The sequence below is a fragment of the Arthrobacter sp. K41 genome (genome assembly GCF_059089645.1).
The window spans coordinates 850,398-895,668 of the sequence record NZ_JBNHEW010000001.1 but is presented as its reverse complement, the minus strand read 5'-3'; the positions used below and the strand labels follow the sequence as shown (position 1 = coordinate 895,668).

General features: G+C 62.0%; 42 protein-coding genes, 1 other RNA gene and 1 riboswitch (1 of these 44 running past the window's edge). Of the genes, 26 read left to right on the top strand and 17 right to left on the bottom strand.

From position 1 onward, the window contains the following. Window positions 1–449, top strand: a 449-nt coding sequence (locus AC5RTE_RS04240; protein ID WP_494040117.1) for an LGFP repeat-containing protein, incomplete at its 5' end; no start/stop codon positions are given. An 86-nt stretch (window positions 450–535) separates the two neighbouring features. Here AC5RTE_RS04240 and AC5RTE_RS04235 read toward each other — a convergent pair. Beyond that, on the bottom strand, window positions 536–2,578 hold the full coding sequence (locus AC5RTE_RS04235; protein WP_494040116.1) for a DUF6541 family protein: 2,043 nt from the start codon (window positions 2,576–2,578) through the stop codon (window positions 536–538). Window positions 2,579–2,689: 111 nt separating this feature from the next. On the opposite strand from AC5RTE_RS04235, the gene AC5RTE_RS04230 reads away from it, so the two are divergent. The 3 genes from AC5RTE_RS04230 to AC5RTE_RS04220 are packed head-to-tail and all read left to right on the top strand — an operon-like array spanning window position 2,690 to window position 4,776. Next, window positions 2,690–3,469: a glycosyltransferase family 2 protein gene (locus AC5RTE_RS04230; RefSeq protein WP_494040115.1), complete on the top strand. Its 780-nt coding sequence runs from the start codon at window positions 2,690–2,692 to the stop codon at window positions 3,467–3,469. Continuing rightward, window positions 3,466–3,876, top strand: a complete 411-nt coding sequence (locus AC5RTE_RS04225; protein ID WP_494040114.1) for a DUF2304 domain-containing protein — start codon at window positions 3,466–3,468, stop codon at window positions 3,874–3,876. The genes AC5RTE_RS04230 and AC5RTE_RS04225 overlap by 4 nt, the downstream gene beginning before the upstream one ends. Window positions 3,877–3,879: 3 nt before the next feature. Then, on the top strand, window positions 3,880–4,776 hold the full coding sequence (locus AC5RTE_RS04220) for a glycosyltransferase family 2 protein (protein WP_494040113.1): 897 nt from the start codon (window positions 3,880–3,882) through the stop codon (window positions 4,774–4,776). Between the two features lie 308 nt (window positions 4,777–5,084). On the opposite strand, the gene AC5RTE_RS04215 is transcribed toward AC5RTE_RS04220, so the two are convergent. After that, window positions 5,085–6,968 (bottom strand): GH25 family lysozyme, encoded by a 1,884-nt coding sequence (locus AC5RTE_RS04215; protein WP_494040159.1) that lies wholly within the window; start codon window positions 6,966–6,968, stop codon window positions 5,085–5,087. A 676-nt stretch (window positions 6,969–7,644) separates the two neighbouring features. Between AC5RTE_RS04215 and AC5RTE_RS04210 the strand changes: the two genes are divergently transcribed. From AC5RTE_RS04210 to AC5RTE_RS04120, 19 genes are all read left to right on the top strand, one after another. Beyond that, complete coding sequence (locus tag AC5RTE_RS04210; RefSeq protein ID WP_494040112.1) at window positions 7,645–8,637, top strand: glycosyltransferase family 2 protein; 993 nt, start codon at window positions 7,645–7,647, stop codon at window positions 8,635–8,637. After that, the gene (locus AC5RTE_RS04205; RefSeq protein ID WP_494040111.1) at window positions 8,638–10,056 is read left to right on the top strand and encodes a lipopolysaccharide biosynthesis protein; all 1,419 of its coding nucleotides are present in this window, start codon (window positions 8,638–8,640) and stop codon (window positions 10,054–10,056) included. Window positions 10,057–10,265: 209 nt separating this feature from the next. After that, the gene (locus tag AC5RTE_RS04200; RefSeq protein ID WP_494040110.1) at window positions 10,266–12,464 is read left to right on the top strand and encodes an acyltransferase family protein; all 2,199 of its coding nucleotides are present in this window, start codon (window positions 10,266–10,268) and stop codon (window positions 12,462–12,464) included. An 80-nt stretch (window positions 12,465–12,544) separates the two neighbouring features. Continuing rightward, complete coding sequence (locus tag AC5RTE_RS04195; RefSeq protein ID WP_494040109.1) at window positions 12,545–14,020, top strand: glycosyltransferase family 39 protein; 1,476 nt, start codon at window positions 12,545–12,547, stop codon at window positions 14,018–14,020. Between the two features lie 283 nt (window positions 14,021–14,303). Further along, window positions 14,304–15,119, top strand: a complete 816-nt coding sequence (locus AC5RTE_RS04190) for a hypothetical protein (protein ID WP_494040158.1) — start codon at window positions 14,304–14,306, stop codon at window positions 15,117–15,119. Between the two features lie 316 nt (window positions 15,120–15,435). Then, window positions 15,436–16,659 carry a TadA family conjugal transfer-associated ATPase gene (locus AC5RTE_RS04185; RefSeq protein ID WP_494040108.1) on the top strand — a complete coding sequence of 408 codons (1,224 nt, stop codon included), beginning with the start codon at window positions 15,436–15,438 and terminating at the stop codon, window positions 16,657–16,659. After that, window positions 16,656–17,513: a type II secretion system F family protein gene (locus AC5RTE_RS04180; protein ID WP_494040107.1), complete on the top strand. Its 858-nt coding sequence runs from the start codon at window positions 16,656–16,658 to the stop codon at window positions 17,511–17,513. Before AC5RTE_RS04185 ends, AC5RTE_RS04180 begins: the two co-directional genes overlap by 4 nt. Next, window positions 17,513–18,451 (top strand): type II secretion system F family protein, encoded by a 939-nt coding sequence (locus tag AC5RTE_RS04175; RefSeq protein WP_494040106.1) that lies wholly within the window; start codon window positions 17,513–17,515, stop codon window positions 18,449–18,451. Before AC5RTE_RS04180 ends, AC5RTE_RS04175 begins: the two co-directional genes overlap by 1 nt. Before the next feature lie 92 nt (window positions 18,452–18,543). Beyond that, window positions 18,544–18,813, top strand: a complete 270-nt coding sequence (locus AC5RTE_RS04170; RefSeq protein ID WP_494040105.1) for a hypothetical protein — start codon at window positions 18,544–18,546, stop codon at window positions 18,811–18,813. Between the two features lie 3 nt (window positions 18,814–18,816). Then, window positions 18,817–19,296, top strand: coding sequence for a TadE/TadG family type IV pilus assembly protein (locus AC5RTE_RS04165; RefSeq protein WP_494040104.1), 480 nt, complete (start codon window positions 18,817–18,819; stop codon window positions 19,294–19,296). 196 nt (window positions 19,297–19,492) lie between these two features. After that, window positions 19,493–19,882 carry a hypothetical protein gene (locus tag AC5RTE_RS04160; protein WP_494040103.1) on the top strand — a complete coding sequence of 130 codons (390 nt, stop codon included), beginning with the start codon at window positions 19,493–19,495 and terminating at the stop codon, window positions 19,880–19,882. Window positions 19,883–19,911: 29 nt separating this feature from the next. Beyond that, window positions 19,912–20,325 (top strand): pilus assembly protein TadG-related protein, encoded by a 414-nt coding sequence (locus AC5RTE_RS04155; RefSeq protein ID WP_494040157.1) that lies wholly within the window; start codon window positions 19,912–19,914, stop codon window positions 20,323–20,325. Window positions 20,326–20,421: 96 nt separating this feature from the next. Next, on the top strand, window positions 20,422–21,537 hold the full coding sequence (gene prfB / locus AC5RTE_RS04150) for a peptide chain release factor 2 (RefSeq protein WP_494040102.1): 1,116 nt from the start codon (window positions 20,422–20,424) through the stop codon (window positions 21,535–21,537). A 184-nt stretch (window positions 21,538–21,721) separates the two neighbouring features. Then, the gene (gene ftsE / locus AC5RTE_RS04145) at window positions 21,722–22,501 is read left to right on the top strand and encodes a cell division ATP-binding protein FtsE (RefSeq protein ID WP_494040101.1); all 780 of its coding nucleotides are present in this window, start codon (window positions 21,722–21,724) and stop codon (window positions 22,499–22,501) included. After that, entirely contained in the window at window positions 22,498–23,412 is a 915-nt protein-coding gene (gene ftsX, locus AC5RTE_RS04140; RefSeq protein ID WP_494040100.1) for a permease-like cell division protein FtsX, read from the top strand. The genes ftsE and ftsX overlap by 4 nt, the downstream gene beginning before the upstream one ends. Before the next feature lie 26 nt (window positions 23,413–23,438). After that, a complete protein-coding gene (locus AC5RTE_RS04135) occupies window positions 23,439–24,917 on the top strand; it encodes a peptidoglycan DD-metalloendopeptidase family protein (RefSeq protein WP_494040099.1) in 1,479 nt (492 codons plus the stop codon). A gap of 84 nt (window positions 24,918–25,001) precedes the next feature. Further along, a complete protein-coding gene (smpB, locus tag AC5RTE_RS04130; protein WP_050054575.1) occupies window positions 25,002–25,475 on the top strand; it encodes an SsrA-binding protein SmpB in 474 nt (157 codons plus the stop codon). 77 nt (window positions 25,476–25,552) lie between these two features. Then, window positions 25,553–25,921: a transfer-messenger RNA gene (gene ssrA, locus AC5RTE_RS04125) on the top strand. 241 nt (window positions 25,922–26,162) lie between these two features. Beyond that, window positions 26,163–27,146 carry a S1C family serine protease gene (locus tag AC5RTE_RS04120; protein WP_494040098.1) on the top strand — a complete coding sequence of 328 codons (984 nt, stop codon included), beginning with the start codon at window positions 26,163–26,165 and terminating at the stop codon, window positions 27,144–27,146. 43 nt (window positions 27,147–27,189) lie between these two features. Here the strand turns inward: AC5RTE_RS04120 and AC5RTE_RS04115 are convergent, their stop codons facing one another. The 10 genes from AC5RTE_RS04115 to AC5RTE_RS04070 form a co-directional block, all read right to left on the bottom strand. Continuing rightward, window positions 27,190–27,558 (bottom strand): hypothetical protein, encoded by a 369-nt coding sequence (locus tag AC5RTE_RS04115; RefSeq protein ID WP_494040097.1) that lies wholly within the window; start codon window positions 27,556–27,558, stop codon window positions 27,190–27,192. 44 nt (window positions 27,559–27,602) lie between these two features. Then, window positions 27,603–28,034 carry a FluC/FEX family fluoride channel gene (locus AC5RTE_RS04110; RefSeq protein WP_494040096.1) on the bottom strand — a complete coding sequence of 144 codons (432 nt, stop codon included), beginning with the start codon at window positions 28,032–28,034 and terminating at the stop codon, window positions 27,603–27,605. After that, window positions 28,034–28,462, bottom strand: a complete 429-nt coding sequence (locus AC5RTE_RS04105; protein ID WP_494040095.1) for a fluoride efflux transporter FluC — start codon at window positions 28,460–28,462, stop codon at window positions 28,034–28,036. The genes AC5RTE_RS04110 and AC5RTE_RS04105 overlap by 1 nt, the downstream gene beginning before the upstream one ends. Next, window positions 28,463–29,176, bottom strand: coding sequence for a metal-dependent transcriptional regulator (locus AC5RTE_RS04100; RefSeq protein WP_494040094.1), 714 nt, complete (start codon window positions 29,174–29,176; stop codon window positions 28,463–28,465). It abuts the gene before it with no gap. 31 nt (window positions 29,177–29,207) lie between these two features. After that, complete coding sequence (locus AC5RTE_RS04095) at window positions 29,208–29,966, bottom strand: class I SAM-dependent methyltransferase (protein WP_494040093.1); 759 nt, start codon at window positions 29,964–29,966, stop codon at window positions 29,208–29,210. Between the two features lie 115 nt (window positions 29,967–30,081). Continuing rightward, on the bottom strand, window positions 30,082–31,518 hold the full coding sequence (locus AC5RTE_RS04090; protein ID WP_494040092.1) for an aminotransferase class V-fold PLP-dependent enzyme: 1,437 nt from the start codon (window positions 31,516–31,518) through the stop codon (window positions 30,082–30,084). Window positions 31,519–31,554: 36 nt separating this feature from the next. Beyond that, window positions 31,555–31,668, bottom strand: a riboswitch (SAM riboswitch). A gap of 159 nt (window positions 31,669–31,827) precedes the next feature. Next, complete coding sequence (gene hisN, locus AC5RTE_RS04085; RefSeq protein WP_494040091.1) at window positions 31,828–32,640, bottom strand: histidinol-phosphatase; 813 nt, start codon at window positions 32,638–32,640, stop codon at window positions 31,828–31,830. Window positions 32,641–32,688: 48 nt separating this feature from the next. Next, the gene (gene rsgA / locus AC5RTE_RS04080) at window positions 32,689–33,804 is read right to left on the bottom strand and encodes a ribosome small subunit-dependent GTPase A (protein WP_494040090.1); all 1,116 of its coding nucleotides are present in this window, start codon (window positions 33,802–33,804) and stop codon (window positions 32,689–32,691) included. Then, on the bottom strand, window positions 33,788–35,179 hold the full coding sequence (aroA, locus tag AC5RTE_RS04075) for a 3-phosphoshikimate 1-carboxyvinyltransferase (protein ID WP_494040089.1): 1,392 nt from the start codon (window positions 35,177–35,179) through the stop codon (window positions 33,788–33,790). Before aroA ends, rsgA begins: the two co-directional genes overlap by 17 nt. 7 nt (window positions 35,180–35,186) lie before the next feature. Continuing rightward, complete coding sequence (locus tag AC5RTE_RS04070) at window positions 35,187–35,735, bottom strand: DoxX family protein (RefSeq protein WP_494040088.1); 549 nt, start codon at window positions 35,733–35,735, stop codon at window positions 35,187–35,189. A gap of 281 nt (window positions 35,736–36,016) precedes the next feature. On the opposite strand from AC5RTE_RS04070, the gene AC5RTE_RS04065 reads away from it, so the two are divergent. Continuing rightward, on the top strand, window positions 36,017–36,781 hold the full coding sequence (locus AC5RTE_RS04065; RefSeq protein ID WP_494040087.1) for a sigma-70 family RNA polymerase sigma factor: 765 nt from the start codon (window positions 36,017–36,019) through the stop codon (window positions 36,779–36,781). Continuing rightward, window positions 36,778–37,038 carry a mycothiol system anti-sigma-R factor gene (rsrA, locus tag AC5RTE_RS04060; protein WP_494040086.1) on the top strand — a complete coding sequence of 87 codons (261 nt, stop codon included), beginning with the start codon at window positions 36,778–36,780 and terminating at the stop codon, window positions 37,036–37,038. The genes AC5RTE_RS04065 and rsrA overlap by 4 nt, the downstream gene beginning before the upstream one ends. 118 nt (window positions 37,039–37,156) lie before the next feature. Here the strand turns inward: rsrA and AC5RTE_RS04055 are convergent, their stop codons facing one another. From AC5RTE_RS04055 to AC5RTE_RS04035, 5 genes are all read right to left on the bottom strand, one after another. Beyond that, on the bottom strand, window positions 37,157–37,231 hold the full coding sequence (locus AC5RTE_RS04055) for a 50S ribosomal protein bL37 (RefSeq protein ID WP_369299106.1): 75 nt from the start codon (window positions 37,229–37,231) through the stop codon (window positions 37,157–37,159). A gap of 123 nt (window positions 37,232–37,354) precedes the next feature. Continuing rightward, entirely contained in the window at window positions 37,355–37,972 is a 618-nt protein-coding gene (locus AC5RTE_RS04050) for a PadR family transcriptional regulator (RefSeq protein ID WP_494040085.1), read from the bottom strand. Next, window positions 37,972–38,799, bottom strand: a complete 828-nt coding sequence (locus AC5RTE_RS04045) for a DUF4097 family beta strand repeat-containing protein (RefSeq protein WP_494040084.1) — start codon at window positions 38,797–38,799, stop codon at window positions 37,972–37,974. The genes AC5RTE_RS04050 and AC5RTE_RS04045 overlap by 1 nt, the downstream gene beginning before the upstream one ends. Before the next feature lie 84 nt (window positions 38,800–38,883). Continuing rightward, window positions 38,884–39,483 carry a GDSL-type esterase/lipase family protein gene (locus AC5RTE_RS04040; protein WP_494040083.1) on the bottom strand — a complete coding sequence of 200 codons (600 nt, stop codon included), beginning with the start codon at window positions 39,481–39,483 and terminating at the stop codon, window positions 38,884–38,886. Window positions 39,484–39,627: 144 nt separating this feature from the next. Next, the gene (locus tag AC5RTE_RS04035; RefSeq protein ID WP_494040082.1) at window positions 39,628–43,443 is read right to left on the bottom strand and encodes a multifunctional oxoglutarate decarboxylase/oxoglutarate dehydrogenase thiamine pyrophosphate-binding subunit/dihydrolipoyllysine-residue succinyltransferase subunit; all 3,816 of its coding nucleotides are present in this window, start codon (window positions 43,441–43,443) and stop codon (window positions 39,628–39,630) included. A gap of 538 nt (window positions 43,444–43,981) precedes the next feature. Here AC5RTE_RS04035 and AC5RTE_RS04030 point away from each other — a divergent pair. After that, on the top strand, window positions 43,982–45,271 hold the 5' portion of the coding sequence (locus AC5RTE_RS04030; RefSeq protein WP_494040081.1) for a hemolysin family protein. Its footprint extends 48 nt past the window's final position; the window shows 1,290 of its 1,338 coding nt (coding positions 1–1,290); the start codon lies at window positions 43,982–43,984; its stop codon lies beyond the right edge, outside the window.

Below are 45,271 nucleotides of genomic sequence, written 5' to 3'. Positions count from 1 at the left end.
AGCGGGGGCGTCTTGGTTACCCGACCTCTGATGAGGTTGGCGGCCTCATTAACGGCGGCGTTTACCAGCTTTATCAAGGCGGCGCCATTAACTGGTCGCCGGCTACTGGGGCGCATTATTCGGTTGGTGCGATCCGCCAGGCGTGGGCGGGAACCGGTTTTGAGCGGGGGCGTCTTGGTTACCCGACCTCTGATGAGGTTGGCGGCCTCATTAACGGCGGCGTTTACCAGCTTTATCAAGGCGGCGCCATTAACTGGTCACCGGCCACCGGGGCGCATTATTCCGTTGGTGCGATCCGCCAGGCGTGGGCGGGAACCGGTTTTGAGCGGGGGCGTCTTGGATACCCCCTCACGGATGAGTACGTCTCGGGCAGCGGCGTCGCCCAGGACTACCAAGGCGGTCGCATCAGCTGGTCCGCTGGTGGTGGAGCAGTCATCACCTACAAATAACGGCGTCTGATCGGTAAGTTCGAGTCGGTGGGCGGTATTCGCCTGTTGTCGAGCTCCTATTTCACCCTGCATCTGTGGAAACGCGGTTAGTCGCAGGCTGTGGTCCTTACCAACCTTGCCTCATCCGAGGTGGCCAGTTCTTCTATTCCCGGCGCAGTGCCAGCGGCCAGGTCGGCCAAACCTGGGAAAGGATCTTCCGTGGGAATGACAGTTTTTGTCCCGAAATCCAAAGCCCAGTAGGCGTTGAGCTTCCGGATTGCCGGGCAAACGTCCTTGTTGTATGCAGCCTCGTCCCAGTGGTCGAGCAAAAGCTGCTCCATCTCAGTTCTTTCACCGAAGATATGCGGGGCGAGGGGCTGTCGATCGGCTAAAGCGTAAACCAGGGACCCACCCGTCAGCGGATTGGCCACCACCACTCCGTCTGGAGGTACATGGCCTTTTACCTCATTGAGGACCTTCAGTTCGTCCTCGTCCAGAAGATCTGACGTGGCACTTGTCGAGAAAATAAACTCCAGCCGCTGTTGTACTTGGGACAAAGTGCCACCCTGGGCGGCCAGCCCCAGCAAAGCGAGAACAATCCAGACGGAAACGACACTAGTGCCTGCGGGCGCCCGGAATTTAAAAGCCCCGACGACGGAGGCGGGTACCATACCCAGTTGCGTTTGCTCTGACGTCGACAGGTGCTTCAGTAGCGTTCTGAAACGCCACACCAGCCACTCGGCTCCGAAAACGACGATGGGAAGAGTTGTTACTGGGAGTAGAGCGGCCAGCCGGAAGCTGTCGTTGTACCAGACACCTGTCAGAAGCGTCCGGAAAGCCCCGGGCGTCCAGCTGGAGACGACCATGTAAAGAACTGCTGCAACTAGGTACATGCCGAGAATCCACCATGTCTGTCGCAACGTTCGGGCGACCACATAAAGGCCAATGACTGTAAGAGTGGCGAGGACCCAAGCCGTAGTGGTCCCCATGGGCGCGCTGCCCAAAATTTCGCCGATAGCCCGGGCATTCGATTGAAAAGGAGTCCATGGTGCTGCGCCAAGGCTCGGTCGGAGAACCAACCAGGCCGTAGCCACCACTGCAAGGTACAAGGTGCCGGCGATCGCCCATCGAACAACGGCGCGCTTCGTTGTGTTGCCCGCTCTCCACTCGGTGAACGCCAATACCAGACGGCCCAACATGACCGGCACCAGAAATCCCAGCATGGCCACCATGGCGCTTGGGTGGGTCAGCACCATCCCGGGGAATGCCGCGCAGAACGCCACTGCCGGAGGAAGGAAGGAAGAAGCAGGGTTCCGTGACATTCCAAGAAGCTCCACCGCCAGTCCCAAAACAACTGGGAGCAGCGCGATGGCAGCGTTGTTCGGGTAGAGGACGCCGAAACCAATCAATAGGTAAGGAAAAGCGCTGAATCCGGCTGAGAGGACGGCGGCTGCAACCAGAGGGATGGGGCGGTATCCCACCAGCCGGGAGACAAGGAACATACATCCCAGCGGCCATACCAAGGCTCCGATGATGATGGTGCCAACGTTCACTACAAGAGGTATGGAACTGCCTGTCAGCATTTGAAGGAGGGCCATCATGTCGTGCATGCCGGCAGGGTAAAAATAGCTTGATGCTTCTGTCAGGTTCCCGACCGTAAGTGACGACCCGACTTGAGTCTGGACGATATGTTGCACGGCGTTGAGATGGTACACATTGTCGAAGGTCTGCGAAAAACTGTCAGGACTGCCGAAGCCGGCTATGAATCGGGCGCTGATGAGTACTGCTGCAAACAGTAGCCCTAACGGCACCGCGAGGACCGACGTCCTCCGGCCCAAGTCCTTTGTGTCCAGGGGTCCGTTGTCCGCAAGATGGAAGCGGCCAAGCTCCTTGTGCATCCACCACCGGCGGAGGCCCCATGCGACCAAGGCCAGCACCGTGCTGATCGCGAAGTAAACCACTGGCGTATAAGGCAAGTGCAGGTAGGGAGCGACGACGGCGGCGCAGGCAGCGACTGTTGTTGATACGGGCGCGGCCAAAGCCGCCAGGTTAAGGCGGCGGACCCCCATGAGTGCAAGTATTGCCAGACCAGGCAGGAAGTAGATCAATGCAGCCGACGCAAACGTCGGAAGGGTCTGCCACCAAGTCATCGATCCAAGCTCCTCATTCTGATTGTCAACCTTACAATTATGCAGGCCTCAGCTTTGATCCACGTTCAGGCGGCACAGGGGGCGGCACGCCCCTTGCTATAGTTTCAAATCATGAGTAACAAGACGCGATCCGGCACGCTCATCATCATGCCTGCCTGGAACGAGGCCGAAGTGATCGGTGACACGGTCCGAAACGTACGGCGTGTTGTTCCCCAGCATGACATTCTCGTCGTGGACGACGGATCCCACGATGATACTGCCCTGATCGCAGAAAAGGCCGGGGCAGCGGTGCTGCGGCTGCCCTTCAACCTGGGAGTTGGCGGCGCTATGAGGACCGGCTTCAAGTACGCCATCCGGAATGGCTACTCTGCTGCCATCCAGGTTGACTCCGACGGCCAGCACGACCCCCACGATATTGACCGAGTACTGGCAGGACTGGCCGAGGCCGACATTTCGATAGGGGCCAGATTTGCCGGCAGGGGCACCTACGAGGCAAAGGGACCGCGCCGTTGGGCAATGTCTGCCCTGGCGAAGGTCATCTCGAAGGTGGCCCGTACTCCGCTGACGGACGTAACCTCCGGATTCCGGGCCGCGAACGAAAAGGCATTGCACCAGTACATTGACCACTTTCCGGCCGAGTACCTGGGAGACACCATTGACTCGCTGGTCGTAGCCATCAAGTCCGGCTGCCGTGTGGTGCAGATTCCTGTAGAGATGAAAGTCCGGCAGGCCGGCACCCCGAGCCACAGTCCCGTAAAAGCTATGATCTACCTTGCGCGTTCCGGACTTGTTCTTTGCTTTGCTCTAGCCCGCAGGCGCCCTCGCGTGCAGTTGGAGTCAGCTGCCCCCCGGCCGGGCGACATTGCCGGAGAAGGAAGTGTTCCCGCGTGAGTGTTGCTTTTTCTTTGGTCACGTCCATCGGGATGGTCCTGGCCGTCCTGCTGATGCTTCGGGAAGGGAAGCTCCGCGAAAAATACGCGGTGCTCTGGCTGGTTGTTGGGGGCCTGACCATAGTTCTGGGGCTATTCCCTAACCTATTGGACTTTGCAGCGTCGGCTGTAGGAGTTCGTGTTCCCGCCAACCTCTTGTTTGCGCTTTCCATTGTGCTCCTGGTGGGCGTGGGCCTCCACGTCTCCCGTGAACTCACCATACTTGAGGATGAGACCCGAATACTGGCCGAAGAAGTGGCGCTTCTGCGGTCAGCAGTGGGCAAGCTTTCGGAAGCCTCGACCCTTGCTGCCAGCCGTCCAACCAATGACCACGCTGCTGAACAGACGCGCGTTCTGAGAGAAGAGTAAAAATTGACCATAGATGTAATGCTGCCCTATTACGGCGACGTGGCGATGATGAAAGCCGCAGTTGACTCCGTGCTTGGCCAGGACGACAGAGACTTTGTGCTGACCATCGTTGATGACGGATACCCCGATGCCGATCTCCCAGCTTACTTTCAGCAGCTGGTTGATTCGGATGACCGGGTTCGCTACTTCCGCAACGAAACCAACCTGGGCGCCAACGGCAACTACAAGAAGTGCTTGAGCCTGGTCCGGCACGACGTCGTCGTTGTCATGGGGGCGGACGACATCATGCTGCCCAACTATGTGGGCGCAGTTCGAAAGGCTTTCCAGAACCCCGAGGTCATGATATTCCAGCCCGGTGTCGAAGTGATAGACGAAAAGGGAGCCGTCTATGAGCCGCTTGGCGACAAGGTGAAAGCGGGCCTTCGACGTCTGGCGGTCGGTGGGTCGTCCGAAGCAATCATCGCTGGAGAGCCCATAGCAGAAAGCCTCATCACGGGTGACTGGCTGTACTTCCCGTCCGTTGCATGGCGGGCCGAAGCGATCCTCAAACACGACTTCAGGGAACAGTACAACGTGGTCCAGGACATTGCGCTGGCAATGGACATCATCATGGACGGTGGCAAGATGCTCGTATCTGACACCGTTTGCTTCCAGTACCGGCGCCACCGCGATTCTGATTCCTCGGTTCGGGCACTCGATGGTCGCCGCTTTGCAGAGGAACGCGCTTTTTTCGATGAGTGCGCTCGCGACTTCGCCAAGCTGGGTTGGAACAAAGCCGCCCGTGCTGCCCGGCTTCATTTGACGTCCCGGCTCAATGCTGTTTCCCTTACGCCCAAGGTGGTCAGTAAAGGAATGTGGCCCGGCCTGGGCAAGCTTGTAAGGCACGCCTTCCGCCCGTAGCCCCGTTTCTACGGGGGCGCCTCCAATAATCTCAAATCGCCCGGCCGGGAAATACCGGCCGGGCGTCTTTGTGCGTGGACATAGTATCGCCGAGGTGTGTCAGAACGCATTGTTCCAAACGATGAGCTATTTTGGCTGCAATGATGCCGTCATGGCTGTTGGGAGTGGACGTGGTTGGAAACGCGACGGCCGTTGCAACTGCACAAAAGTTGTGAAAGTTGCAACGGCCGTTTGACCGGGCAGCAATGACGAGGCCCGTCAGTCTGACCCTTTCGCGTTATGCGGGACGAGTTCCCGAACTTGCTAGGTCATCGGCGCCGGACGCCGGTTTCGGCTGTCCATTCCAGCGTCCCCATCTGGAAGGTCTGGTAGCAGACACCCGCAGAGCTGCAGGTCTCGGTGCCGGTCGGGTATCCCAAGGGTCCGTTTTCCCAACCCGACTGGCCCCAGTAGGTTGCGATCGCTCCGGCGCGCGTCATGTAGGCTCCGGTTGCAGGAGACCAGTGTATCTGGCCTCCCTGGAACGATTGGTAGCAGCCACCGTCCTTAAGGCCGCACGTTTCTGGTCCGGTCGGATATCCAAGCAGACTGGCTTCATAGCCTTTGGCGGCCCATTCAGCCCTAATCGCTCCGTTTCGCGTAGGTTGAGCACCGGTTCGGGCACTCCAGTGAATCTGGCCGTGTTGGAAGGACTGGTAACACCCGCCGTCTTTAAGCCCGCACACCTCGCTGCGGGTTGGATATCCGAGTACGCCATTTTCGGCGTTGCCTGCAAGCCACCGACCTCGAATTGCTCCCGCACGCGTTAGTTGGGCACCTGTAGTGGCGGTCCAGTGTATTTGGCCGTTTTGATAGGACTGGACGCATCCATTGTCCTTGAGTCCGCAAAGCTCGGGCGACGTTGGGTATCCCAGTGGGCCGGACTCGAATCCATTGGCTGCCCATGCGCTCCGAACTGCACCGTAGCGTGACGTCTGGGCGCCGGTTTTGGCGCTCCAATGGATCTGCCCGCCCTGGTAGGACTGGTAGCACCCGCCGTCTTTAAGACCGCACTGTTCGCCACTGGTCGGATATCCAAGGACGCCATTTTCGAAGCTGCCCGCGGCCCATACGGCGCGTATGGCCCCGTGGGGGGAAAACTGGGCACCTGTTTGCGGGGACCACATGATGGCGCCGCCTTGGAACATTTGGTAGCAGCCGCCATCCTTGAGTCCGCATTGTTCACCGCTTGTGGGATAACCCATTGCGCCGTTCTCAGCACCCGCCAGGCGGTATAGGGACCGGATGGCACCCGCACGGGAGATCCACGCCCCAGTTGATTGGGACCAAAGCGCTTCACCGTTCCGAAAGCTCTGATAACACCCGTTATCTTTGATCCCACACACGATACTGCTCCGGGGAGCGCCGAGCGGCATAGGTTCTGCAAGGCTTGAGATCGCATTCTCTCCCGCATTCAGCGGCCGCCCGTAAGCGAAAGCCTTCAGCTGGGCGTAGGTTCCATTCCATACGTTGGAGTCGCCTACGTAGGGGCCCTCTGGCGAATATTGCCAGATGCTGTACGCTGCCCAGCCATTAGGAAGAGTTCCGGGAGCCGTCGCGTAGCTCGCCAGATGCAGTGGGTGGTCGGAGAAGCCCCCGTTATTTGCAGTACAGGTTTTCCACCAGTCAGTAGTCGTATAAATTGCGGGCTTACGCCCGGTTAGCGCCACCATAGTGTTTGAAAAGTCCCGAATCCAACTGACCATCTGGCTTGCGGTCATGTTGTAGCAGGTGTTGCCCAGAGCCTGGTAGGGGTTGTATTCGATGTCGAGGAGCGGCGGAAGGGTCATTCCGTCAGCCGACCAGCCTCCGCCCCGGGAGACGAAGTACCGCGCCTGGTCCGCCCCTGAGGATGTGCTGGGCGTGGCAAAGTGATATGCCCCGCGGATCATGCCCGCGTTGTAGGACCCGGTGTACTGGCTTGGGTATTCGCTGTTGGTGTAAGTGGTTCCTTCGGTAGCCTTGACGTAAGCGAAGCGAGCTCCCTGGTTAAATTGCCCGTCCCAGTCAATTCCTGGCTGCCAGCTGCTGACGTCCACGCCTTGAATGCCGGGCGGCTTCCATGTGTTGTACGCCTCCGACGACAGGGTCTTGCTCCCTGGCTGGGAGGGCTCTTCTATATCGCCTGAGACAGCCCGAAAACCGGCTCCCATGTACGCCCCGCCCTGCCCCATCTCGGCTTCGAGCGCGGCGGCGTCGGCAGGGGACAGCGGCATGACACCGGAACGGGCGGGATTCGGATTCGGTTCCACGCCGGCCGGTGCGGTTGCCGGAGGCGCCGCTTCCGATGCCTGTTTTGTAGCGGGTTCTGTTGGAGGTATAGAAGTTCCACTGCTCGGATCTGGGGCGGTAACCGTCTGTGAGGTTGTTGACGAAGAGGTAGCAGTGGGCGATGGCAGCGGCGTGGCTACCGCGGACTGGATTGCGATCGAGCTTCCCAGGACCCCAACGACGGCAGCGGCACATGCTGCTGATAGCACTGGCCTTACTCGCCTGCGTTGAGCCCTTTTCGTGTGCCAGCTCTCGTTTTTGCGCTTGGGCATTTTCATAGTACAACTCCGGAACGAGCTCCCTCGGGCAACCGCGTGAGACCTTGGCGGCCGTGAGGATAGGGACAGGGCAGTGGCGGTTACGTCGACGTCGTCAACGCCCCCTAAAAGCTGATTCAAGATAGCACTCCTGAGGCGCTTGTTACTAGGGTTGCTGGTGTGACGTGACAGCTCTCTTGCAGTTCGATGAAACCGGTAGAGTAGATCTGCTGCCGCGGACGTCCGGCAGGACGGTCGACCCTCTGAAGGGTCGGTTCCGTGTGCATAAGTAAGGACTTTCATGCCCATCAGGACCAGCCTCGTCATGCCTCTCTACAACGGCCGCTCCACGGTGGAGCGTGCCATTCGGAGCGTGCTGGCCCAAGACCGGGATGACTGGGAATTGCTGGTTGTCGATGACTGCTCTACCGACAACAGCTCAGACTTAGTACGCACTCTTGTGGAGGCGGAACGGGATGACAGAATCCGGCTGCTACGGCAGGAGCGGAACGGGGGCCCCAGCGCAGCCCGCAATGCTGGCATCGCAGAGGCCAGAGGTGAATTCATTGGTTTCCTGGACTGCGATGACGAGCTGCTGCCAAATTACCTCGCCACAATGGAAGCCCATATGGCAGAGGACATCGACATCGTCGTTGCGGCTCACGTGGCGCAGACTCCGGCGGGCCGGCAGTACCCACGACCAGATTCCGCCCAGGGTCTGCTGACCGGGCTGGAAACCGTGGATTTTGCCCTGCAAGGCAAGCTATGGAACTTCCTTCACGCCAAGGTTTATCGGCGTTCCCTGTTCGACAACTTTTCGTTTCCTGACGACCTTGTCCGCTACGAGGACCTGGTAGTGAATGCCATCGCCTACTCTTACAGCCGCCGTGTACGGATTGTTCCAACACCTGTGTACGTCTACCACGTCCAAGCCCGGTCGCTCACTTGGAGCCAGGAGCCGACTATGGCATTCGTAGACGGACCGCTCAACTCCGTGCGTTCTGGCCTGAACCCCGAGTTGATTAGGCAGGTCAAGGCTCGTTCGTGGAACACGTTACGCACTTTTCTGGGAGTGCTTACTATCTCGGGCGGATTATTTGCGGGAAGCCCCAAGCACAGTATCGACAAAATTATCCGATATGTCCGCGAGGACCTTTCAGTTCGTGACCTTGTCGACGCGACAGTTGCGGCACCCCATATAGGAATATCGGCGATGCTTATAAAGGTCTTCCCGGCCCTTTACGCGAAACTCTATCTCTGGCATGTCCGGCGAACTTTCGATATGGAAAAATAAATGGCTGCTGAATCGCGGTTGGCGGGGGAGACGCATCCAGCGGCTGTACCAGCGCACCACCGACTCCTGTACCTCATCGCCGCTGTAGCCCAAGGTATCGGTGCGGTCGCGGTCCAGCCCTTCGCCATTCGTTTGCTTGACCCCCAGCAGTGGGGGCAAGTTAGTTTCTCTCTGTCCTTTATTTCGATCGGTCTGATAGCTCTTTCGGCTGGACTTCCAATGGTCCTGAGCACGCTGTACTTCAACCCTGATAGGGGGCCAGACAAAGCGCGGTCGCTCAACGGTTTCGGCGTGGGCTTCAGCATTATGGGTGCCAGCCTGGCGGCGTCCATCTTTGCCCTCGTTGCGTTTGCCAACGGTACAATTGCTAACGTTGTGCCGTATCTAATTTCCATAGGCATCATTGGCCTCCACGGGATCACGCAAATGTCCCTGGCCTACTTGCGTTCCGAGCACAGGGCCCTTGCGTTCGTGGTCATCACAGTGGTTGCCACCGTTCTCGGGCATGTTGCCGGACTGCTGGCAATTATTTCCATCGCTCCGACTGCGACTGTATACATGGGGAGCTTTGCCGTATGTGTTGTGGTGGCGTCGGTGGCAGGGGTTGTGGTCAGCAAGCCCGGCGCACCGTTCAGGTATCGGGAATCGCTCAAAAACGCCGTCAGAACGTCTTTACCTGTTTTACCTCACAGCATCGCGCTCGTGCTGATGCTACAAGGTGAGTCGGTCCTAATAACGATTCTGAGGGGCGAGGAGCTTGTTGGGCGGTACAACGCTGTAATGCCCTTGGCGTTGGGTCCCCTTGCCGTCATTATGGCCCTTTCCAACGTATGGCAAACAACCATTTTTTCCCACCGCGGCGTCGATAACACCGGCCAAGTCGGAAAAGTGCAGCGGGAAGCAGTTTTCGTTGGTTTCATGCTCACTTTGGGCGGTAGTGGCGTGGCAGTGTTGGCAACTCATGTGCTGGTGAATGATCCCGAGCCAGTCCTCCTCCTTTTAGCCCGGACCCTGCCGCTTCTTGGCTATGGGTACGTTGTCTTCCTCATTTCGACTTCGCAGTTGTTTGCCATCGGAAAAACACGACTCATGGCTGTGGTCACGCCCTGCATTGCCATCATCGGTCTGGGGCTTGCGTTCTTTCCGGCCGGCAGCGGGGACCTGCTGCTGCTGGGCATCATTAAGGTGGTTTCGTATCTGCTTCTGGGGATTGTTTACGTGTTCGTAGTCCGGCGCTATGACCGCACGCTTGTTGACTTGGGATTGATGCTGAAAGGCATGGCTGCGGCCGTCACCGTTACTGTATTGATGCTGCTGGTGCCGGACTCCCTAGCTTGGGGCATCGGCAGCGCCGCTGCCACCTGCGGTTTAGGCCTTGTGGCCGGTGCCGTTTTACTGAAGCGGCAGAGGACCTCTTAGATTCCTAGCCCAATATGTGCCCGCAAGTTCCGCAGGTAAGATAAACGGGCATACCTAACCAGGGCAGCACTTTTTTGCGGCTCATGTTGCTCTCGTGTCCAAGGACGAAGAGCGAACCCCCGCAGTGTCCCAGTAAACAGGTTGTATCACTACTGCCATCTCTATGGCGAAATTCAGCTACCTTCCGCAGGAGGCAAAAGACTTTGTCATTGACATCGATAGCGGGCTCAACTCTGGAGCCGGATACATCCCTTGCAAAAGGGGATATTGCAACGGAGCCTGGCCGCAAAAACCGGGAGAAGCCGGGACTTCGTCCGGATATTCAGGGCCTCCGCGCTGTTGCTGTTCTTGCGGTTATTGCTGAGCACCTGTTCCACTGGCCGATAGGCGGTTTTGTAGGTGTTGACGTCTTCTTTGTCATCTCCGGGTTCCTGATCACGGGGCTCCTTATCCGTGAATGGGAGCGTACAGGGACAATATCCTTTGCCAATTTTTATAAACGACGAGTAAAACGAATATTGCCCGCTTCGCTGCTTGTTATAGTGGCAACTTTACTTGCTGCTCGAGCACTGTTCGCTGCACCACGCTTTAGCGAAACGCTAGCCGATTCCGTCTGGGCAGGACTGTTCTCCGCTAATTGGCGATTCCTTCTGCAAGGCAGTGATTACTTCCAGGCTGACGGTCCCATTTCGCCATTACGCCATTACTGGTCGCTCGCCGTGGAGGAGCAGTTCTACTTTGTCTGGCCATGGATCATGCTAGCAGCCCTGGTTTTTCTTGGTCGACGGGGCATGTCGCCGTCCCGCTCCCTCCAGGTAGCTGCCATTTTGATCGGCGTCGTGAGTCTGTGGTCCTTCAGCTTGGCCGCCCTCGAGACCGCTTCCGACCCCGGTGCCGCTTACTACTCGTCACTGACCCGAGTGTGGGAGCTTGGTGGGGGTGCTTTATTGGCCTTCGCCACTCCGTTATGTGAGCGTATACCGAAGAAGCTGCGGCCCGTCTTGGCCAATGCCGGGCTTCTTGGCATTGTCACATCCATTTTTGTCCTTACTCCCAACAGTGCTTTCCCTGCGCCCGGAGCACTGTTGCCCGTTCTTTCCACAGCGCTGCTTATTGGAGCTGGCTGCGGGGGATCGCAGAGGTACCTCTTTGTCCTCACTAATCCAGTTAGCCGGTATCTGGGCGACATCTCGTTCAGCCTATATCTATGGCATTTCCCGGTTATCGTCTTCCTAGGGGCGTTGCTTTCTGCCCAAAGCAGCTTCTACTTCGCGATGGTGCTTTTCGTGACCCTTGGTCTCTCGGTCTACTCGTACCGTCTGGTAGAGGATCCCATCCGAAAAAGCTCATGGTTGTCGTCGAGCTCGAAAGACACAACTTCGAAAACGCTGGGTGCGCGTCGAAAACGACGTGCTGCGCGAAGAAATCTCCTACAGGCCTGTGCTGGACTGGCAGTGTTCCTTGTGGTGGCGACGGGTGCCATGGCGGTGAAGATTGCAGTGGTTCCGGCCTCCGATGCAGTTGCGCCGCTCTCAGAAGCGAGGGCGGGGTTCCCCGCAGCGCCCGTGGACGGACCCGCAGGAAAGTCTCTTCAAAAAGAGCTTGCCGCGGCCGTGCCGGAAACCTCCTGGCCACGATTCGAACCCTCGCTGGAAGAACTCATGTCCGAGGACCCTCACCCAGAGCGTGTTTTGCAGTGCGGTTCGCCAGGCAATCATTCTGCCGAGGAATGCACATTTGGTCCTGCTGACGCCACCAGACAGGCAGTCCTAGTAGGCGACTCAATCTCTCAACGATGGGCGATTCCCCTTACTAGGCTTTACGCAGAAAGTGGCTGGAACATTCGTATCTTTGGCCGGCCCGGGTGTCCTTTCAACGACTACCCGATGGTTAAGTCGGCGGAGGAACAGTCCAGCTGTCAGGAGCGCAAGCAACAGGCAGTTGACTTCATCCAACGAACTAAGCCAGACCTTGTCATCGTCGGCAACACTATGGTTCCCGAACGGATGTCAACGACAGGCAATGAGGCTACCGCCTCTGATTGGCAAGCGGGAATGACCTCAATTCTTGACAGAATTTCGGCTTCCAAACAAAGGCTGATCCTAAGTCCGCCCCCCTTTGATAAGGACGTCCGGGAATGTTACACGCCTGTGGGAGGCCCGAGGGACTGCTTGGGTACGGTTACGTCTTTGTGGTACGACATTGCCAGGGCTGATACCGCAGCAGCAGAGGCCAGCCGGAGTGTCTACTTGGATACCCGCTCGCTGTTTTGCACTCCGGACGACTCTTGTCCGAGCTTTGCCGGCGGGATCCCCGTCAAGAAGGACCATACGCACCTGACGATGCCGTACGGCTACCACATACAGGACGCGCTGGAGGAACTGCTAGACAAGCGAGGGCTCCTCTAGTATCGCCCGCGAAAGGGCCACACCCGCGCGGCATGTTGAGGTCGAAGATCCCTTTCTGGCGGCGCCGCTAGGATTGATCGGTGACTAAACCGCGGACCGCCTCTTGCTTGGCCGGGCTGGTGGCCTTCTTATACTCCGGCATAGGATTATGGCGACCAAGTTTCTGGACAGATGAAGCAGCAACCCTCAGCGCTGTAAGGCGCAGTCTTCCGGAATTGGTGGCCATGCTTGGCAGCATCGATGCTGTGCACGGACTCTATTACCTTTTCATGTTCGGCTGGACCCGTATTTTAGGCTATTCCGAGTTCGCTGTGCGTTTGCCCAGTCTTGTTGCCATCGCCTTCTCCGCCGTGATGATGGTCGAGCTTGGCAGGAAGCTCTCAAGCGTTAGATTTGGGATCTTCGCAGCCGCTTTTTTGGTGGTCATGCCGAGGACACAGTACGTGGCAACGGACGCACGGTCATATGCCCTGACGGTCCTTGGGGCAGTTGCAGCCACATATGTCTTGGTGTCGATTCGTGAGCGTCCCAGTACTACTAAGTGGGTGCTTTACTCAGCCATTGGCGCAGTCAGCGTTGGCCTATCCTTTTATGTTGTCTTCCTGTTCGTTGCCCATGCCGTGACGTTACTTTTGGACCCCAGCCTGCGGAAAACCTGGCGCGGACTAACGGCAGCTTCAATTGGGTGGCTTGCTCCCGGGCTTGTTATAGCAGGCACCGCCAGCCAGCAGCAGTTTCAGATTTCGTGGATCCGCCCTGTGGGGCCATCTTTCTTGTTTGAGTTCTCAGTGCTGCAATTTTTTGCAGATGGCTACTTTGCCAAGGACGGTCTAGTGGCACCGCTACCCACTCCGGGTGAGGATTTCTCCATGGTTGCACTGGCATGCTTGCTGTGGACAGCCGCTGCTTTTGGATTGGTCCTGAGCAGAGGACACTTTGTTGTCCTTCTCGCCGTTCCTTGGCTCGTCGTCCCGGCAACAGCGGTTATTGGTGGTTCTCTCCTTACGGGAGGAAACTACTACCTGCCGCGCTACCTGTCCTTTGAACTGCCCGCATTGGCAATCCTGGCAGCAGCTCCTGCAGTTGCTCTTCATCTGCCAAGTGCCATTTGCCGCATCAAGTCTGCAGTGGCGGTTAGCGTTTCGGCCGCTTTGGTGGTCGCCATTCCCTCCTATCTCGGCCAGAGAACCCAGTTCGGTCGCGACCCCCAGGACGATTTCCGCTACATTGCGGAATCAGTGGAATATTTGTCTTCACCAGGGGACGCCTTCGTGATAAGTCCCGCGCAAGGACTCGCAAGTCAGGCTTATCCTGACAGCTTCGAGGGTCTGGCTGATCCCACACGGGGGATAAGTGCGGCCCAATGGCAACGAATTTTCGATCAAAGACTCGACGTGGCCTCCTCCGCAGCTAAAGTTCTCCAGCACCCGACAATTATCTTGGTTGAAAAGTCTAGTGAATCACTTATGGCTCAGGAACTTATGAAGCTCGGTTACGCACCGGGGGAGTCCCGGCGAGGACCTGCAACGACTGTGACCAGATACAGCCGCAACTAGTCCGAAAACTAGCGCCGCTTTGGATAATCACTTACCCAGTGACAAAAACTCGTGACAGAGTCTCACCTGCAGAACGTCTAAAAGTGTGCGAAAGTCATTTCAGTTGGCGCAAGTGCCTGCAACCCCTGGTACCGACAAGGACCGGGGCCGAGAAATAGGGGAACAACTTTTGAAGCTGAAATCGACCTTGTTGACTGCTCTCGCCACCGCGGTGCTATTAGCGGGCGGATCTGCGGCCCAAGCAACCACAGATCGACCGGGCAATGCTCCGGGGAACATCCGGATGGCTACGACTTATTACCCAATGGGAGGAGCAATAGGTCAGTACTGGTACGCCAACAATGGCGGGCATTGGTACGGTCAACCCATTTCTTACGAATATGGAGACGGCAGCGGATGGCGTGCCCAAGACTTTGAACAAGGAACAATAGTCTGGAGTCCTTCATACGGAACCTACGGCGTCCGTGGAGCAATTTTCGGCGATTGGGACTACCGTGGAGGCGCGTACTGGGCGGAGGTCGGCCAGCCAAAGACAGAGGAACACGATGTTCCCGGAGGTCGCGTTCAGGACTTCACGAGCGGTTGGTACCTCTGGTCGCCCTGGTCTGGCGCGCACCCTGTGCGCGGGGGAATTGCAAGTTCATGGTGGAACGCCGGAGGCCCTTCTTCAGTCCTCGGGTATCCGCTTGATGCAGAAAGCTACTCGTACCGAAACGGTGCGAGTCAGAAGTTCCAGCGCGGCTACTACTACTGGTCCGCGGGAACGGGGACGCATTCAGTGCGCGGAGGAATTTTAGGACGGTGGGACTCCGTCGGGAGCGTCTACACCTACGGATATCCGCGGACTGAGGAAATCTGGGCCCCGGGCGGTACCTACCAAGTGTTCGAAGCGGGTACCGTCGCTTGGAACAACTCAGTCGGCGACGCATTCGGAGTCGAAGGTGGCATTGGCGCTGCCTGGTGGAACAATGGCGGCCCCAGCGGTCGTCTGGGGCTGCCGCGAACAAGCGAATACTATGCGGGGTCCGGTGCTTGGGCCCAGTCCTTTGACCGGGGAACCATCTATTGGTCCTCTACTCGGGGAACCTGGGTAGGCTAGCCGATCAAGTAGCGTTTTATATCCGCCTTAAGGTCGCCCGACCTGCTGCCGCCGCGGCACCAGTCCCAGTCATTGCCCTAACGGGCTGGAACTGGTGCACACGGGGAGCGACGTCCACAAGAATAACCAATCCGAGTTTCAGGAGGGGCTACGCCATGAGGTCCGTTGTTCGCCTGCAGCGGATGCCCTGGAAAAGATTTTGTTCAGCTTTTTATCCACACTTTGCCCAATGCGGCTTGTTGCAAAGCTTGGCGCTCCTTAGTCTTTATCCCAGTTGCACTGCCTCCGCCGGAGGCGGCAGTTGTATTGGGGAACTATGGACGCATTGGGGATTGTCGAGGACGAAGTCCGCGAGCTGATTCGTCGCCGTGGGCTTGACCCGCTGCAGCAGGCAGGAGAAGTGCGCCGCCTCGTAGATGCGGCGGTATCAGACTATGACGAGCGGGCACTGATGGGTCCGTTGCCTCCGATTGGCCCTCTTGATGCGGCGCGTAGGTTTCTCTTCGACGCCGTGGCAGGGTTCGGCGTCCTCCAGCCGCTCCTGGATGATCCGACGATCGAGGAAGTCTGGATCAACTCGCCCAATGAGATCTACGTAGCCCGCAACGGCGAATCCGAGTTGACCTCCCTCAGTCTGACGGAGCAACAGGTGCGGGATCTGGTCGAAAGGATGCTCAAAAGCTCCGGCCGCCGGTTGGACATGTCGTCGCCCTTCGTGGATGCAGCCCTGCCTGACGGGTCGAGGTTGCACGTAGTCATCCCTGACGTAACGCGGAGGCATTGGGCAGTTAACATCCGGAAGTTCGTGGTCAAGGCCAGCCGGCTGGAACATCTGGTCGAGCTCGGTACGCTGACGCCGCAGTCGGCCCGGTTCCTCGGTGCCGCCGTTTCCTCCGGGCTCAACATCCTGGTCTCAGGAGCGACCCAAGCAGGTAAGACTACGATGCTTAACTGCCTCGCGGCCAGCATCGGGAGCCGGGAACGGGTGATCACTGTTGAGGAGATTTTCGAGCTGCAGTTCCCACTTCGGGACGTTGTTGGGTTGCAGTGCCGCCAGCCCAACCTGGAAGGCGAGGGTGAGATACCACTGCGTCGGCTGGTGAAGGAAGCACTCCGCATGCGTCCGGACCGGCTGGTAGTGGGCGAAGTCCGGGAAGCTGAAAGCCTCGACATGCTGATTGCGCTGAACTCAGGCTTGCCCGGCATGTGCACTGTCCACGCAAATTCCGCGCATGACGCAGTCACGAAAATCTGCACACTCCCGTTGCTGGCCGGCGAGAACATCTCCAGCGCCTTCGTTGTGCCGACTGTCGCTTCGTGCATCGACCTTGTGGTGCATTGCAGCCGCCGAGCTGACGGGCGCAGGGAAGTGACAGAAGTCCTCGCCCTCGGCCGACGAGTGGAAAACGGCATCATCGAATCGTCACCGGTGTTCACCATGGAGGACGGGGCACTGCAACCACGGCCCAACTCCATGCCGGCACAGGAAAAATTTGCCCGGGCAGGGTACGACGTCGCGGCGTTGCTGGACCCGCGATGATCTCAACTCTTCTGGGAGTTACTGCGGGGACAGGGCTTTTCCTGATCTGGTGGTCCTTTTGGGAGTCGCCGAAACCAGCGCTTCCCAAGCAAAAGACCAGCCGTCTCGGGGACCTGCTGGCTGGAGCTGGAATCGAGAAGGTTTCTGCGTCTGGACTGGTGGGAACCTGCCTGGGGCTTGGGCTTTTTGTAGTGCTAATCTTTTTCGCCGTAACGCGTTCCTGGCCGATCTCCTTTTGCTTCGGCCTCTTTGCGGCTTGGCTTCCCATAACCGTTCTCCGCTGGAGGGCAAAGAAGAGGAGCGCGTTGCTGCGGACGCTCTGGCCCGACATCGTCGACCACCTGCGATCCGCAATTCGCGCCGGGCTTCCGCTGCCGGAGGCGCTTATTCAGCTCGGTGAAAAAGGACCTGAAGAGCTCCGGCACGTCTTCCGGGATTTCGGTGCTGACTACCGGGCGGGCGGCCAGTTCGAAGCGTCGCTCAACCAACTCAAGCACCGGCTGGCTGATCCTGTGGCGGATCGGATCGTTGAAGCGCTGCGCCTTACAAGGGAAGTTGGAGGCTCAGACCTCGGAAAGCTCCTCGGAACTCTGGCCGAGTTTCTGCGGGAAAACGCCCGTACCCGCAGCGAACTGGAGGCACGTCAGTCCTGGACAATCAACGCGGCACGGCTCGCCGTTGCCGCGCCCTGGATCGTCATGATGCTCCTTGCCACCCGGCCGGAGGCAGTCCAGGCCTACAACACACCAGTGGGAGCTGCGGTTCTGCTGGGCGGCTTGGTCGTCTCCTTGGTTTGCTACTCCCTAATGCTTCGGATCGGGGCGCTTCCCCAAGACGAGAGGGTGCTCAGGTGATGGCAATTTCACCCCCGGCAGTGGTGTGCGGAATCCTGATGGGCGTTGGTCTATGGTTGATGATTTTTCGGTCTCCCTTCATGCGTGCTGTCACGTTTTCGGAGCGCATTGAACCACAGCTAAAGTCCCAAAATCTTGAATCCAGGCTGTTGAACACCGGGGAACACAACCTGGCGCCCTTCGGCCCGCTCGAACGGATACTTCGGCCAATATTGCGCGACGGTCTGGCGGCACTTGGCCGACTGAATCCCGTATCAAAAGCTACGGCCCGCAGACTGGCGCAAGCGGGAATCAACAAGTCGCCTGTTGACTTCCGCGCTGAACAGCTCTTGTGGGCGGCAGCCGGCTTCGCTATCTCGATCGTCTTCATCGTCCTCGGTGCGGCTTCCGGCAGATTCAACCCGGTCCTGGCGGCCGTTGCTGTTCTTGGCAGTGCCATAGGCGGGTTCATGTTCCGGGACTACTGGCTTGGTTCACAGATTCGCCGCCGGGAGTCGAAAATGATGGCGGAGTTCCCCAGCCTGGCAGAACTGATGGCGTTGGCAGTCAGCGCGGGGGAGAGCGCAACAGGAGCTCTGGACCGGGTGTGCCGCAGCGCCAAGGGTGAGCTTACGAAGGAATTTTCAAAGGTTCTCACTGAAACGCGCGCAGGTAAACCGCTGATCCAGGCGCTTCAAGAGTTCTCGGCAAGGACGGACCTGGCGCCGCTCGTCCGCTTCGTGGACGGCATTGTCGTGGCTGTAGAGCGTGGAACGCCATTGGCTGATGTTCTCCGTGCCCAAGCCCAGGATGTACGTGATACCGCTAAGCGCGAGCTTATGGAGGCAGCCGGCAAGAAGGAAATCGCCATGATGGTACCGCTCGTATTTGGTGTGTTGCCCCTGACTGTGGTTTTTGCGGTCTTCCCGGGCATCGCCGCGATCAACCTGGGCCTCTAGAGATCAGACACAAACCGAAACACCAAAAGAACCAAAGCGGAAATGGAATCAGGAATGGGACGGAAATGACGGAGAAAATGGGGATTCGCTGCATGGTACTGTTCCTGGCGGTCATGGCGACGCTGCTTCCTGGAGCTGGCAGCAGGAAGGAAAAACACATTCGGGGCACGGCGGGGGTCCATGTATCCCGTCCCCGCCGCTTTCGCAGCCTCACTGCGGGCGACAACCCGGAAAGGGGTGACGTCCCGGGCTGGGTCATGATCACCTTGATGTCCGCTGTCCTCGTAGCGGCGCTGCTGGCGCTCGCAGGTCCGGCGCTGGAAGCCATGTTCAACCAGGCCATGGACAAGGTCGGAAGCTAACCGATGTCACCGTCCACCCACGGTTGGACCACCAACCGCGCTCTGGACATCCGCCGAAAAGATAGGCCCTGGGGCAAGTCAGCCCAGGACAGGTCATCCCAGCGGGAGGCCGCGTCGCGGGAGCGAGGCTCTGCCGTGGTTGATTTTGTCCTGGTCGGCAGCCTGCTCACGCTGTTCTTCCTTGCGATCATTCAGCTGACACTGGTCCTGCACGTGAGGAACACGCTGATCGACGCGGCGGCCTCCGGTGCACGCTATGGGACTCTTGCTGACCGAAGTGCCGCGGACGCGGAAGAACGGACCCGCAGCCTTATTCAGTCCGCCCTCAACGCAGGCTTTGCGCAGCAAGTGAGCACCAGTGAGGTTACGTACCAGGGCCTGCGGACTTTGGAAGTGACCGTCCGTGCCCCGATGCCGGTGATCGGTCTTATCGGTCCCCGAAACTTGCTGGAGGTGAAAGGTCATTCCGCCGTGCAGCCTTAACCCGCTCCTGAAACCCCTTCGTGCCCGTTTGATGATTGCCCTCTGCCGTGAACCGCGAGTTGCAGCGGCCAGCCCCTTCGCTCAGCACGAGTCACCGTGTCCAACAAAAGTCACACCCCACCAAGAAGGTTCGCACCGCAAACAATCCGCGCCGCGGAAGCCGGGCGCCGAAAGCCATGAACGGGGGAGCGCGGTAGTGGAGTTCACTTTCCTTGCGCTCCTGCTGATGGTTCCGCTCGTGTACTTCATCATCACGATGAGCCAAATTCAGGGCGGCTCATTTGCAGTCGTCGGCGCAGCTGACCAGGCCGCCAAAGTCTACATAGCGCAGCCAGACCCGGCCACCGCCCAGGCAGCAGCTGAACAGGCGGTGGCGATCGCGCTCGCCGACTTCGGGCACCAGCCGGAACAGGCGAGGGTAGCAACGGCCTGTAGTGCCGCAGACTGCCAGGCGCCAGGCAGCACAGTCACCGTAACCGTGGGCCTCACGGTGCCCCTCCCGTTCCTGCCGTTTAATGACGACTTACGCCTCAACGCCAGTGAAGTGGAGGCGTCGTCGACGCAACTCGTGGGCAGGTTTCGGTGAAAGCAGTGACCAAGGATGAAGACGGCCAGATGATGGTGATGATCCTCGGCTACGTCGTCGTAGCTTTGCTTGTCACAACTGTTGTCATCGGCATCTCCTCCGTCTACCTGGAACACAAACGGTTGCTCTCACTGGCCGACGGCGCCTCCGTGGCTGCCGCGGATAGCTACACCCTGGGCGAGGTAGCAACACAGGGCGGCAGCCCCTCGGCAGTCCTGAGCCCCGGAAGAGTGAGGAACGTGGCAGCAGCCTTCATTGCCAGGAGCCCCGCGTCGCAGCGCTTCCGTGGCCTCGCCGTCACAGCGGCAACAGGCAGCCCTGACGGTGCCACCGCCGTCGTCGTCTTAACTGCTGCTGTTCACCCGCCGGTGGTGAACTTCCTGATGCCTGACGGCATCCGGATCGAGGCGACCTCAACCGCCCGCTCACGGCTTACGCGCTGACCGCTCTCGGACGCCCCAGCTGGCCGAGCGACCCCGGGCTGGTCGCCAGGTGGCAAGGTCCGGGCCTGCAGCCGGATGGCGTAGGCTTAAACCACCATGGCCAATATTGATTTTTCCGCTGAAATCCGCGCCCTTCGCGCCACCTACGACTCGATCGAGAGGGTCTCCGATGTGGAGGCGCTGAAGGAAGACATCGCCGAACTGAGCGAGCGGGCGGGCGAACCGGACCTGTGGGACGACCCCTCAGCGGCACAGAAAATCACCTCACGGCTTTCCCACCGCCAGTCGGAGCTTGAGCGCCTGAACAGCCTGACTTCAAGGATCGACGACCTCGAAGTACTGGTGGAGCTCGGGCAGGACGAGGACGACGCCGACTCCATGGGAGAGGCTGCGGCAGAACTCGAGTCAATCAAAAAGGCATTGAAAGACCTCGAAGTAGTCACCCTGCTCTCGGGCGAATACGACGAGCGTGAGGCCGTCGTTTCAATCCGCGCAGGAGCAGGCGGCGTTGATGCTGCAGACTTCGCGGAGATGCTGATGCGCATGTACCTCCGCTGGGCCGAGCGGCACGGGTACCCCACCACCGTTATGGACACCTCCTACGCAGAAGAGGCCGGTCTGAAGTCCGCAACGTTTGAAGTGAAGGCACCCTACGCCTTCGGCACCCTCAGCGTTGAAGCCGGAACACACCGGCTCGTGAGGATCAGCCCCTTCGATAACCAGGGCAGGCGCCAGACCTCCTTCGCCGCCGTCGAAGTCATCCCGTTGATCGAGCAGACGGACTCCATAGAGATCCCGGACAACGAGATCCGCGTCGACGTCTTCCGCTCCTCAGGCCCGGGCGGCCAGTCGGTGAACACCACCGACTCGGCGGTCCGCCTCACCCACATTCCCACCGGAACCGTCGTCTCCATGCAGAACGAAAAGTCGCAGCTGCAGAACCGCGCCGCCGCCATGCGAGTGCTGCAGTCCCGGCTTCTGCTCCTCAAAAAGGAGCAGGAAGACGCCGAAAAGAAAGCGCTGGCCGGCGACGTCAAGGCGTCCTGGGGTGACCAGATGAGGTCCTACGTGCTCAACCCATACCAGATGGTCAAAGACCTCCGGACCGAGCACGAAGTCGGCAACACCTCGGCAGTGTTCGATGGGGAGATCGATGACTTCATCGACGCCGGCATCCGGTGGCGGACGGACAACCGGAACGCCGAAAAATAAGGCACTGAAGGAACTGCCGGACGAACAGGAACCGGCGACACACCCCCTGAAACCCGCGTGATACACCGGAAGTACTGCGTATAGTCAAGGGGCCGGGGCCCTACTTTCCCCCAACGAAACCCGCGCACCGGCTGCAGAACTGGGCTGCATCAGAATCAGCCATGCCTGCAGGGTACTTAGGGCCATGATCCGATTCGAAAATGTCACCAAGGTATACGACCAGAAGGCAAGGCCTGCACTGGACGCCGTCAACCTTGAGATTGACCGTGGCGAATTCGCCTTCCTGGTGGGCGCATCCGGCTCCGGCAAATCCACGTTCCTCCGGCTTGTCCTCAAGGAGGACCGGGCAAGTTCAGGTGCGGTGTACGTCGCAGGCCAGAACGTCGCCAAGATTTCCAGCTGGCGCGTCCCGCGGCTCCGGCGTGGAATCGGCGTCGTCTTCCAGGACTTCCGCCTCCTGCCGCAGAAAAACGTCTTCGCAAACGTGGCCTTCGCCATGCAGGTCATTGGCAAGAGCCGCAGCGTCATCCGGGACACCGTTCCCGAGGTACTTAAGACAGTGGGCCTGGAGGGCAAAGAGCACCGGATGCCGCACGAATTGTCGGGCGGTGAGCAGCAGCGCGTGGCCATCGCCCGCGCCGTCGTCAACCGGCCCGGCATCCTCCTGGCCGATGAACCCACCGGAAACCTGGACCCCACCACCTCGATGGGCATCATGGGCATCCTGGACAAGATCAACCAAAACGGAACCACCGTGGTGATGGCAACCCACGACGACGACATCGTCAACGAGATGCGCAAGCGCGTGGTTGAGCTCAAGAACGGCATCATCATCCGCGACGAGGCAAAGGCGCTGTACACCTCGATGATCCCGGTCGTCGGCCAGTCGCGCCGGCTCAAGGACGCCAGCGGCAGGGAAGACCCGGAAACGGGACAGCTGCAGGAAGACGGGGGACGGCGATGAGGCTCGCGTTCATCCTCAGCGAGATCGGCAGCGGACTCCGCCGCAACGTCTCCATGGTGGTCTCGGTCATCCTGGTCACTTTCGTCTCACTCACCTTCGTCGGTGCGGCAGGAATGCTGCAGATGCAGATCAACCAGATGAAGGGCTACTGGTACGACAAAGTCCAGGTGGCCATCTTCCTGTGCAGTGAAGGGTCGACGGCGGCTGGTTGCGCGGGCGGTCCCGTCACCGCCGAGCAGCAGGAAAGCCTCAACGGGTTGCTGGAATCCCCCGCCGTGGCGCAGTACGTCAACGACTTCCAGTTCGAGTCCAAGGAAGAGGCGTATACGCACTTCAAGGACCAGTTCTCGAATTCGCCGATCGTGGATTCCGTGACGCCGGACCAGTTGCCGGCCTCCTTCCGGATCAACATGAAGGACCCGGAAAAGTACCAGATCATCAGCGAGACCTTCTCGTCCCAGCCCGGCGTCGAAACCGTCATCGACCAGCGCCAACTGCTTGAGCGGCTGTTCTCGGTCATGAACGGCGCCTCCCTGGTTGCAGTGAGCATCGCCGGTGTGATGATTGTGTGCGCCATCCTGCTGATTGCCACCACCATCAGGCTCTCCGCCTTCAGCCGCCGCCGCGAAACGGGCATCATGCGCCTGGTGGGCGCCTCCAAGACGGTGATCCAGCTTCCGTTTATCCTCGAAGGCGTCATCGCCGCTGTCATTGGCGCCGCCTTGGCCTCCGCGACACTCTGGGCCGTGGCGCACTTCTTCCTCGGCGAGTACATGTCCCAGCAGTACCCCGATACCGCCTTCATCTCGTCTGGCCAGACACTGATCCTCGTGCCGGCACTGATAATCCTTGGCGGATCCTTGGCCGGAATTTCGTCCCTCTTGACCTTGCGCAGATACCTTCACGTCTAGGTATGCAAACCGAACAAGGAATGCCCATGAACTTTACGGACCAAACTTCCCCCATGCACAGGCCGGCCCGCCGGCGCAAAGACCCGCAGCGAAGCGGAGTCATCAGCGCCGTGCTCGCTGTTGTCCTCGCAGCGGGGCTTGCGTCCTCCACCCCGGTGGCTTTCGCGGATGAGCTTGAAGACCGGCAGAAAGCCCTCGAGGCAGAAGCAGCCAGGGTCCAGCAGTCGTTGGAGTTCGTCGATTCCCGTATCGCCAAGGCTGCAAGCGACCTGGTCCTGTACCAGGGCCGGCTGCCCGGCGCCCAGCAGTCGCTTCTGGAAGCCCAGGGCCGAGTAGCCGGGGCAGTCAAGGAAGTCGAAGCACTTTCCGCCCGCGTAGACATGGCCCAGCAGAACAAGGCCAAAATTACGCAGCAGATGGAAACGGACAAACAAAAGATCGCCGACACCAAAAAGCTGATCGGCCAGATCGCCACCCAGGCGTACAAGTCCGGGGGAGTACCCTCAAACCTCTCACTCTTTTTCGGCTCCAACAATGGCGGAAGCCTGACCGAGACCATGGACCTGGCAGACCAAGCCATGCGCAGCCAGAACGCGGCCATGGACAAGCTGCAGCAGCAGAACGCCACGAACGTGAATTCCGAGGCCCGTCTGCAAGCGGTGGAAGTCGAAATCAAGGACCTGAAAGGGAAGGCTGACGCAGCCCTTGAGCGGGAGAAGGCCGCCCGCGACGAAGCCGCTGTTAAGAAGGAAGAAGTGGACAGGCTGATCGCGGACACCACCCGCCTTGACGCCGAGCTCCAGGCAGCCAAGCCTGGCATCCAGACCCAGCTCGCCGGGGTCCAGGCAAGTCAGGACGCCGTTGCAGCTGAGATTCAGGAACGTGACCGGAAACTGCGTGAAGCGTGGGAAGCCGAGCAGCGCCGCCTGGCGGAAGCAGCCGCAGCGGAGCACCGGAGGCAGGCGGAAGCTGCCGCTGCTGCCGCTGCTGCCGCGGCGGCAGCACGCAACCAGCCGCCACCGCCCGTGCAACCCTACGTGCCCCCCGCACCATCGGCGCCGGTGGTAGGTTCGCCGTCGGCCTTTGGCCTCCGGCATCCCTTCAACGGCGGCGTGCCGATCACATCCGGGTTCGGGTGGCGCGCCACCCCGCCCGGCACCATCGACTTCTATGGGAAGGGCGGCTACATGCACACCGGCCTGGACTTCGGCGCAGCGTGTGGTACACCCGTTTACGCTGCAGCGGCAGGGGAAGTTTTCAGCTCCGGCTGGAGCTCTGCCGACGGCGGCGGCTGGCGGGTGAAGATTTCGCACGGCCTGGTCCAAGGCAACACGCTGACCACTATCGTTTACCACAATGCCAGCGTCGTGGTGTCGAACGGCCAGCGGGTCTCGCAGGGCCAGTTGATCGCCTACTCCGGCAACACCGGCAACTCCACAGGCTGCCACGCCCACTTCGAAACCTGGCTGAACGGCAACGCCGTGGACCCGACGGGACTGCTGTAGGGCGCTTTACCCTGCCGTACACTGGTATGACTCCGCACCGGCTGGGCTGGAGGACATCCGATTCTTGAACTGAGGAGCATTCCGTTGCCTAAAGAAAGTGGCCGTAAAGTGGTGGCCACCAACCGCAAGGCCCGGCACGATTACCACGTGCTGGATACCTACGAGGCTGGAATTGCACTTATGGGGACCGAAGTGAAATCCCTGCGCGAGGGCCATGCCTCCATGGTGGACGGATTCTGCACCTTCTACAATGACGAGCTGTGGATGGAAGCCATCCATATCCCCGAATACAACCAGGGCAGTTGGACCAACCACGCCGCCCGCCGCCGCCGCAAGCTGCTGCTGCACCGCGAGGAACTGATCAAGATCTCGCATAAGGTGCGCGAGTCGGGCTACACCATCGTCCCGCTGCAGCTGTACTTCGTTGACGGCCGGGCCAAGGTGGAGATCGGGGTGGCCCGCGGCAAGCGCGAGTACGACAAGCGCCAAACCCTCCGCGAGCAGCAGGACAACCGCGAAGCCCAGCGCGAAATGCGTGAGCGCAACCGCCGCCGCTAGTCTGGAATGAATGGCGGTCAGGATGCGTTATAGTGGGTAGTCCGGCGGGCTTGCCAGCCGGTTTGGTAAAAGAATATGGGGATGATCGGTTTCGACGATGTTAGTCGCGACAGGTGAAGCGGGCCGAGGATGCAGAATTATCTCGTAAACGCTTTCTGCAAACCAATAAGTGCCGAATCTAAGCGCACTGACTTCGCTCTTGCTGCTTAACCAGTAAGACAGTCCGTCAGCCCGAGGTTGCTATCGCCCCGGATCCTGGCGTCATTTAGATAGCCACTGCTGTTCACCTCCGTCATCGGGGTGAACGGGACTCTTAGGTGACTGGGCCCGGATCAGCCAGCTGTTTGCGGCATGGCTGGGGCCGAGAAATTCCGACGCAAACTGCGCCCGGAGAAGCCCTGACAACACGACATCGGACGGGGGTTCAATTCCCCCCATCTCCACATTTGATATGCGTCAGCACATCCCTACGGATGGGCCGGCTCATGAGATAACACCCCGGTCTGCGGACCGGGGTGTTTTTCTTTGCCCGTGGCAGGTGCCCGCCGCGCTGCAAGTCCCCGCGTCCACGCATCGTTCACCCAAGGCGTAGCGCAGGCGGGACTCGTGGCAGCCGCCCGGTCGTTGTCTCGGGTAGGACCCGGACGTGCAGACCGCCGGGATCGGGCTACATGCAGGAGGTGCCCCATGAACCAAAGCAGCGAGCCAGTTTCGGAAGCGCCCGACGTCGACGCGCTGGATTCGTATTCGCAGACAGTCATGCGCGTGGCCGCCGCCGTTACACCTCACGTTGCCGCCTTGGAGATGTCTGCCCCGCGCCGCAACGGCCGCATGCGTCTAGGAGCCGGTTCGGCCGTGCTTTTCACCGAAGACGGCTACCTTCTGACCAATGCCCACGTGGTAGCCGGTACCCAGCGCGGGCACGCGGTGTTCGCCGATGGCAGCCGGATGGAGCTGGAGCTTGTGGGCGCCGATCCGCTGTCCGATCTTGCTGTTGTTCACGGCAGACCACCGCGGATACCGCCGGCGCAGTTCGGCGCTGCGGAGTCCTTGCGGGTAGGCCAGCTCGTGGTGGCCGTGGGCAACCCCTTAGGCCTGTCCGGTTCGGTGACGGCGGGAGTAGTCAGCGGCCTCGGCCGGGCCATTCCTGTCTGGTCCGCCGGCAACAGGCGGGTCATCGAGGATGTCATCCAAACAGACGCCGCGCTGAACCCTGGCAACTCCGGCGGAGCGCTGGCGGATACGCACAGCCGGATCGTTGGCATCAACACTGCAGTTGCAGGTGCCGGCCTTGGCCTGGCGATCCCCATCAACGCCACCACCCAGCGCATCATCTCGGCCCTGCTCAAGGATGGACGGGTACGCAGGGCCTACCTTGGCCTCGTCAGCACGCCTACCCGGCTCACCCCCAGTGCCGTCATCAGAACGGGCCAGCGGGATGCGCTGCGGGTGGTGGAGGTGCTTCCCGGTTCTCCGGCGGACAAGGCAGGCCTGGCAGCAGGGGATATCCTCCTTGCCGCCGGCGGCCGCGCTGTCAGCGACGCCGAAAGCCTTCAGCGGCTGCTCTTCTCGGACGCCATCGGCGAACCCCTCCAGCTCGCGGTGCTCCGGGACGGCACGGAAATCCGCCTCATCGCCGTCCCCGAAGAGATGACCAGCAACGGAAAGTAACGCGCCCAGTGCGCTGGCAGCAGATGCCGGGGCTGGTGTAGCACTAGTCCTGCCCCGGCACGTCCGCAATGCCCACGAAACGCGTGCCGACGCCGTCGAACTCGCTGCGGACGTATCCCTCGCGCACGCGCGGAACATCCTCAGGCCGATGGTGGCCGCACACAACGTAGGTAAAGTCGGGCCACCACTTCTTTGGCCGCGCTGCTTCTTCGTATCCACAGACGGCGCACTCAAGATGGACCCAAACAGCCCGCTTGCCGGTACGGTTGGCGCGGGACTGGACCAGCCAGGGCGGCGGGTTGTCCAGGATCTCGCCCAGTTCGGCCTCGGTCATCCACTTTGGAAGGCCGTGGCGCTGGGCCATTTCCATCGGTACATCAAGGGCAATGGCCGCGTCACGTCTGCTAATCATCACCATCCACCATACGGGAGCCTGCCAAATCGTCAGTGGTTGCGCTAAGCGGCCAGCCCAATGCCGGCCCCGGCAGCGCCAAAGCCGAGGACAAGGTTGGCCGCCACAAACCACATGGCGGAACCGAACCGCGCTTCAGCCAGCAGCCGCACCGTCGCCGTGGCCCAGGAACTGAAGGTGGTGAGACCGCCTGCCAGCCCCGTTGCCAGTGCCGTCTGCCATTCCGGAGCCAGCCCCAGCTTCAGCGCCATGGCGTGGGAAACCCCGATGAGAAAGCAGCCCAGGACGTTCACCAGCAGCGTGGCCCAGGGCCAGTGCAGCCGCGCCCTGGCCTTCCAGCCACGACCGGGACCGGCAGGGGAAGCACCAACCGCATTGGCGGTCCGGATAGAGGTGTGATGGGCAAACCAGCTGTCCACCGCGAAGCGCAGAAGGGCTCCCGCGATGCCGAACAGGCCCACCAGGACAGCAGCCATCACGAGGGGGTACCAGGCAAGCTTTCGTGGCGCCGGGCCACCAGCGTGCCGAAACGCCACCCCACGCCGGCCGCGGCCAGCCCCAGGACAACCGACAACACCAGGTAGGCCACATACAACACATGCGCCCCCGCCCGGGCCAGCTGGTCCACCGAAAACACCACCGCAGAAAACGTCGTGAAGGACCCAACCAGCCCAGGCCCCAGCCCGGCCCGCAACCAGAACGCGGTATGCGGCCTGGCGATCCAGACAGTAGTCAGCGCGGCCAGCACGAAGCTGCCCGCCACGTTGATCCACAACGTGGCCCACGGCACCGAGCCGGCAGCATCCGGGAACACCAGCCCCAGTCCGTACCGCAGTTCAGTGCCGAGTAGGCCTCCGGCCGCAACAGCAAGCCACGCGCGGCCTGCCGGCATGCCGGCGTGCATTCAGCTCTCTCCCAGCAGGCAGCCCGGGTGCGGATGGTCGCTGTGCACCCACAGTGCCGAGGTGATTTCGTCCGCGAGGTCATAGTCCCTGGTCCTGCCCGCGTTCCTGATCCGTACTACCAGGGCACCGCCGAACGGCTTGCGGCCCACCACCTCCACTTCGGCGTCGAGGTCAATCTCCTCCGCGGAAAGGTAGCGGAGCAGGTCCGGGTTTTCGTCGCTGATCCGGGTGATCCGGCCGGTATGGCCCTGGTCCAGCTCACCCATCAGGTGGGCCGGAGGCATCAGCACCTTCCCGTCCGCCGTGGGAATGGGGTCGCCGTGCGGATCACGCTGCGGGTTCCCAAGTTTTTCGGCAACGCGCTCAATAAACGTGTCTGAGACTGCGTGCTCCAGCAGTTCAGCTTCGTCATGGACCTCATCCCAGCTGTAGCCCAGCTGCTGGACAAGGTAGGTCTCAATCAGGCGGTGGCGCCGCACCATGGACAGTGCCAGCCTAACGCCGGCGTCCGTGAGCGTGATGGCACTGTAGGGCTTGTGGTCGACAAGCCCTTGGTCCTTCAGCTTGCGGACCATCTCGGAGACTGAAGAATTGGCAACACCGAGCCGCTGAGCCAGCTGGGAGGACGTGATGGGCTTGTCCTGCCACTCAGTGAACGAATAGATGACCTTGACGTAATCCTCGATGGAGGAGGAGGGCGCGCTGGTCTTCACAGCTCCAAGCCTACCCGTTGCCCGTTTCCCGTCACGCTTTGAAGGCCCGCCAGGTGAGCGTCAGGTAGGGCAGGTCAAGCTCTTCATCCTGGCCGTGTCCCAGGTGCTCGTGGAGGTACCAGTCCAGGTTGGCCAGCACCTTGTCCCGGATTGCTTGACCTGCGCGGAGGTAATAGCTTCGCGACTTGGTGAGTTCCACCAGGTCCGTGGTGGTGACGCGGTCCTGCCAATGGGTCACATGGCCCTCAAGCCCCTTGAACTCCGGTCCCACGAGCGGGCGGAAGTCCGGTTTGTACACGTCCCCGGCGTGCATGATCCGGGAGAGCCGGTGGACCCAGGGAACCGATGTATCCAGCTGGTTCCAGACCAGTCCCAGCGTTCCGTTCGGACGCAGGACGCGTGCCAGTTCCGTGCTCGCGGCCAGGGCATCGCACCAGTGCCAGGCCTGGGCAACACTGACGACGTCGAAGGCCTCCGGTGGCAGGCCCGTTGCCTCTGCGGTGGCATGGACCGCCGTGGCGCCGGGGTAGTGCGCCTGCAACTGTTCGAGCATGTCGGCGGAGGGGTCCAAGGCGGTGACGGTAAGGCCCAGGCCCAGCAGCAGTTCGGTGAACTTTCCGGTGCCGGCTCCGGCGTCGAGGGCGTCAAGGGCTCCCTGCGGCACCAGCCACTGCGCGGATTCTTCCGGGTAGCCAGGGCGGACCTGCTGGTAATGCCGGCCACCGTCCTGGAAGCTCTGGCCGAGCTCCCGTCGCCGTCCGTGATCAAGTTTGGGGCCACCCCGTACCACGTGTGGCCTCCTTCGCCTGATGCCCTGGGTATCCTTCGAATTTACCGTACCCGTCGTGCCGGCAAGGCCAGAAGGCAGAACCAGCGGGCAGCAACAGGAGCTCCCGGCAGGGAGCTCAGTCGTCGAGGCAGGGGGCCGCGCCGGCGGTTCCCGGCGTGTTGGGGGCCCAGTGCGGGTAGGTGCGGGTGTCGTTGGCGGGGACCCAGCGCCCGGCGTCCACCACGTAGTCCCACCCAAGGCCGTGGCGGCGCAGCGACTCGATGCCGGCAAGGAGCCGTTCGGCATCCTCAAGGCGTGAGCCGACGCCGAAGCTGGCGCGCAGTGAACCGGAGGGCAGGCCGAGACGCTTCAGCAGCGGGTGGGCGCAGAAGCGGCCGTCGCGCAGGCCCACACCGTGCTCAGCAGACAGGTAGGCGGCCACCAGTCCGGCGTCGTAGCCTTCCACGGAGAAGTTGACCACGCCGATGGTGTCCGTGTCCGGGTTCGTGTCCTTGAAGATCGTGTGGACGGTTACGCCGTCGATCCTCTGCAGGCCTTCCACCAGGTACGAGCGGATGGCGGACTCGTGGGCGTGCCACTGGTCCTGGTCAAGCCCGGCAATCACCTGTGTGGCGCGTGCCAGCGTGGCTGCGCCCAGGACGTTGGGGGAGCCGCCCTCGTGGCGGGCCGGGCCGGTGGCCCAGCTGACGCCGTCGAGCCTTGCTTCCTTGACGGCGCCTCCCCCTGCGAGATGCGGCGTTCCGGCGTCCAGCCAGTCCGTGCGTCCCACCAGCACGCCCGCGCCGAACGGTGCGTAGAGCTTGTGGCCGGAGAAGGCGAGGTAGTCCACGCCGTCTGCTGCGATATTGATGCGGCGGTGCGGTGCCAGCTGGGCGGCATCCACCACAATCCGTGCGCCGTGTTCGTGGGCCAAAGTGGCCAGGATCCGGACGGGAAGGATTTCCCCGGTGACGTTGGAGGCACCGGTGACAGCAAGCAGGCTCACGCCGCCCTGCTCCAGTTCGGCGCGGACCGACTCGATGGTCCCGGCGATGGTGTCGGCGGCGACAATGCTGCGGTGGGGGACGCCCTGCCACGGAAGCAGGTTTGCGTGGTGCTCGATGTCCAGGTACAGGACGTCGCCGTCGGGCCGGCCATCCGTTTCCGGCAGGCATCCAGCCAGCAGGTTCAGCGAATCAGTGGTGTTCCGGGTAAAAATCACCGAATCATCCGGACGGCCGCCCACGAATCCGCGCACGATGTTGCGGGCGTTTTCATAAACGGACGTGCTGATCTGGGACGCGTAGCCGGCTCCGCGATGGACGCTGGCGTAGAACGGCAGGATCTCGTTGAGGTAGGCCGAGACCACGGAGAGGGCGGGAGCAGAGGCTCCGTAGTCGAGGTTGGCGTACCGGACGTGCCCGCCGGAGATCAGCGGCGCCTGGATTTCGGCGCCGGTGACGGCGGAAAGCGGCCGCCCGGCAACAGCCCGGCGGGCGTCGAAGGCGGCAGCATCAGACTGGACAAATTCTGGCTGGGCGGCGGCGTTGGGGGAGACGGTGGCAGTAGTCACGGCAGACCTCACTCTGAAAGGACTCCCAGTACCGGGAATCCGCGCTTGCCGCATCCGTTCCGGACCGGCCTGGTCGTCACCCGGGGCACCCCACCGCGGTTGGAGGGTTGCCGGCCAGCAAACCGGGGTTTCGCGCTGGCACTCGTGACCTGGTTAAGAGCGTAGGACATGCAGCAGGAAGGTTCGAAGCCGGCTGGAATGTTAAGCGTTTTGTTACGCACCGACTGAAAAGTCCCGCTATGGCCGAAGAAAACGACGGCGGGCGCCTCCTTGGGGAGGCGCCCGCCGCTGATTGTTCGATGCAGACGCTTAGAGGAGATCGTCAAGGTCAGGGTTCAGCCGGCGGAGAACCTCGGAGTGCAGGATGGAATTTGTGGCCAGCGCGTTGCCGCCAAAGGGCCCGTCCTCACCCTCCAGGGAGGTGAAGCGGCCACCCGCCTCGACCACGATCGGCACAAGTGCCGCCATGTCGTACAAGTTGAGTTCGGGTTCGCAGGCGATGTCCACCGAGCCTTCAGCCACCATGCAGTAGGACCAGAAGTCGCCGTACGCACGGGTCCGCCAGACATCCTCGGTAAGGCCCAGGAAATTGTCCAGGCTGCCGCGTTCCTTCCAGCCGCCCAGGCTCGAGTAGGACAGCGAAGCATCGGACAGGTTGGCGACGTTGGAGACGCGGAGCCGGGTGGCGGCCGCCAGTGACCGTCCCATGTAGGCGCCCATGCCCTTGGCCGCCCACCAGCGCTTTCCCAGGGCCGGTGCGCTCACCACTCCGACGACGGGCTCGCCTTCATCCACCAGTGCGATCAGGGTTGCCCACACGGGGACGCCGCGGACGAAGTTTTTGGTGCCGTCGATGGGGTCGATGATCCAGCGGCGGGACCCGTGGCCGGTGCTGCCGAACTCTTCCCCGAGCACGGCGTCACGCGGGCGGGACCGGGACAACTGGCCGCGGATGGCTTCTTCTGCGGCCTTGTCCGCGTCGGTGACCGGCGTCAGGTCCGGCTTGGTCTCCACGTGGAGGTCCTGGGCCTTAAAGCGGCTCATGGTCTGGTCATCCACGGAGTCCGCCAGGACGTGGGCCAGGCGCAGGTCATCGTTGTAGCTTGAAGCGGGTTGGATCATGGTTCCAAACTACCGTCTGTGCGGGGTTCTGCTGGGAGGTCGGCCTTGTCAGTTGACGCTTCCCAGTTCCTTGGTCTCCTGCGCCTCCAGGCGTGGGTCGGTGCCCAGCAGGCGCCGCAGCGAAGCGAGCCGTGCTGCCCCCGTGGCGCCGGCGTGGCCGCCGCCCACCCAAGCGTCGAGTCCGCAGTTCACCGCCGTGGCGGTGTGCTTGCAACCGCGTTCGCAGTCCTCGATGCCGGGGGAGAGGTCCGGGAAGGAGCGCAGGATCCGGTCCGGATCCACGTGGGCCAGGCCGAATGAACGGATGCCGGGGGTGTCGATGATCCAGCTGCCTACCGGTGCGTCTGCCAGTCTCAACGCCAGCGCCGACGACGAGGTGTGGCGCCCGCGCCCCGTCACGGCGTTGACGCCGCCGGTAGCCCGTTCCGCGCCGGTCAAGGCATTCACCATGGTGGATTTGCCCACCCCTGAATGCCCCAGCATGACCGTGACTTTCTCATCAAGGTACGCGCGGAGCTCAGCCACGGCTTTGCTGTCGAGCCGTGCGGAGAGGCCGTCGTCCGAACGGGCATCAATGCCTGAAGCGCTGGAGTCCGCAGTGCGGCTGATGATCACCGGGAAGTCCAGGTGCCTGTAGTTGGACAGCAGGTCCGCCGGATCCTTAACGTCCGCCTTGGTGACCAACAGGATCGGCTCGATCCCGGCGTCGTAGGCCGCCACCAGGGCGCGGTCGATGAAGCCGGTGCGCGGCTCGGGGTTGGCCGCAGCCACCACAATCACCAGCTGGTCCGCATTGGCCACCACAGCCCGCTCCACCGGGTCCGTGTCATCGGCGCTGCGCCGCAGCAGGGTCCGGCGGGCCTGGATCTTCACCAGCCGGGCCAGGGTGTCCGGTTCGCCCGAGACGTCACCTACAAGGGAGACGAAATCTCCCGCCACCACCGGGTTGCGGCGCAGCTCCCGGGCCCTCGCGGCTATGACAACCCGTTCGTTTCCTGAGTCCTCGCCCACCACTGCCGTGTAGCGCCCGCGGTCAACGGTGATGATCCGGCCGGTTACGGCGTCGTCGTGGCTGGGCCGGTCTTTGGTGCGCGGGCGCGAACCCTTTTTGCTGGGCCTGATGCGGACATCGGATTCATCCCAGGAGTCAGTGCTGCGCGCCACTGGTGGTACCTTCCGCGCGGGCTGTGGCCGGCCCTGCCTGGGCCAGCATGTCCGCCCACAGCCGGGGGAAGTCCGGCATCGTTTTCGCGGTAGTGGCGATGTCCTCCACCTGCACGCCCTCCACTGCCAGGCCAAGGATTGCCCCGGCCGTGGCCATGCGGTGGTCGGCGTAACTGCGCACGACGCCGGCGTGCAGCTGGGCGGGCCGGATCACCAGACCGTCACTGGTTTCCTCGGCATCACCGCCCAGGCGGTTGATCTCGGTGACCAGCGCCGCCAGCCTGTCGGTTTCGTGGCCGCGAAGGTGCGCTATGCCGCTGAGCCGGGAAGGGCCGGTGGCCAGCGCGCAGAGCGCTGCCACGGTGGGGGCGAGTTCGCTCGTGTCCGCAAAATCGGCGCCCTTGATTTCAGGTCCGCCCGTTACGGTGAGGACGCCGTCCCGAAGCGTGACGTCCGCGCCCATTTCAGTGAGGATGGTCCGCCAAAGGTCTCCCACCTGCTGCGTCTGTTCCGGCCAGTCCGGGATGCGGACTGTTCCGCCGGATGCCAGGGCAGCGGCCAGGAAGGGACCGGCGTTGGACAGGTCCTGCTCGATCCTCTGGTCGAAGGCGCGGATGGGTCCCGGGGCAACAACCCAGTGGTTGGGAACCGAATCGTCAACAACAACCCCGGCTTCGCGCAGGACGGCTACGGTCATGTTGATGTGGTCGAGGCTCGGCACCGGCTTCCCGACGTGCTCAAGGTGCAGTCCTTCGGTGAACCTTGCGCCCACCAGAAGCAGCGCCGAAACGAACTGCGAGGACGCGCTGGCGTCGATGACCAGGTGGCCGCCGCGCACCTCTCCGGTGCCTTCCACCACAAACGGCAACGACGACGGCGCCCTGCCGCCTTCGGCGGTGACCGCCACCCCCAGCGCCTTGAGAGCTTCGATAATGGCCCCCATGGGCCGGTTACGGGCGTGGGGGTCGCCGTCGAACTCGCTGGCCCCGTTACGGAGCGCCGCCAGCGGCGGAACAAAGCGCATCACCGTGCCGGCAAGGCCGCAATCTATCCTCGTGGAGGACGGTGCCGCACCCGCCGGGAGCGGGACCACTTCCAGGTCCGGACCGAACGCGCCGTCACCCGGGACCTCCGTGATGGTGGCGCCCAGCTGCCGGAGCGCATCAATCATCAGCGCCGAATCCCTGGAATGCAGCGGCGCGCGCAGGCGTGACGGGCCCTCGGCCAGCGCTGCAAGTACCAGGTACCGGTTGGTCAGCGACTTTGAGCCCGGAACCCTGACAGTGGCATCGACAGGCCGAGATGCGAAAGGCGCAGGCCAGTGGGGAAGGGACGTTCCTGCGTTGTCCTGGGTGGCGGCGGCTGCTGCGGTCATGTCCTGCTTATGCCCCCGTGGCCTGTTCAACGGCGCGGCGTACAGCCTTATCAGCTTTGTTCAGCTTCTTGTTGGTGGTCTTCCTGGCGTCCGCGGCAAGGTGCGCGGCACCCTTCCTGGCATCGGCAGCCAGGTGCTCAGCGCGCCAGGCCAATCCCGGCTTGCCGTTGGTGTCAACAGACGCCAGGAGTGCCCCGCCGCTCAGCGAGAGGTTCTTCAGCAGCTGGCTGCGGCGGTTCCCGCGCCCTTCCTTGCTGCTGATGTCCGCACTGCGCCATTCAACGAAGGTGTTGAGGAGGGAAATGACGGTCAGCACGGTGGCCGAAAGCCGCGAAAACTTCCCGAGCCCAAAGAGGACACCCGCGCCCACCTGGGTGCCGCCGATGACCCGGGCCAGCGTTTTCTCATCAGTCCGGAACGGCAGCGCCGCCGTGGCCTTGCTCAGAAGCGGTGACAGCTGCTGCGCAGTGTCATCGGCATTTTTGAGCTTATCCATTCCGGCAAGAACAAAACTGGAGGCCAACATTGGCCGTGCGAGAGTGCGGACAAAGGACATGAATTTCCTCCTGGCTGGACGAACCGCGTCGGGTGCGGCGAAGTCGGTTCTAGTCTTGCACTTTTGGGGAATATTTGCCCGGGGGCCGGGGTTATCGAAACTGGGTCCGCGAAAGCCTGGCCCGACAGACAAAGCACCGGACAACAGAGTGGAGTTGGCCCTTGAGGCGGGTGTTGGACGGAATTGACGCAGCAGGCCCGGTGGCAATGGTCTCCCTGGAGACCGAACCCCGCGGGTACGGCTCACCGCGTGCGCGGAGCCTGACAGTAGACTTGAAGGCAATGAGCACCTTGGATCCGGCCGTTTCGGCCATGTATGAGGCTTCCCAGAGCGAAGCCAAGACTGACGCACGGCCGGGGCCTGCAGAGCCAACGGCAGAAGTACAGCCGCTTGATGCGGAAACTACTGACGTGGCAGTCGATGTTTCCATGGAGTCCGCGGAGGCGCGCCGCGCCCGTTTCGAGCGTGATGCCATGCAGTACGTCGATCAGCTGTACTCAGCCGCGATGCGCATGGCCCGGAATCCCGCCGACGCCGAGGACCTCGTCCAGGAGGCCTACACCAAGGCCTTCTCTGCGTTTCACCAGTACAAGCCGGGTACCAACCTTAAGGCCTGGCTGTACCGCATCCTGACAAACACCTACATCAACCTGTACCGCAAACGGCAGCGCGAGCCGCTTCAGTCCAACTCGGACACCATCGAGGATTGGCAGCTCGCGAGGGCCGAATCACACACCTCCAGCGGGCTGCGGTCCGCAGAGGCAGAGGCGCTGGATCACCTGCCCGATTCGGACGTCAAGCGTGCGCTCCAGGACATTCCCGAAGAGTTCCGCCTTGCGGTGTACTTCGCGGATGTCGAAGGCTTCGCGTACAAGGAAATTTCGGACATCATGAACACCCCCATCGGCACGGTGATGTCCCGGCTCCACCGCGGCCGGAGGATGTTGCGGGACATGCTCGCAGAGTACGCCGCAGAGCGGGGATTCAAAACGGCCGCCCCCCAGCAGGACGCGGCGGAAAGCACACAACAGGAGAACAGGAAATGAGCGACTGCCAGGGATTGGGCGACTGCGACGATACCCGGATGCAACGCATCTATGAGTATCTGGACGGCGCCCTGACCCGTGAGGACATCACGGAAATCAAAACGCACCTTGATGAATGCCCCGAATGCACGGAGCAGTATGACCTTGAGTGCGTCATCCGCAACATGGTCAAGCGCTCCTGTACCGAAGCTGCGCCGGATAACCTTAAAAACGCCATCCTGGACCGGATCCACTCGATCCGGCCAGTGGATGTCTAGCTCGGCTGTCCGGCCACAGGGCCAGGGCCGCGATTTCCTCACCTGAACACAAAGGAACCCCGAAAGCCATGTGGCTTCCGGGGTTCTTTTGCTGTGAACCGTAGTACCTGGCCTTTGCCTAGGTGTTGGGGCGCTTCCCGTGGTTCGCGCCGCCACGCTTACGGTCACGACGCTTGCGTGCACGCTTGCTCATAGCTGGCCTCCTTACTGTTGTACTCAAAAAGAGCTGCCCTCAAGTCTCCCACATGATGTGGCGCCCCGCGAACCGGCAACAGCCACGTGACCTGCGGTTCGATGGAGCTCTCGTGTGGCAAAGCTATTTTTCCGCAAGGGAGTTGCGGACTGCGATGCGGGCCTGTTCCAGCACCGTCCGAAGGGTTTCCAGGGCCACCGGGCTTATGGGCTGCCGGCCCGCCTGCTGGCGCAGCTCGGCTCGGAGGTCGTCCCGGAACGACTGGAGCAACATCTCGGCTTCTTTAAGGGCGCGTTTGCCTTCCGGTGCGGACCTGGTCCCGGCGGCAGTGAGATCGACGGAACCGGCCGCGGCCCGCGCCGCTTCGGCGGTGGCTGCGAGGTCAGCCCGCAGCCCGCGCATGTTGCTGCGGATGTCCTCCCGCAGGTTGTCCGCAAGCCGCCGGACAGAAACGGAAATTTCCTTTTCCACTGCGGCCAGTTCTTCCCGCCGCAGGTTCAGTTCCGCGACCCCTGCAGGCGTGATGCGGTAGTTGGTGCGGCGCCCGGCCGATTCCGTGGCCACCAGCCCTTCTTCCTCGAGCTTCCCCAGCCGCGGGTAGATGGTGCCCGCGCTGGGGGAGTAGGTGCCGCCGAACCTGTCCTTGAGCGCCTTGATGAGTTCATAGCCATGCTTCGGGCCGGATTCCAGCAGCGACAGCAGGTAGAGCCGCAGGGCGCCGTGGGCGAAGACGGCGGGCATCAGGACCGTTCTTCCGCGTTTCCGGCCGCTCCGCTGTGGATGATGGACGTGGTGCCTGAGACGGAGTTGGTCCTGACCAGCATGAGTTTGGCGTCAGGTCCGGCGATGGTTTCTACTTTGCCGCCGGGCACGTGATACTCCTGGTGGTCGATGACCACCGTTCCGCTGGCAGACTTGGCGACGATGTCCACGCCGACGTCGTCGGGAATCCGGATGGTGAGGTCACCGGAGACTGAGTTAGCACCGAAGTCCTGGGTATAGCCCAGCAGGTCGAAATTCATGCCGCCGCTGACCGTATTGGCCCGGATGTGGCTGAAGTTTCCTGAGGCCGTTACCTCGCCGGAAACAGTCTTGGCCGTGAGGACGCCACTGTGGTCCCGGGCGCTTACCTCGCCGCTGACGGTGTTGACGTGCAGTTCGCCGTCAGTGCCGTCGGACATGACAGAACCGGAAACAGTGTTCAGGCGGGTGCGGCCCGCCATCCCCGAAACGAGGCCGTCACCGCTCACGGTGCCTGCCTCCACCTCAACAGTGGCGGGAACCGCAATGCTGATGACTGCGTAGTTCTCGCTGTTATGGTTGACCGTTCCCATCAGGTTCTTGAACCAGCCCTGGGGACCGTGCAGCTGATGGCGGACCTCAAGCCGGCCGTCCTCGAGTGAAACGGCCACGGGGTCGCCCCGGACCTCCGAGATCTCGATCCGGGTAACCGGCTCGTGGTGCGCCACCACATCGAAGCGGCCGCGCACCATGCCCAGCTTGAGGGACGTCACCGAGTCGACGTCGATGGTTTGCGCGCTTGTGACATCCCAGGTCTGATCAGCCATTGGTCCTCCAAAAACGATATATCGCGTGATGCACCCAACGTACCGCCCCGGGCAGCCCGGGTCAAGATATATCGCGATCCGTACCTATTCGGGTACGGCCATCCCCAGCCACTGGAACCAGCCGCGGTGCAGGACCAGCCAGGCCATCAGCCCATATCCGGCCTGCCCCGGAGTGCCCCCGTTTGCCGCCAGGTCCTGGCGCCACTGTTCGTGGTTGAGGAGGGGGGAAAAAGTATCCACATAAAGATGCTTCCGGCGGGTGGTGACGTCAGCGAAGGCTGTGTTCAGCTCGTCCAGGCGGCGGTTCTGTGCGGGGTCCAGGGTTGGGGGAGGTCCCACCACAAAGACTCCGAGCCGGTTCTGGGACGCTGAGTCCAGGATGTTGGCAAGATTGAGCCGGCTGCGGGCGGTGGAAAGCCCGAATTCGATGTCGCGGCCGGACAGGCCAATCACCAGGCGGTTCTCGGTTTGCCCGCTGAACCGCCGGCCGGCTTCATCCATCCACCGGGCGGCCAGGCCTTCCGTTCCTTCCTGCGGACAGGGGAGGGCGTAGCTCTCCAGGAGCACGCCGTCCTGGGGAGTGCGGGCCAACACGCGGCCCAGCCAGCCGAGTGCCCGAGGGTCACCGAGCCCCGCCAGCAGTTCATCGCCTACAGCTGCGATACGCAGCTTCCTGTCTTCCACACGTTCCTCTTAACTTCGGTGCTGACTGCCCGTCGCCAACCGGACCACTTAGGGGGATCGGGCAGGCGCTGTCCATCCCATTAAACAGAACTGCCCGGCCGGAGTCTGGTATTTCGACGTCCGGCCGGGCAGCCTTACTGATTACTACCGCGCAAATGCCTGCTTCAAGAGGGCATCCTGTTCCGCGGCGTGGCGCTTCATGGAGCCGGCGGCCGTGGAAGCCGAGGCCGGACGCGACACCAGGCGGACGCGCCGTTCAAGGGCGTCCGGCAGGTTCAGGCCGATGAACGGCCACGGTCCCTGGTTGGCAGGCTCGTCCTGCGCCCAGACGACCTCGGCGTTCGGGTACTTTGCCAGCTCCGCGGCGATCTCCGCGGAGGGCAGCGGGTAAAGCTGCTCCACGCGGACGATCGCCGTCGTCTTGTCATCGGTCTTCTGCCGCGTGGACAGGAGATCGTAGTACAGGCGGCCCGAAACCAGCAGAACGCGTTCGACGGCTTCCGCAGCCAGCTGTTCATGGTCCCCGATGACAGGCTGGAACGTGCCATTGGTGAAGTCCTCCACGGAAGACGCGGCACCCTTAAGGCGCAGCAGCTGCTTCGGCGTGAAGATGATCAACGGCTTCCGCGGGCGGCTGTAGGCCTGGCGGCGCAGCAGGTGGAAGTGCGAGGCTGCCGTGGTGGGGTTGGCCACGATCATGTTTTCCTCGGCGCACATCTGCAGGAAGCGCTCAATCCTCGCCGAGGAGTGGTCCGGGCCCTGGCCCTCGTAGCCGTGCGGAAGCATCAGTACCAGCGAGGAACGCTGGCCCCACTTTTGCTCGGCCGAGGAGATGAACTCGTCAATGATGGTCTGGGCACCGTTGACGAAGTCGCCAAACTGGGCTTCCCACAAAACGAGGGCATCGGGGCGTTCCACTGAATAGCCGTATTCGAAGCCCATGGCCGCGTATTCGGACAGCAGCGAGTCATAGATCCACAGCTTGGCCTGGTCATCGGAAAGGTTGCCCAGCGGCAGCCATTCCTTGCCGTTGGCGCGGTCGTGGAAGACGGCGTGGCGCTGCACGAACGTTCCGCGGCGTGAGTCCTGGCCCGCCAAGCGCACGGGGACGCCTTCCATGATGAGCGAGCCGAAGGCTGCAATCTCGCCAAAGCCCCAGTCGATGCCGCCTTCGCGGGACATCTGTTCGCGCTTCTCCAGCAACTGCTTGAGTTTGGCGTGGACGGTGAAGCCTTCCGGAATCTCCAGGTGGGCTTTACCGATCCGCGCCAGGGTGTCAGCGGAAATGGCGGTGGCCACCTGGGAACCCGTGCCGGAATCGGACTGCTGGGCGATGGGCCGCTCGATGTCCGAGACGGCTGCCGAGTCCGCGGTGATGATCGGAATCGGGGATGTCTGGGCCGCGTGGGTCTCAGCGAAGACCCGCTCCAGGCGCTCCTGGTAGTCGCGGAGCAGCTGCTCGGCTTCTTCCTCGGTGATGTCACCGCGGCCGATGAGGGACTCGGTGTAGAGCTTGCGGACCGACCTCTTGGCTTCGATCAGGTTGTACATCAGCGGCTGGGTCATCGAGGGGTCATCGCCCTCGTTGTGCCCGCGCCGGCGGTAGCAGACCATGTCGATCACAACGTCCTTGTGGAACCGCTGGCGGAACTCGTAGGCGAGCTGGCCGATCCGGACCACAGCTTCGGGATCGTCGCCGTTCACGTGGAACACCGGTGCCTGGATCATTTTGGCAACGTCGGTGGAGTACGTGGAGGACCGGGACGATGACGGGGCGGTGGTGAAGCCCACCTGGTTGTTGACCACAATGTGGATGGTTCCACCGGTGCGGTAACCGCGGAGCTGGGACAGGTTAAGGGTCTCAGCCACCACGCCCTGGCCAGCGAAGGCGGCGTCGCCGTGGACCACGATGGGCAGGACCGGGAACGACTCGCCCTGGTCCAGGCGGTCCTGCTTGGCGCGGACAATGCCCTCCAGGACGGGGTCGACTGCCTCCAGGTGGGACGGGTTGGCGGCCAGGTAAACCTTTGTCTCCTTGCCGTTGTCCGAGGTGAACGTCCCCTCGGTGCCCAGGTGGTACTTGACGTCACCGGAGCCCTGGACCGAGCGCGGATCCTGGGTGCCCTCGAATTCGCGGAAAACCTGTGCGTAGGTCTTGCCCGCGATGTTGGTGAGCACGTTCAGGCGGCCGCGGTGCGCCATGCCGATGGCTACCTCGTCAAGGCCGTCGTCAGCGGCATCGGACATGATGGCGTCCAGCAGCGGGATCAGGGACTCGCCGCCCTCAAGGGAGAAGCGCTTCTGGCCCACGAACTTGGTCTGCAGGAAGGTCTCGAACGCCTCAGCGGCATTCAGCTTCGAGACAATGCGGAGCTGTTCCTCACGGCTGGGCTTCGAGTACGGGTGCTCCAGCTGGTCCTGGAACCACTTGCGTTCCTCCGGTTCCTGGATGTGCATGTACTCGATGCCCGTGGTGCGGCAGTAGGCGTCGCGCAGGACGCCGAGGATGTCGCGGAACTTGAGCATCGGCTTGCCGCCGAAACCACCGGTGGGCCACTCGCGGTCCAGGTCCCAGAGCGTCAGGCCGTAGGTGAGGACGTCAAGGTCCGGGTGCTTGCGCTGGACGTATTCGAGGGGATCAGTGTCCGCCATCAGGTGTCCGCGGACGCGGTAGGAGTGGATGAGCTGCTGGATCCGGGCGACCTTGTTGATCTCGTCCGCCGGGTCCACCTGCTTGTCCGCGCTCCAGCGTACGGGCTCGTACGGAATGCGCAGGGACTCGAAAATTTCGTCGTAGAAGTTTTGGGCACCCAGGAGCAGCTGATGTACCAGCTTCAGGAATTCACCGCTGCCGGCTCCCTGGATCACACGGTGATCGTAGGTGGAGGTCAGGGTGAGGACCTTGCTGATGGCGTTCTGCGCGATGATCTTCTCACTGGCGCCCTGGAACTCGGCCGGGTAGTCCAGCGCACCGACGCCAATGATGGCTGCCTGGCCCTTGGAAAGGCGCGGCACGGAGTGGACAGTACCGATGCCGCCCGGGTTGGTCAGCGAAACGGTGGTGCCCTGGTGGTCCTCAGCCGTCAGCTTGCCGTTGCGGGCGCGCTTGATGAGGTCCTCGTAGGTGTGCCAAAACTCGGAGAAGTTGAGGGTTTCAGCCTTTTTGATGTTCGGCACCATGAGCAGGCGGGTTCCGTCGGGCTTCGGCATGTCGATGGCGATGCCGAAGTTGACGTGTGCCGGCTGGACGGCAACAGGCTTGCCGTCCACTTCGTCGTAGTAGACGTTCATGGAAGGGAACTGGGAGAGCGCACGGATGACCGCGTAGCCAATGAGGTGCGTGAAGGAGACCTTGCCGCCGCGTGCACGGGCCAGGTTGGAGTTGATGACAACGCGGTTGTCGATCAGCAGCTTGGCGGGAATGGCCCGGACGCTGGTGGCGGTGGGCACCTCGAGGCTGGTGACCATGTTGGTGGCAATGGCCTTCGCCGGGCCGCGGAGGACCGAAACGACGTCCTCTTCGGGAGCCGTGGGTGCCTTGACATTCTTGGGCAGCTGCGCCGGGATGGGCTGCGAGCCCGTGCCGGTACCAGTCTTTTTGGAACCGTCGCGGGCCACAGTGGCAGGAGCCTTCTTGACAGGCGCCGGGGCCGGGGCGGCAGCAGGGGCCGCAGAGGCGGGGGGCGTCGACGGAGGGGCGGGGGCTGCAGCTGGCGGCGCTGCCGGTGCCGCAGGAGCCGCATTCACAACCGGCAATTCCCTCGTTGCAGGGTGGGCAGCGGCGTGCCCGGAATTTCCGTTGGAAGAAGAACCCGCGGCCGCGCCAAAGGATGCAAACAGCGGCCACCATTTGGCGTCCACCGAGTTCTTGTCCTTCTGGTACTGCTCGTACAGTTCGTCAACGAGCCACTCGTTTCCGCCAAATTCCTCTGGTAGACGGTGGCTTGGCTGCTCTGGCACTTGAAATACGCCTCTTCCATGAGTTTGATTTCTCTCCGGCCCACGGTGCCTCAGCACTACGATCCAACCGGTCTCTGCGTCCTCTGAACCCAGACCATTGCCAGTCTAGTAAGCATCCTGTGGTAACTGCCAATAAGGGTGACCCAAATCATGAAGTGACGTGAAAAGGCCGGAATATGGCGGTTGGAAAGAAGACAGGGAAGGGTTTTTTAGGCCTGGGCAGGGCGCCCGGAAGGCTGCTCCGGGAGTCGCCGCGGGGGTGGTTTGCTCCCTGTAGACTGAAATTCTTATGGACAGTAAATCTAGGTGCCGGCCTGGGGGCTGTCAGCGGAGCGTCAAGAGCGCCGCGCAGTCCACCCGCAGAGCCGGCAAACCCCGAACACACGCCCATCACCATTCGCCGGCACAGCCGGCAGGGGCCGTAAAGGATACTGCGTCGGCATCGACCGACCATCCTCCGCCGGACCGATCTCCCTGGCCCCCCTTTTCTCCGTCAATGCCCTGCCACGCGGCCGCGGCTGTCCGGGCGGGATGCTGAATGGAATGGCTTCTCCTGGCAGCAGGTTTGCTGCTGATCGCCGGCACGGGCTTTTTTGTCGCCGTCGAATTTTCCCTGATTGCCCTGGACCAGGCCACCGTCCAGAGGGCCATCGACGACGGTGACACCGGCGCCGTCCCCTTGCTCGCGTGCCTTAAGTCCCTTTCCACCCAGCTCTCCAGCTGCCAGCTGGGCATCACGCTGACCACCCTGTTGACCGGGTACGTGATGGAGCCATCAGTGGGCCGGCTTTTGGAAGCCCCGCTGGCCGCCGTCGGGCTTCCCGGCGTTGCAGTGGCCTCCATCTCGTTGGTCCTGGCGATGGTGATCGCCACCCTGCTGTCAATGCTCCTGGGCGAACTGGTGCCCAAGAACATGGCAATCGCCCTGTCCTTCCCTGTGGGCCGCGCCCTGGCCCGGCCGCAGCTCATGTTCACCGCCGTGTTCAAACCCGCCATCGTGGTGCTCAACGGCTTCTCCAACAAAGTGCTGAACGTCTTTGGACTGGAGGCGAAGGAGGAAATTTCCGGTGCCAGGACCCCTGCCGAACTTTCGTCGCTGGTGCGTCGGTCGGCCGAGATGGGAACCCTGGATGCCGGGACGGCCAACTTCGTGTCGCGGACACTGAACTTCTCCACCCGGACCGCGGCGGACGTGATGACGCCGCGCATCCGCGTGGAAACCATCGAGGCGGACCAGCCTGTGGCTGACATCCTCGCGGCGGCGCGCAGGACCGGGTACTCCCGGTTCCCGGTCATAGGTGAATCCGCCGATGACATCAGGGGGCTGGTCCACGTCAAGAAGGCGGTGGCTGTTCCCTGGGAGCGCCGGCAGAACCTGGAGGCCGGGGCCATCATGACCGAGGTGCTGCGGGTGCCGGAGACCATCCACCTTGATGCCCTGCTGGCTGAACTTCGCGACGGCAACCTGCAGCTCGCGGTTGTCCTGGACGAGTACGGCGGAACGGCGGGCATCGCCACTCTTGAGGACCTGGTTGAGGAGATTGTGGGCGAGGTGGCGGACGAGCATGACAAGGTCCGCCCCGGTTTGCTCCAGAGTGCATCCGGCGACTGGTACTTTCCCGGACTCCTCCGCCCGGACGAGCTGTCCGAGCAGATTGCCGGCCTGACCGTTCCTGATGAGGCAGCATACGAAACAGTGGGCGGCTACGTCATGAGCGAACTTGGCCGGATCGCCGTGGTGGGCGATACCGTCCCCGTTGGCGGCGGAACGCTCAGTGTCACCAGGATGGATGGCAGGCGGATCGACCGCATCTGTTTCCGGCCGGCG

Excerpts from the sequence above, each read along its gene's own strand:
- rsrA (WP_494040086.1), top strand. The coding sequence starts at position 36,778 with ATGAGCGACTGCCAGGGATTGGGCGACTGCGACGATACCCGGATGCAA.
- AC5RTE_RS04105 (WP_494040095.1), bottom strand. The coding sequence starts at position 28,462 with ATGCACGCCGGCATGCCGGCAGGCCGCGCGTGGCTTGCTGTTGCGGCC.
- AC5RTE_RS04110 (WP_494040096.1), bottom strand. The coding sequence starts at position 28,034 with ATGGCTGCTGTCCTGGTGGGCCTGTTCGGCATCGCGGGAGCCCTTCTG.
- AC5RTE_RS04175 (WP_494040106.1), top strand. The coding sequence starts at position 17,513 with ATGGCAATTTCACCCCCGGCAGTGGTGTGCGGAATCCTGATGGGCGTT.
- AC5RTE_RS04205 (WP_494040111.1), top strand. The coding sequence starts at position 8,638 with ATGGCTGCTGAATCGCGGTTGGCGGGGGAGACGCATCCAGCGGCTGTA.
- AC5RTE_RS04045 (WP_494040084.1), bottom strand. The coding sequence starts at position 38,799 with ATGGCTGATCAGACCTGGGATGTCACAAGCGCGCAAACCATCGACGTC.
- AC5RTE_RS04210 (WP_494040112.1), top strand. The coding sequence starts at position 7,645 with ATGCCCATCAGGACCAGCCTCGTCATGCCTCTCTACAACGGCCGCTCC.
- AC5RTE_RS04155 (WP_494040157.1), top strand. The coding sequence starts at position 19,912 with ATGATGGTGATGATCCTCGGCTACGTCGTCGTAGCTTTGCTTGTCACA.
- AC5RTE_RS04190 (WP_494040158.1), top strand. The coding sequence starts at position 14,304 with ATGGCTACGACTTATTACCCAATGGGAGGAGCAATAGGTCAGTACTGG.
- AC5RTE_RS04215 (WP_494040159.1), bottom strand. The coding sequence starts at position 6,968 with ATGGGAGCCGGTTTTCGGGCTGTCTCAGGCGATATAGAAGAGCCCTCC.
- AC5RTE_RS04180 (WP_494040107.1), top strand. The coding sequence starts at position 16,656 with ATGATCTCAACTCTTCTGGGAGTTACTGCGGGGACAGGGCTTTTCCTG.
- AC5RTE_RS04230 (WP_494040115.1), top strand. The coding sequence starts at position 2,690 with ATGAGTAACAAGACGCGATCCGGCACGCTCATCATCATGCCTGCCTGG.
- AC5RTE_RS04170 (WP_494040105.1), top strand. The coding sequence starts at position 18,544 with ATGGTACTGTTCCTGGCGGTCATGGCGACGCTGCTTCCTGGAGCTGGC.
- AC5RTE_RS04065 (WP_494040087.1), top strand. The coding sequence starts at position 36,017 with ATGAGCACCTTGGATCCGGCCGTTTCGGCCATGTATGAGGCTTCCCAG.
- ftsE (WP_494040101.1), top strand. The coding sequence starts at position 21,722 with ATGATCCGATTCGAAAATGTCACCAAGGTATACGACCAGAAGGCAAGG.
- AC5RTE_RS04115 (WP_494040097.1), bottom strand. The coding sequence starts at position 27,558 with ATGATTAGCAGACGTGACGCGGCCATTGCCCTTGATGTACCGATGGAA.
- AC5RTE_RS04135 (WP_494040099.1), top strand. The coding sequence starts at position 23,439 with ATGAACTTTACGGACCAAACTTCCCCCATGCACAGGCCGGCCCGCCGG.
- AC5RTE_RS04165 (WP_494040104.1), top strand. The coding sequence starts at position 18,817 with ATGTCACCGTCCACCCACGGTTGGACCACCAACCGCGCTCTGGACATC.
- AC5RTE_RS04050 (WP_494040085.1), bottom strand. The coding sequence starts at position 37,972 with ATGCCCGCCGTCTTCGCCCACGGCGCCCTGCGGCTCTACCTGCTGTCG.
- AC5RTE_RS04235 (WP_494040116.1), bottom strand. The coding sequence starts at position 2,578 with ATGACTTGGTGGCAGACCCTTCCGACGTTTGCGTCGGCTGCATTGATC.
- AC5RTE_RS04185 (WP_494040108.1), top strand. The coding sequence starts at position 15,436 with ATGGACGCATTGGGGATTGTCGAGGACGAAGTCCGCGAGCTGATTCGT.
- aroA (WP_494040089.1), bottom strand. The coding sequence starts at position 35,179 with ATGACCGCAGCAGCCGCCGCCACCCAGGACAACGCAGGAACGTCCCTT.
- AC5RTE_RS04070 (WP_494040088.1), bottom strand. The coding sequence starts at position 35,735 with ATGTCCTTTGTCCGCACTCTCGCACGGCCAATGTTGGCCTCCAGTTTT.
- prfB (WP_494040102.1), top strand. The coding sequence starts at position 20,422 with ATGGCCAATATTGATTTTTCCGCTGAAATCCGCGCCCTTCGCGCCACC.
- ftsX (WP_494040100.1), top strand. The coding sequence starts at position 22,498 with ATGAGGCTCGCGTTCATCCTCAGCGAGATCGGCAGCGGACTCCGCCGC.
- hisN (WP_494040091.1), bottom strand. The coding sequence starts at position 32,640 with ATGATCCAACCCGCTTCAAGCTACAACGATGACCTGCGCCTGGCCCAC.
- AC5RTE_RS04120 (WP_494040098.1), top strand. The coding sequence starts at position 26,163 with ATGAACCAAAGCAGCGAGCCAGTTTCGGAAGCGCCCGACGTCGACGCG.